Source organism: Streptomyces sp. NPDC051567 (genome assembly GCF_044454165.1).
In the GTDB taxonomy this organism is placed as follows: domain Bacteria; phylum Actinomycetota; class Actinomycetes; order Streptomycetales; family Streptomycetaceae; genus Streptomyces.
Genome location: NZ_JBITDK010000004.1, coordinates 49,863 through 106,318 on the forward strand (window position 1 = coordinate 49,863; position 56,456 = coordinate 106,318).

General features: G+C 74.3%; 44 protein-coding genes and 1 riboswitch (1 of these 45 only partly in view). Of the genes, 21 read left to right on the top strand and 23 right to left on the bottom strand.

Going from position 1 to position 56,456, the window contains the following annotated elements; genetic code table 11:
• Positions 1-159 precede the first annotated feature (159 nt).
• On the bottom strand, positions 160-1,548 hold the full coding sequence (locus ACIA5F_RS06245; RefSeq protein WP_399349698.1) for a cellulose binding domain-containing protein: 1,389 nt from the start codon (positions 1,546-1,548) through the stop codon (positions 160-162).
• A 453-nt stretch (positions 1,549-2,001) separates the two neighbouring features.
• Between ACIA5F_RS06245 and ACIA5F_RS06250 the strand changes: the two genes are divergently transcribed.
• A complete protein-coding gene (locus ACIA5F_RS06250) occupies positions 2,002-2,838 on the top strand; it encodes a GntR family transcriptional regulator (RefSeq protein ID WP_399349700.1) in 837 nt (278 codons plus the stop codon).
• A gap of 50 nt (positions 2,839-2,888) precedes the next feature.
• Here ACIA5F_RS06250 and ACIA5F_RS06255 read toward each other — a convergent pair whose 3' ends face one another.
• Both ACIA5F_RS06255 and ACIA5F_RS06260 read right to left on the bottom strand, forming a co-directional pair.
• Entirely contained in the window at positions 2,889-3,734 is an 846-nt protein-coding gene (locus ACIA5F_RS06255; protein WP_399349702.1) for a GntR family transcriptional regulator, read from the bottom strand.
• Positions 3,735-3,872: 138 nt separating this feature from the next.
• Positions 3,873-5,405 carry an IucA/IucC family protein gene (locus ACIA5F_RS06260; protein ID WP_399349704.1) on the bottom strand — a complete coding sequence of 511 codons (1,533 nt, stop codon included), beginning with the start codon at positions 5,403-5,405 and terminating at the stop codon, positions 3,873-3,875.
• A gap of 169 nt (positions 5,406-5,574) precedes the next feature.
• On the opposite strand from ACIA5F_RS06260, the gene ACIA5F_RS06265 reads away from it, so the two are divergent.
• The 4 genes from ACIA5F_RS06265 (at position 5,575) to ACIA5F_RS06280 (ending at position 10,477) form a co-directional block, all read left to right on the top strand.
• Complete coding sequence (locus ACIA5F_RS06265; protein ID WP_399349706.1) at positions 5,575-7,122, top strand: IucA/IucC family protein; 1,548 nt, start codon at positions 5,575-5,577, stop codon at positions 7,120-7,122.
• Positions 7,119-7,772 carry a class I SAM-dependent DNA methyltransferase gene (locus ACIA5F_RS06270; protein WP_399349708.1) on the top strand — a complete coding sequence of 218 codons (654 nt, stop codon included), beginning with the start codon at positions 7,119-7,121 and terminating at the stop codon, positions 7,770-7,772. The genes ACIA5F_RS06265 and ACIA5F_RS06270 overlap by 4 nt, the downstream gene beginning before the upstream one ends.
• 150 nt (positions 7,773-7,922) lie before the next feature.
• Positions 7,923-9,446, top strand: coding sequence for an FAD-binding oxidoreductase (locus tag ACIA5F_RS06275; RefSeq protein WP_399349710.1), 1,524 nt, complete (start codon positions 7,923-7,925; stop codon positions 9,444-9,446).
• A gap of 77 nt (positions 9,447-9,523) precedes the next feature.
• Entirely contained in the window at positions 9,524-10,477 is a 954-nt protein-coding gene (locus ACIA5F_RS06280; RefSeq protein WP_399349713.1) for a hypothetical protein, read from the top strand.
• On the opposite strand, the gene ACIA5F_RS06285 is transcribed toward ACIA5F_RS06280, so the two are convergent.
• Positions 10,437-10,823 (bottom strand): hypothetical protein, encoded by a 387-nt coding sequence (locus tag ACIA5F_RS06285; RefSeq protein WP_399349714.1) that lies wholly within the window; start codon positions 10,821-10,823, stop codon positions 10,437-10,439. The genes ACIA5F_RS06280 and ACIA5F_RS06285 overlap by 41 nt on opposite strands.
• Before the next feature lie 133 nt (positions 10,824-10,956).
• On the opposite strand from ACIA5F_RS06285, the gene ACIA5F_RS06290 reads away from it, so the two are divergent.
• From ACIA5F_RS06290 to ACIA5F_RS06305, 4 genes are all read left to right on the top strand, one after another.
• Positions 10,957-12,297, top strand: coding sequence for a sensor histidine kinase (locus ACIA5F_RS06290; RefSeq protein ID WP_399349716.1), 1,341 nt, complete (start codon positions 10,957-10,959; stop codon positions 12,295-12,297).
• On the top strand, positions 12,294-12,974 hold the full coding sequence (locus tag ACIA5F_RS06295) for a response regulator (RefSeq protein ID WP_399349718.1): 681 nt from the start codon (positions 12,294-12,296) through the stop codon (positions 12,972-12,974). The genes ACIA5F_RS06290 and ACIA5F_RS06295 overlap by 4 nt, the downstream gene beginning before the upstream one ends.
• 164 nt (positions 12,975-13,138) lie before the next feature.
• Positions 13,139-14,182: an alpha/beta hydrolase gene (locus ACIA5F_RS06300; protein WP_399349720.1), complete on the top strand. Its 1,044-nt coding sequence runs from the start codon at positions 13,139-13,141 to the stop codon at positions 14,180-14,182.
• A complete protein-coding gene (locus ACIA5F_RS06305) occupies positions 14,179-15,399 on the top strand; it encodes an acyltransferase (protein WP_399349722.1) in 1,221 nt (406 codons plus the stop codon). The genes ACIA5F_RS06300 and ACIA5F_RS06305 overlap by 4 nt, the downstream gene beginning before the upstream one ends.
• A 130-nt stretch (positions 15,400-15,529) precedes the next feature.
• Here the strand turns inward: ACIA5F_RS06305 and ACIA5F_RS06310 are convergent, their stop codons facing one another.
• The gene (locus ACIA5F_RS06310) at positions 15,530-15,952 is read right to left on the bottom strand and encodes a DUF350 domain-containing protein (RefSeq protein WP_399349723.1); all 423 of its coding nucleotides are present in this window, start codon (positions 15,950-15,952) and stop codon (positions 15,530-15,532) included.
• Between the two features lie 394 nt (positions 15,953-16,346).
• Between ACIA5F_RS06310 and ACIA5F_RS06315 the strand changes: the two genes are divergently transcribed.
• Positions 16,347-18,248 carry an ABC transporter ATP-binding protein gene (locus tag ACIA5F_RS06315; protein ID WP_399349725.1) on the top strand — a complete coding sequence of 634 codons (1,902 nt, stop codon included), beginning with the start codon at positions 16,347-16,349 and terminating at the stop codon, positions 18,246-18,248.
• A gap of 86 nt (positions 18,249-18,334) precedes the next feature.
• On the opposite strand, the gene ACIA5F_RS06320 is transcribed toward ACIA5F_RS06315, so the two are convergent.
• The 3 genes from ACIA5F_RS06320 to ACIA5F_RS06330 form a co-directional block, all read right to left on the bottom strand.
• Positions 18,335-20,407, bottom strand: coding sequence for an ATP-binding protein (locus ACIA5F_RS06320; RefSeq protein ID WP_399349727.1), 2,073 nt, complete (start codon positions 20,405-20,407; stop codon positions 18,335-18,337).
• 91 nt (positions 20,408-20,498) lie between these two features.
• The gene (locus ACIA5F_RS06325) at positions 20,499-20,720 is read right to left on the bottom strand and encodes an alkylphosphonate utilization protein (protein WP_399349729.1); all 222 of its coding nucleotides are present in this window, start codon (positions 20,718-20,720) and stop codon (positions 20,499-20,501) included.
• Positions 20,721-20,730: 10 nt separating this feature from the next.
• A complete protein-coding gene (locus ACIA5F_RS06330; protein WP_399349731.1) occupies positions 20,731-21,441 on the bottom strand; it encodes a FadR/GntR family transcriptional regulator in 711 nt (236 codons plus the stop codon).
• 132 nt (positions 21,442-21,573) lie between these two features.
• Between ACIA5F_RS06330 and ACIA5F_RS06335 the strand changes: the two genes are divergently transcribed.
• Positions 21,574-22,104, top strand: a complete 531-nt coding sequence (locus tag ACIA5F_RS06335; RefSeq protein WP_399349733.1) for a gluconokinase — start codon at positions 21,574-21,576, stop codon at positions 22,102-22,104.
• A 12-nt stretch (positions 22,105-22,116) separates the two neighbouring features.
• The gene (locus ACIA5F_RS06340; RefSeq protein ID WP_399349735.1) at positions 22,117-23,514 is read left to right on the top strand and encodes a gluconate:H+ symporter; all 1,398 of its coding nucleotides are present in this window, start codon (positions 22,117-22,119) and stop codon (positions 23,512-23,514) included.
• A gap of 91 nt (positions 23,515-23,605) precedes the next feature.
• Here the strand turns inward: ACIA5F_RS06340 and ACIA5F_RS06345 are convergent, their stop codons facing one another.
• On the bottom strand, positions 23,606-24,430 hold the full coding sequence (locus ACIA5F_RS06345) for a hypothetical protein (protein WP_399349737.1): 825 nt from the start codon (positions 24,428-24,430) through the stop codon (positions 23,606-23,608).
• A 168-nt stretch (positions 24,431-24,598) separates the two neighbouring features.
• Positions 24,599-28,171, bottom strand: a complete 3,573-nt coding sequence (locus tag ACIA5F_RS06350) for a S8 family serine peptidase (RefSeq protein WP_399349739.1) — start codon at positions 28,169-28,171, stop codon at positions 24,599-24,601.
• A gap of 168 nt (positions 28,172-28,339) precedes the next feature.
• Between ACIA5F_RS06350 and ACIA5F_RS06355 the strand changes: the two genes are divergently transcribed.
• Together ACIA5F_RS06355 and ACIA5F_RS06360 are read left to right on the top strand one after the other, a co-directional pair.
• Positions 28,340-29,842, top strand: coding sequence for an MFS transporter (locus tag ACIA5F_RS06355; protein WP_399349740.1), 1,503 nt, complete (start codon positions 28,340-28,342; stop codon positions 29,840-29,842).
• 268 nt (positions 29,843-30,110) lie between these two features.
• A complete protein-coding gene (locus tag ACIA5F_RS06360) occupies positions 30,111-31,772 on the top strand; it encodes a GMC oxidoreductase (protein WP_399349742.1) in 1,662 nt (553 codons plus the stop codon).
• 146 nt (positions 31,773-31,918) lie between these two features.
• Here ACIA5F_RS06360 and ACIA5F_RS06365 read toward each other — a convergent pair whose 3' ends face one another.
• The 5 genes from ACIA5F_RS06365 to ACIA5F_RS06385 form a co-directional block, all read right to left on the bottom strand.
• Positions 31,919-32,344, bottom strand: a complete 426-nt coding sequence (locus ACIA5F_RS06365; protein WP_399350229.1) for a carboxymuconolactone decarboxylase family protein — start codon at positions 32,342-32,344, stop codon at positions 31,919-31,921.
• A 50-nt stretch (positions 32,345-32,394) separates the two neighbouring features.
• On the bottom strand, positions 32,395-33,477 hold the full coding sequence (locus ACIA5F_RS06370) for a dihydrodipicolinate reductase (RefSeq protein WP_399349744.1): 1,083 nt from the start codon (positions 33,475-33,477) through the stop codon (positions 32,395-32,397).
• 231 nt (positions 33,478-33,708) lie between these two features.
• The gene (locus ACIA5F_RS06375) at positions 33,709-33,870 is read right to left on the bottom strand and encodes a DUF6126 family protein (RefSeq protein ID WP_399349746.1); all 162 of its coding nucleotides are present in this window, start codon (positions 33,868-33,870) and stop codon (positions 33,709-33,711) included.
• 182 nt (positions 33,871-34,052) lie between these two features.
• A complete protein-coding gene (locus ACIA5F_RS06380; RefSeq protein WP_399349748.1) occupies positions 34,053-34,790 on the bottom strand; it encodes a helix-turn-helix domain-containing protein in 738 nt (245 codons plus the stop codon).
• 66 nt (positions 34,791-34,856) lie between these two features.
• On the bottom strand, positions 34,857-36,470 hold the full coding sequence (locus tag ACIA5F_RS06385; protein WP_399349750.1) for an ATP-dependent DNA ligase: 1,614 nt from the start codon (positions 36,468-36,470) through the stop codon (positions 34,857-34,859).
• A gap of 292 nt (positions 36,471-36,762) precedes the next feature.
• On the opposite strand from ACIA5F_RS06385, the gene ACIA5F_RS06390 reads away from it, so the two are divergent.
• Together ACIA5F_RS06390 and ACIA5F_RS06395 are read left to right on the top strand one after the other, a co-directional pair.
• Positions 36,763-39,546 carry an alpha/beta fold hydrolase gene (locus ACIA5F_RS06390; RefSeq protein ID WP_399349752.1) on the top strand — a complete coding sequence of 928 codons (2,784 nt, stop codon included), beginning with the start codon at positions 36,763-36,765 and terminating at the stop codon, positions 39,544-39,546.
• Positions 39,543-40,445, top strand: a complete 903-nt coding sequence (locus ACIA5F_RS06395) for an ABC transporter permease (RefSeq protein ID WP_399349754.1) — start codon at positions 39,543-39,545, stop codon at positions 40,443-40,445. Before ACIA5F_RS06390 ends, ACIA5F_RS06395 begins: the two co-directional genes overlap by 4 nt.
• Before the next feature lie 208 nt (positions 40,446-40,653).
• Here ACIA5F_RS06395 and ACIA5F_RS06400 read toward each other — a convergent pair whose 3' ends face one another.
• The 5 genes from ACIA5F_RS06400 to ACIA5F_RS06420 form a co-directional block, all read right to left on the bottom strand.
• A complete protein-coding gene (locus ACIA5F_RS06400; RefSeq protein WP_399350231.1) occupies positions 40,654-41,610 on the bottom strand; it encodes an aldo/keto reductase in 957 nt (318 codons plus the stop codon).
• A 473-nt stretch (positions 41,611-42,083) separates the two neighbouring features.
• Positions 42,084-43,271 carry a galactokinase gene (galK, locus tag ACIA5F_RS06405; protein WP_399349756.1) on the bottom strand — a complete coding sequence of 396 codons (1,188 nt, stop codon included), beginning with the start codon at positions 43,269-43,271 and terminating at the stop codon, positions 42,084-42,086.
• A complete protein-coding gene (gene galT, locus ACIA5F_RS06410) occupies positions 43,268-44,305 on the bottom strand; it encodes a galactose-1-phosphate uridylyltransferase (RefSeq protein WP_399349758.1) in 1,038 nt (345 codons plus the stop codon). The genes galK and galT overlap by 4 nt, the downstream gene beginning before the upstream one ends.
• Before the next feature lie 209 nt (positions 44,306-44,514).
• Positions 44,515-45,312, bottom strand: a complete 798-nt coding sequence (locus ACIA5F_RS06415) for a sugar phosphate isomerase/epimerase family protein (protein WP_399349760.1) — start codon at positions 45,310-45,312, stop codon at positions 44,515-44,517.
• Positions 45,309-46,421, bottom strand: a complete 1,113-nt coding sequence (locus ACIA5F_RS06420; RefSeq protein ID WP_399349762.1) for a LacI family DNA-binding transcriptional regulator — start codon at positions 46,419-46,421, stop codon at positions 45,309-45,311. The genes ACIA5F_RS06415 and ACIA5F_RS06420 overlap by 4 nt, the downstream gene beginning before the upstream one ends.
• Positions 46,422-46,697: 276 nt before the next feature.
• Between ACIA5F_RS06420 and ACIA5F_RS06425 the strand changes: the two genes are divergently transcribed.
• The 4 genes from ACIA5F_RS06425 (at position 46,698) to ACIA5F_RS06440 (ending at position 52,397) form a co-directional block, all read left to right on the top strand.
• Complete coding sequence (locus ACIA5F_RS06425; protein WP_399350233.1) at positions 46,698-47,822, top strand: Gfo/Idh/MocA family protein; 1,125 nt, start codon at positions 46,698-46,700, stop codon at positions 47,820-47,822.
• On the top strand, positions 47,819-48,976 hold the full coding sequence (locus ACIA5F_RS06430) for a dihydrodipicolinate synthase family protein (RefSeq protein ID WP_399349764.1): 1,158 nt from the start codon (positions 47,819-47,821) through the stop codon (positions 48,974-48,976). Before ACIA5F_RS06425 ends, ACIA5F_RS06430 begins: the two co-directional genes overlap by 4 nt.
• Positions 48,973-49,809, top strand: a complete 837-nt coding sequence (locus tag ACIA5F_RS06435; RefSeq protein ID WP_399349766.1) for a sugar phosphate isomerase/epimerase family protein — start codon at positions 48,973-48,975, stop codon at positions 49,807-49,809. Before ACIA5F_RS06430 ends, ACIA5F_RS06435 begins: the two co-directional genes overlap by 4 nt.
• 188 nt (positions 49,810-49,997) lie before the next feature.
• A complete protein-coding gene (locus ACIA5F_RS06440) occupies positions 49,998-52,397 on the top strand; it encodes a polysaccharide lyase 8 family protein (RefSeq protein ID WP_399349768.1) in 2,400 nt (799 codons plus the stop codon).
• Between the two features lie 353 nt (positions 52,398-52,750).
• On the opposite strand, the gene ACIA5F_RS06445 is transcribed toward ACIA5F_RS06440, so the two are convergent.
• Genes ACIA5F_RS06445 through ACIA5F_RS06455 form a run of 3 tightly spaced genes read right to left on the bottom strand, consistent with a single transcriptional unit; the run spans position 52,751 to position 55,682 of the window.
• Positions 52,751-53,626 (bottom strand): ABC transporter ATP-binding protein, encoded by an 876-nt coding sequence (locus ACIA5F_RS06445; RefSeq protein ID WP_399349770.1) that lies wholly within the window; start codon positions 53,624-53,626, stop codon positions 52,751-52,753.
• Complete coding sequence (locus ACIA5F_RS06450) at positions 53,623-54,696, bottom strand: FecCD family ABC transporter permease (RefSeq protein ID WP_399349772.1); 1,074 nt, start codon at positions 54,694-54,696, stop codon at positions 53,623-53,625. Before ACIA5F_RS06450 ends, ACIA5F_RS06445 begins: the two co-directional genes overlap by 4 nt.
• Complete coding sequence (locus ACIA5F_RS06455) at positions 54,693-55,682, bottom strand: ABC transporter substrate-binding protein (protein ID WP_399349774.1); 990 nt, start codon at positions 55,680-55,682, stop codon at positions 54,693-54,695. Before ACIA5F_RS06455 ends, ACIA5F_RS06450 begins: the two co-directional genes overlap by 4 nt.
• Positions 55,683-55,717: 35 nt before the next feature.
• Positions 55,718-55,854: riboswitch (cobalamin riboswitch) on the bottom strand.
• Positions 55,855-56,368: 514 nt separating this feature from the next.
• On the opposite strand from ACIA5F_RS06455, the gene ACIA5F_RS06460 reads away from it, so the two are divergent.
• Positions 56,369-56,456 carry the start of an aldo/keto reductase gene (locus ACIA5F_RS06460; protein ID WP_399349775.1) on the top strand. The gene runs 893 nt beyond the window's last position, so 88 of the gene's 981 nt are visible here — the first part of the coding sequence; its start codon is at positions 56,369-56,371; its stop codon lies off the right edge, out of view.

The following is a 56,456-nucleotide window of genomic DNA, read 5'->3' on the forward strand; positions in this document are numbered from 1 at the left end:
CGGCGGGGGACGCGCCCGGCCAGGGGGGGGGGCCGGCCCGGGCGCGCGGGCACCCCGCGGCCGCCCCCCGCGGCCCCGGCGGGGGGGGCCCGGGGGCTGCCGCGCCCGGGGGCCCCGCCGTGTCCGTGGGCCGGCCGGGCCGGCCGGGCCGGCCGTGGGTCAGCTGTTCGGGACGGTGTCCTGGAAGGTGGTGCCGGCGCCGCGGTAGGCGTTGATCCGGGCGCTCACCTGGGCCGGGGTGAGGACCTGGTCCTTGACGTGCAGGACGTAGTCCACCTTCTGGTCGTAGGCGCGGGTGTCCGCGCCGAGCGGGGTGCTCAGGTCGGTCAGCCACTGGTTGAAGCTGATCATCATCGGGCGCTCGGGAAGGTAGCGGGCGTCGTGCGTGGCGAAGAGCACGCCGTCGACGTAGTAGGTGAGGGCGGTGTCGTCGATGGTCAGGACGAGGTCGTGCCAGCCCGCGAAGCTGCTGCGCGCCACGGTGTGCTGGTTGACGGTCTCCCACGGGTCGGGGCGGTAGGTCTCCCACGAGGTGGCGAAGAAGATGTTCGAGGTCTCGCCCCAGCCGCCGTTGGGGAGGTACTCGAAGTCGTACTCGGCGTAGTCGTCGGCCATCGGGGCCGTGAGGTCGTTGATGGTGAAGAAGGTCTGGACGACGTGGTCCCCGTCCGGGCCGGACCTCGGGGCGTCGGAGAAGTTGACGCGGGCCGCGTAGGTGCCGTTCTTGAACTTCGTCGCACCGGTGTGGATCTGGGCCTGCCGGGTGGTGGCGCTCGTGCCCGCCGTGGACGCCTCCAGGTTCATCACGGAGTTGCCGCCCTCCGCCGCGAAGCTCACGTTCTCCGCGGCCCAGGTGGCGCCGTAGACGCCCGGTCCGCCGCCGTAGTCGCGGATGCTCCAGCCGCGCGCGGCCAGGGCCGGGTCGGTGTGCGAGGTGTAGTTGAAGTCGTCGAAGAGGGTGGGGCCGCCGGGCTCGGGCCGGGTGCCGCCGGGTGCGGTGCCCCACACGGTGGCGGCGCCCAGCTGGGCGGTGACCTTGTCCCAGTCCCCGTAGGTGGTGCGGGGGCCGCCGAAGGAGTAGTCGTCGGCCTGGTTGAGCATCTTCCAGTCCGTGCGGTGGAAGCGCAGCTGCATGTCACCGGTGTCGGCGCCGGGGGCGAGGGAGCCGGCCCCGGCCTTGAAGGTGATCTCCAGGTAGCGGTCGGCGGTGGCGGTGGGGGTCGCCAGGGTGCCGAAGGTGCCGGTGATCCGGGAGCAGCCCTTGACCGCCCAGGAGCAGGCGAAGCGGTACTGGGCGGTCGGGGCGTCCGCCTTGAAGTAGTAGCGGAGCGTGACCTGCTGGAGCGCGACGGCGCCGGTGCCGTTGTTGACCACCTTGAACCAGGGCTCGGCCTGGTCGGTGGAGGCGCTGCCCGCGCTGGTGCGGTACTGGACCTTGACCGAATCGGCCGCCGCGCCGGCGGGTGTGGCGGTCAGCGCGGCGGAGCCGAGACCTGCGGTCAGGGCGAGGGCCAGGGCGGCTGCCGTCCGGCGCTTGGGGGTTCGCATCGTGCGTTCCTCTCGGGGTGGGGGGATCACGGGCCGTCCGCGCACGGCCACGCGCGCGGACGGCCCGTGGCCGTGTGTCTGTGGGGGGGGGTGGTGCGGGTGGTGCGGGGTGCGCCGGCTACCTCCGGGCCGGTGACCGGACCAGTGACCGGATCAGTGGCCGGGCCGGGCCGGGGAGGAGCGGGAGTGCGGTGCGGCGCGCGGGCATGACGTCGGGTCCCTCACCTGGTCGGGGTGGATGTCCCGGACGCAACTCGCCGCGAACGGTTACCAGTTGACCAACTGATCAAGTGGTCAGCCGGGTGGCTAGAAGGTGACATGGCGGGGTCGGCGCGTCAACCCCGTACGTCACCGGAGTTTCGTCCGGACCCTCGCGACGGCCACCCGTAAGTGGTTGTATGCGACTGGTCAGTTGGAAGGCGGCCGACGGAGAAGCGGGGAGAGGGGCGGCTCGTGACGCAGGAGAAGGACTCCTCCGGCTCGGTGCTCAAGCGGGAACGGGTCCGCGAGCACCTGCTGGGCCTGATCGACGTCCGGCGGCCGGGCGACGCGATCCCCTCCGAGCGCACCCTGTGCGCCGCCCTGGAGGTGTCCCGTCCGACCCTGCGCGCGGCCGTGGACGAGCTCGTCGCCACCGGGGCCCTGGTGCGGGAGCACGGGCGCGGCATGTTCGTCGCGCCCACCAAGATCACTCAGGAGCTCGCCGCCGAGGAAACGGCCCTGGCCGTCCGCCAGGCATCGGGGCACTGGTCGAGCCGGCTGCTGGAGCACTCCACCGTCCAGGCGGGGGCCCGCAGGGGGCGGCGGCTGCGGATCTCGCCCGCCGCGCAGTTGCTCTACATCGCCCGGCTGCGGCTGGTGGACGGGGCGCCGATGGCGATCGAGCACCTGCACATCCCGGCCGACCTGGTGCCGGCGCTGACACCCGCGGAGCTGGAGGCGGGCGACCTCTACGCGCACCTGCGCGACCGGCACGGCGTGCACGTGCACGAGGCGCGGCAGTCGATCGAGCCGACGGTGGTGAACGAGGCGGAGGCGGGGCTGCTGGACGTGCCGCTGCTCTCCCCCGCCCTGCTCATCGAACGGCTCACCACCGATTCCACGGGCCGCCCCGTGGAGTACGTGCACTCCGTCTACCGGGGCGACCGCTACCGGATCGTCTCCCGGCTGGCCCTCGGGGTGGCCCCCGGCTCCCGCGGGCCCGGACACCACCCGGGCATCCCGCCGGGTGACCTCGGCCGCCGGGAGGTCATCACCTCCACCACGACGGGGGACGTCCACACCTTCTGACACGCCCCCGGCGGGACACTTCGGGCGGCACGGTTTCAGGTGACACGGTTTCAGGTGACACGGAAGCCGCCGGCCGCGTGGTCGCGGTGGAGGGTCAGCCGGTCCCAGGTGGGGTAGGCCAGGTCGGTGACGGCGAGCAGCTGGCCGGAGGCGTCGTGCAGGGTGCGTCGTACGGTCAGGCCGGGCGCCGAGCGGGCGGCCGGGGGGTGGGTGGAGCGGGTCATCGTGACGGTCTCGGCGATCCGGCCGGCGACCGCGGCCCGGTCGAGCCAGTGGTGGAGCGGGTCCAGGTCCTCCTCGCGGACGGCCGGCCGGTCGCGGTAGCCGGCCAGTTCCGGGGTCCGCGCGACGATGCCCGGACGGAGGTAGGTCACCGCGTGCTGGAGGGTCTCCCCCGCCGGGCCGCACGCGCGCTGGTGGTGGACCAGGGTGCGGTCCTCGTCGTCCATGCCGAGCGCCTCGGCGAGCGGGGCCGGGACGGTGACCAGGGTCAGCCAGCTCTGGGTGGGCACCGGTCCGGGTGCGGGGGCCGCCGGCGGGTCCGGTTCCCCGGGCCGGGTGACGGCCGGGGCCGTCCCGGCGGCGGCCCGCGGGGCCGCCGGTGGGACGGTCGTCCCCGTGACCGTTCCGGCCACCGGTCCGGTCAGGAGGTTGCCCGGTGTCGCGGCCCGGGTGCCGCGGCTGCCGGTGACGATGAGTCCGGCGTCGCGCAGGCTCTGGAGCGCGGCCCGGATGGTCTGCCGGTTGACCTGGTAGCGGGCGGCCAGGCTGCGTTCGGAGGGCAGTCTGGCGCCCGGACTGATGCGTGCGGTGCGGTCGAGTTCGTGCCGCAACGCTGCGGCGATCCGCTGGTACTTGGGCATGGCGGCGGAGCCGCCCCGCGAAGGGGAGGACATGGCTTCTCCTGTGACGGGTGGTCAAGGACTGCGCGGTCTGCCCGACCAACGTAGCATTGGTCTATACCTCTTCGTGGGACAATCCCGGGGAACCGCTCCCGAAATGGCTGATTCCCCGCCCAGGGCCACCCGGCCCGGTCACCCCCGCAGCGGGTTGGGCAGGGGCAGGTACCGGGCGTCCGCGCCGTCCGCCCGGATCCAGCGCAGCAGCAGGTTGGTCTTGCCCGGCAGGGACGGGGCGTCGAGGAGCTCCGCGATCTCGGGGAGGCCGCGCGTGGTGTCGTAGCGCAGGAACTCCGCGCGGACGGCCGGCCACAGGAACGACGAGATGTCCGGATGATGTGCGGCGAGGGCCCCCGCGATCTCTGTCAGGTGGTTGACCACCAGGCAGTAGACCAGTCGCTGCCAGGCGGCCCCGCGCTCCGTCTCCGGCAGCAGCTTGACCCCCTCCGCGTCGCGGAAGAGCGCCTGTACGGGCGTCCCGGCCGCGTCGACGGCGACCAGGGTGTTCTGGAGGTGGGCCTCCAGGACGACGCCGTGCCGGGCGAACAGCTCCAGCACCGGCGGCACGACCTGGCGCAGGTAGGCCCGCCACCAGGCGGCCGGGTCGGTGGTGCGGGCCGGCGGGCTCCCGGGGGCCGCCTCCGCGAGGGCGGCGGCCAGCAGCGGGGTGGCCCCGGGCGTCACGTGTGCGCGCAGGCCGTCGCGGACGAGGACGGCGAGTTCCTCGAAGGCGAAGCGGGCGGTGCGGTAGCCGCGGTCGGCGAGCCAGGCCGCGGGGGAACCGGTCCGGCGCAGCGCGGCGAAACCGGCCTCCACCGCGGCGTCCGCGCGGCGCAGCGCCAGCAGGTCGTGCCGCCAGAGCCGGCGCACGTCGTTGGTGATCCGGACGTCGAGGCTGAACTTCACGAACCGGTCCACGGCCGGGTCCGGCACGTACAGGGTCCGGACCGAGGCGGTGGGCCAGGCCGGGAGCCGGCCCGGACCGAGGAGGAGGAGCCGCCCGTCCGCGAAGGCCTCGCGGATCTGCGGCCGGGAGCCGACGAGTTCCAGCTGCCAGGGGTGGGCGGGCAGCAGCCGGTACCCGGCGGGCGGGCGCGGGCCGTCCAGGGCCCCGGCGAGCGCGTCGACGGCCTCGGCGGCGGCCTCGCCGCCCTCCTCGCGCGTCTGGTCCTCGCGCAGCCCCAGGAAGACCAGGGGGAAGCGGGCGTGGGCCTCGGGCGCGTACGGCAGCCAGCTCGCGGCCGGGGCGCCGCCCCGGGCCTTGGGGGCCGGGTGGTGCGGATGGCCCATCACCAGGGACTGTTCGGACAGGACGTACGGGTCCGCCGGGGGCGTGGCCGTGGCGCGGGCGGCCAGCAGCGCGGCCAGTGCCGCGCGGCTGTCGGCGATCTCGGCCGGGAGTTCGTCGTTGGGGAGGCCGGTGTAGCGGCGCAGCTCGTCGGAGGTGAGGGTGACCAGTTCGGTGTGGCTGAGCGGACGCCAGCCGTCGGGCGTGCCCAGTTCGGGGTGTACGGGGCGGCGCGAGCCGTGCACCCGGAGCATCCGCCCGCTGCCGCGCAGCCGGTGGACGCCCGCGCCCTGGGGTTCGGCGGCCTCCCGGAGCAGGCAGTTCAGCAGGGGGGTGGCGGCGTACGCGTCGGCGGCGGCGTTGAGGTCCACTGGTTCCATTCGGTGCATCCGGTGCGCCGGGGACGGTCCCCGGAGCGCGGGCCGCGCTCACGGGGCGTACCACCGGCCGTGATCTTCAGTATCCGCGATGATGAACCGGTCATCGTGTGAAGCGATGCCCCGATGCCCTGACGTCCCGATGCCCCTGCCCCGATGTGCGGAGTCCAGCATGCGTTGTCCCGCCTCCCCGGCCGAAGAGGCCGTCGCCACCGAGCTGGCGGCCGTGCGTCCCGCGCTCGGACCCGCGTACGCCGCCGCGTTGAGCGGTGCCCGGGCCGCGGTGCTGACCCGGCTCTGGCGGGGGCTGTCCTGCGAGCCGCTGCCCTGGGTGGTGGGCCGGGAGGAAGGGGCCGGCACCCTGACGCTGCTGCTGGCCGGGGGCGCCCGGCTGACGGGCCCGCGGCCGGACCCGTACGCGACCGCCCCCTACGTGGAGGAACTGGTGCTCGACGGCCGGGCGCACCGGCGGGCGGCGGGGCTCATGGCGGCGCTGGACGTGCCGCACGGGGAGGGTTTCGCCGCCGAACTGGACGACAGCACGGCCTCGCTGGCCCTCTCCCGGGCGGGGCGGCCCGCCGGGCCCCAGGCCCCGGCGGGGGCCGCCTGGGAGTGGGAGCAGCGGGTCGTCGACGGGCATCCCTACCACCCGAACTGCCGTTCCCGGCCCGGTTTCTCGGTGGCCGAGCAGCTGGCGTACGCGCCCGAGCACCGGCCGGTGGTCGAGCTGGGGCTGGTCGCCGTACCGGCCGGGGAGTGTCTGGTCACCGGGGTCTGGCCGGAGGAACTGCGTGACGGCGGGCGGCTGTTGGTCCCGGTCCATCCGTGGCAGGCCGCGCACGTCCTCAAGCAGGAGCGGGTGCGGGCCGGTTTCGCGGCGCACCCGCTGATGGCGCTGCGCACCCTGGCTCCCGTGGCGGGCGGCGCGCACGTCAAGACCGCGCTGAGCACCCGGCTGACCTCCTCGGTGCGGGACCTCTCGGTCTACTCCGTGGAGACGGCGGCGGCGGTCTCCGCCTTCGCGCAGGCGCTGTCCGGGCGGCTCGACGGGCGGCTGCACATCACGCGGACCCTGGGCGCGGCGAGCCCGTACAGCCCGGACCTGGCGGCGGTGCTGCGGGAGCCGCCGGAGGTGTACGCGGACGCCGGGGCGGGCGAGCGGGTGGTTCCGGTGGCGGCGCTGGCGGGAAGCCCGCCGGCGGCGTCGGCCGCGTGGCGGGCCGCGTTCGCCCGGCTCGCGCTCTCGGTGTGCCTGCGCGCCCTGGAGCTCGGGGTGGCCCTGGAGGCGCACGGGCAGAACCTCCTCGTGGTGCTCTCGGCGACCGGCGCCCCACTGCGGCTGGTCTACCGCGATCTGGCCGACATCCGGATCAGTCCGGCCCGGCTGGCCCGCCACGGGCTGGCGGTGCCGCCGCTGTCCGGCCGGCTGGTCACCGACGAGGTGCCGGCCTTGCGGCGCAAGCTGTTCGGCTCGCTGCTGACGGGGACGCTCGGCGCCGTCGCGGGCTCGGCCGGGGCCTTCGCCGAGTGCCTCGCCGAGGCGGCCGGCGTCCCGCCCACCGCCGACACCGGGGCCCTGCTGACCGGGCCGCTCCCGGCCAAGGCGCTCACCCTGATGCGGCTGAGTCCGGGCGTTCCGGGCGATCAGTGGACGGAGCTGGCCAATCCGCTGTCGGGGGGTGAGCGGGGCCGCCCGGCGGGCTACTGTCCGGGGGCATGACAGAGACCTCGTACCTGCACAGCGTGCGGGCGTCCTACGACGCCGTCGCCGTCGACTACGCCCGGCTGCTCGGCGCGGAACTGGCGGGCAAGCCTCTGGAACGTTCGCTGCTGGCCGCGTTCGCCGAGTACGTGCGCGGCGACCAGGCGGGCGGGGGCCGCGCGGTCGCCGATCTGGGGTGCGGTCCGGGGCGGGTGACGGCGCATCTGGACGGGCTCGGCGTCCGGGCCTTCGGTGTCGACCTCTCCCCGGCGATGGTGGCGGTGGCCCGGCGCAGCTATCCGGGGCTGCGGTTCGAGGTGGGGTCGATGACGGCGCTGGACGTGGCGGACGGGGTCCTCGGCGGGGTCCTGGCCTGGTACTCCACGGTCCACACCCCGCCCGGGGCGCTGCCGGAGCTGTTCGCGGAGTTCGCCCGGGTGCTGGCTCCGGGCGGGTACCTGCTGGTCGCGTTCAAGGCGGGCGACGAGCGGGTCCGGCTGGAGCACGCGTACGGGCATCCGGTGGATCTCGATGTGTACCGGACACCGCCGGGGACGGTCGCGGGGCTGCTGGCGGGGGCCGGGCTCGCCGAGGTGGCCCGGCTGGTCCGGGAGCCCGAGGGGCCCGAGAACTGCCCGCAGGCGTTCCTGCTGGCCCGCAAGGCCTGAGCGCCCCGGGCCCGCCCCCTGGCGGTCGGACCCGGCCCGTTCGGCCCGTCCGGGCCGGGCCGCCCGGGCCGTGCGCCGTCCGGGGGGACCGTCCGGGCCGCACGGGCCCGCCTTCGCCCCGATCGGGCCGGGCGGTGGCAGGAAGGAGGGATGAACCTCCACCGCCGCCGGGTCCTGGGAAGCGCGGCCGCCGCCGTCGTGGCCGCCACCGGGGCGGCCGGGGCCCGGCGCGGCCCGGACTTCGGCGCGCTCGCCCGGGGCCTGGACGGGCGGGTGGTGCTCCCCGGCGACCGGGACTACCCGCAGGCCCGGCAGCTGTTCCAGCCCCGCTACGACACCGTGGCGCCGGGCGCGGTGGCCTATCCCGCGCACGCCGGGGACGTGGCCGTCTGCCTGGACTTCGCCCGGCGCCACGCCGTACCGGTGGTCCCGCGCGGCGGCGGGCACAGCTACGCCGGCTGGTCCACCCGGTCCGGCGGCCTCGTCGTCGACACCGGGGCCATGGCCGGGGTGGACGTCGAGGGGACGGCGGTGCGGGTCGGCGCCGGAGCCCGGCTCGCGGACGTGCACGCCGCCCTCGCCGCCCGGGGGCTCGGCCTCCCGGCCGGGCTCTGCCCCTCGGTGGGCATCGCCGGGCTCACCCTCGGCGGCGGCCTGGGCCTGGCCTCCCGGGCCCACGGCACCACCGCGGACCGGCTGACCGGCGCCCGGGTCGTGACCCCCGACGGGGCCGTCCGCGAGACCGGCGAGGGCCACCGGGGGGCGGACCCCGGCCTGTACTGGGCCCTGCGCGGCGGCGGGGGCGGCAACTTCGGGGTGGTCACCGAGCTGCGCCTGCGCGCCCACCCGGTCGGCGACTGCGCCTTCGCCGAGCTCCACTGGCCGGACGGCGCCGACGCGGCGGTGGTCCGTGGCTGGCAGCGCTGGCTGGGCGCGCTGCCGGACCCCTTCTGGAGCCAGGTCGAGTTCGTCGTCGGCGCCGGGCCGGTCCCCGCCCCGGCGGTGCGGGTCGTCTGCCTCGACGGGCGCGGCGAGCTGGAACGGCAGCTGACCCGGCTCTGCGGCCTGGTCGGCGGGGACCCCCGGGACAGCTGGACGGTCGTCCGCGGCTACGGGGAGACCGTCCGGGCCATGGCGGGCTGCCTGGAGCTGAGCGCCGCCCGGTGCCGTCTGCCGGGCACCCTGCCCGGCCGGGACCCGCGGGGGCGGCTCGGCCGGGACTGCTACGCCGCCCGCTCCGACTTCTGGCCGGGCCCGGGGCTGCCCGGCCCGGCGGTCGGCGCGGTGCTGGACGCCCTGCGCCGGTACGCGGCCACCGCTCCGCCCGGCGGCTTCGGGGTGGTGCAGCTCGACGGGGTCTGCGGCGGCGCGGTGAACCGGGTGGCGCCCGCCGCGACCGCCTTCGTCCACCGCGACAGCGCCTTCCTCGCCCAGTACCTGGCGTACTGGCCCGCCTCGGCGACGGCCGCCGAGGCGGCCCGGCACCAGGGGTGGCTCGACGGGCTCTGGCAGGAGCTGCGCCCCTGGGCGGGCGGGCGCGCCTACCAGAACTACACCGACCCGAAGCTCACCGGCTGGCGCGATGCCTACTACGGCCCGAACCTCCCCCGGCTGGAGGAGGTCCGGCGCGCCTACGACCCCGACCGGCTCTTCCGTTTCCCCCAGGCCGTCTAGTCCCGGTCCGTCCCCCGCCCCGGACCGGGCGGGCCGGACGGCGGGGCCTGGCCGGCCGCGACGAACAGGAGCACGACATGCGACGCACGTTGACGGTGACGGCGGCGACGGCCGCCCTGCTGCTGCCCGGCGGACCGCTGCCGGCCGCCGGGTCGGGGGAGACGGCCCGTGCCGCCGCCACCCACTGGTCCGCGCGGGAGGCCCGGTCCTTCTGGACGGCCGGGCGGATGGCCTCCGCCCGCCCCGCCGGCCCCGCCACTCCCTGGCCGGGCGCCGGGACGGTCCCCGCGACGGCCAGGGAGACCACCGCCGGGCCGGGCACCGGGGAGGACTTCGACGGCCTCCCGGTCGTCGGCCGGATGTTCGTCATGAAGGACGACGGGGCGTACTTCTGCACCGCGAGCGTGGTCTCCTCCCCCGGTCGCGACCTGGTGCTCAGCGCCGCGCACTGCCTGCTGGGCACGGACACCCGCCAGGTGGCCTTCGTCCCGCGGTACACGATCGAGAACCCGCAGCCGTACGGCATGTTCCCGGTCCTGCGGGGGAGCGACGGGCGTTCGAAGGTGTGGATCGACCCGCGCTACCGCTCCCGGGGCGCCGACCGGGGCGCCGCCTTCGACGTGGCCTTCGCGCAGGTCGGACCGGATACCGGCGGCTTCCCGGTGGAGGACGTGGTCGGCGGGAACCGGCTGGTCACCGGGGCCGGTTACGCGCACGAGCGGGTCTCGCTGATCGGCTACCCGGCCACCGCCGCGCGCCCGCGCCTGTGCGTGAACCGGACCACCCGGTTCACCAGCGCCGACCCGGGCATCCCGGGGACGTTCCTGCGCATCGACTGCACCGGCTATCCGGGCGGGACCAGCGGCGGCCCGTTCCTGACCCACTTCGACGAGCGCACCGGGACCGGTGACGTGGTGGGCGTCATCGGCGGCTGGAAGACCGGCGGGGACACCCCCGACACCTCGTACAGCTCCTACTTCGGCACGGAGGTCAGGGAGCTGTACGAGAAGGCGGCTGCCTCGGCGGAGTGAGGGCGCGGGCCCACCGGGTCCGGCGCGGGTTGCCGACCGTGCGCGGGGTGGCCGGGACCCCGTCGGCGGTCAGCGGGTCGGCGGCGGCCAGGCCGGACCGGCGGCGCAGCTCGGCGAGGGCCGTGTGGACGGGCCCGAGGACGGCCCCGGCGTGCGGGCCGAGGTGGGCGAGGGCGTGCGCGGTGGTCTCGATGGCCTCGGCGGCGTCCTCGGCGGCGCCCCGGCTCCACCCGCCGGGCCCGTCCCGGCCCCGCAGGACGACGGCGTCGTAGAGGTGGCAGGCGGCATCGGCCATGGCGTCGGCCCGTTCCCCGACGCCCGGCGCCGCGATGGTCGGCAGCTCCATGCCGGGTCAACGAGCCGGGCCCGCCGGGGGAACGAACGGACGGCCACCGGATCACGCCTCCGGGCCCGCCGGGGAGCAGGGGAGCAGCGGGGTTCAGGGGGATCAGCGGGGCATGCGCTTAGGCTGGCCGGTCATGTGGAAGAGAGTCCGTCACCGTACGCCCGCCCGCGCCGCGGCTTCCGCCGGTTCCGGGGCCCGCGTGCCCGGGGCGCTGGCGCAGCTCGCCGTGGTGCTCCGTACGCCCGCCCGCGCGGCCGAGCCGCTGTTCGCGCGGGCGCCCCGGCGCTGGCAGCGGCTGCTGCCCTTCGCCGTCGCCGCCTGCTTCGTCCTGTCGCTGCTGCCCGTGACGATCGCGGTGCTGGCCAACGACTACCGGATGGGCGGTGGCTGGGCGGGTGCGCTGGGCGTGGCCCAGACCGTGCCGCTGCTGCTGGCCGTGACCCGGCCGCTGCCCGCGTGGGCCCTGGTCCTGTTCGCGGACACGGCCGCGGCGGCGCTGCTCACCGACGCCGGGCAGGTCGCCGGGCAGAGCTGGCCGTGGCCGCCGATGACCATCGTCGGCTATCTGGTGCTGATGGTCTGCCTGGGGCTGCGGGGGTCGATACGGGTCCTGGTCGGGGTGTGGCTGGCGACCGGGGTGGTGGGGGGTGTGCTGGCCTTCTCCCGGCCCGACGGGGCCAATGACACGGCGGCCCTGCTCCTCGTCCTGAGCGGTGTGGTACTGGCGCTGACGGGGGCCCTGCGCGGGCTGGGCGACGCCCAGCAGCGGATCGCCGAGCAGGAGAGCATCAGCGAGGCCGAGCGGTCCCGGCGCACGCTGCTGGAGGAACGGGCGCGGATCGCGCGGGAGCTGCACGACGTGGTGGCCCACCACATGTCGGTGATCACCGTGCAGGCCGATTCCGCACCGTACCGGCTGCCCGGCATGGAACCGCCCGTGCGGGAGGAGTTCGCGGCGATCGCGGCCAGTGCGCGCGAGTCGCTGGGCGAGATGCGGCGGCTGCTGACGGTCCTGCGCGGTGACGGGGCGGACGGCGCGGGCGGCGGGGAGCGGGCCCCGCAGCCCGGGATCGGCCGGCTCCAGCAGCTGGTGGAGGCGACCGTACGGGCCGGGCAGCCGGTGGAGCTGTCGCTCGCCGCCGGGGCGGCCGGGGCGGCGCCGCCCGCGGTGGACCTCTCCGCGTACCGGATCGTGCAGGAGGCGCTCGCCAACGTGGTCCGGCACGCCCCGGGCGCGCGGACCCGGGTCTCGGTCTCCTGCGACGCCGGGGAGGTCCTCGTCCTCGTGGTCAACGGCCCGGCGCGGGACGCCGTGGTGGCGCTGGAGAGCTCGGGGACGGGGCACGGGCTGGTGGGGATGCGCGAGCGCGTACGGTTGACGGGCGGGACGCTGGACACCGGTCCGCTGCCCGACGGCGGCTTCCGGGTCGCCGCCCGCCTCCCGCTGGACCAGCTCACCGAGGACGACAGTTGACCATCCGCGTGATCATCGTCGACGACCAGGCCATGGTGCGGGCGGGGTTCGCCGCGCTGTTGTCGGCGCAGGCCGACATCGACGTGGTGGGCGAGGCCCCGGACGGGCGCGAGGGGGTGCGGGTCTCGCGCACCGTCCACCCCGACGTGGTGCTGATGGACGTGCGGATGCCGGAGATGGACGGGCTCACGGCGGCCCGCGAGATCCTCGACCCGCCGCCCGGGGTGACGCACCGGCCGAAGGTCCTGATGCTGACGACCTTCGACATAGACGACTACGTGTACGAGGCGCTGCGCGCGGGCGCCTCCGGGTTCCTGCTCAAGGACGCACCACCGGCCGACCTGATCGCGGCGGTCCGGGTCGTCGCCTCGGGCGAGGCGCTGCTCGCGCCCTCGGTGACCCGGCGGCTGATCGCCGACTTCGTCCAGCAGCGGCGGGCGCCGCGCCGGGACCCGGCGCTGCGGCTGAACGGTCTGACCCCGCGGGAGACGGAGGTGCTGGAACTCATCGCGCGCGGGCTGTCGAACCAGGAGATCGCCGGGCAGCTGGTGCTGGCGGAACAGACGGTGAAGACGCACATCGGGCGGGTGCTGGGCAAACTGGACCTGCGGGACCGGGCCCAGGCCGTGATCTTCGCCTACGAGGCGGGCCTGGTCCGCCCGGGCGACTCCCCCTGACCACCCGGCCTGCCTGACCGGCTCCGTCTCCTGCACCGCCTGCGGCCCTCCCGTCTCCTCCACCCCCTACCGGGGTATGACAGCGGGTTTGGCTCCCTGGTGCGACGTGCGATCGGGTACCTCCTTCGTACCTTCCTCCTCGTCACGAGGAGAGGAGAAGGGGCATGCGCCGCTTCGGAAAGACGCTGGTCACGGCCGTGCTGGCGGTGGCCGTCGGCGCGGGGACCGCGGGTGGGGCTCCGGGCGCGGGGCGGCGGGCGGTCACCGGGCCGCCGCCGGGCAGCGACGCCTGGCGGGCCGACACGCTCCCGGGCCGTGCGCTGCCCGATCCGGAGCGGGCGCCGGCGGGCGAGGTGGCCCGGTTCTTCGCCGGGCTGGACGAGGGCGCGCGGAAGGAACTCCTGCGGCGCCACCCGCTGGTGGTGGGCAATCTGGACGGGGCCCCGCTCCCGCTGCGGTACGAGGCCAACCGGGTCGCCGTCCGCTCCACGGGGGAGGCCCGGTACGCCTCGCTGGCCGCGCCGGACCGGCAGATCCTCGCCTTCGACCCGCGCGGGCGGGGCCAGGTCGCCGAGGTGTTCGGGGACGCGGAGCGCGCGGAGCACCTCGCGGTGGTCGTGCCGGGGGCGGACAACGACGCCGCCACCCACGACCGGCCGCGCGCGGTGGGCACCGGCCCGGCCGGGATGGCGCGGGCGCTGCGGGAGGCGGCCGGCGGGGCCACCGCGGTGATCGCCTGGACCGGCTACACCACTCCGGTCGGGGTCGGCCCCGACGCGGCGGGCGGGCGGCTGGCCGAGGCCGGTGCGGTCCGTCTGGCCCGGTTCACGGCGGGGCTCGACGCGGCGGGCACCGCCGACCCGGCGCTGTTCTGCCACAGCTACGGCTCGGTGGTCTGCGGGCTGGCGGCCCGGCACACGGACGCCACCGACCTCGTGGCCGTCGCCTCCCCCGGGATGCGCGCCGCCACCGCGGCGAAGCTGCGGACCGGCGCCCGGGTCTGGGCGGCCCGGGGTCCCTCCGACTGGATCGCCGACATCCCGAACGTCGAGTTCGCCGGGATCGGCCACGGCGCGGACCCGGTCTCCGCGGCCTTCGGCGCCCGCCGGGTGCCCGCCTCCGACGTCCGGGGCCACACCGGCTACTTCGCGCCCGGTACCCGTTCCCTGGCGGCTTTCGCGGCGATCGCGACGGGAGGGCTCCGATGAGCGCCGCGCGGGTCGTGCAACGGTGGAAGGACACCGCCGGACGGATCGACCGGCGGACCCCCGCCCACCGCGACCGGGCCGTGGACGGGCTGCGCGCCCTGGCCCTGCTGGCCGTGCCGACCGGGCACTGGCTGCTCGGCGGCTTCACCCTCGACCCCGGCGGCGGCCTGCGCAACGCCAGCCCGCTGTCCGCACTCGGCTGGCTCGCCCCGGCCGGCTGGGTACTGCAGATGCTCGGCGTCTTCTTCCTGGTCGGCGGTTACGCCTCGGTCCTCTCCTACCGGCGGCGCACCGGCTCGGCCGGGGCGTGGCTCAAGGGCCGGATCGTGCGGCTGGGGCGGCCGGTGCTGGGGGTGACGGCGGTGTGGGCGGTGGCCGCGCCACTGCTGTACGCGGCCGGGGTGCCGGAGGTGACCTTGCGGACCGGGGCGACGCTGGTGGTCCAGCCGCTGTGGTTCGTCGGGGTGTACGTGGTGGTGACCGCGCTGACCCCGTACTGCGTCCGGGCCGCGCGCCGGCTCGGCGGCTGGGCGGCGGCTCCGCTGCTCGTCGCGGTCGCCGTGGTGGACCTGCTGCGTTACGGGCCGTTCGCGGATTCCGTGCCGTCCTGGCTGGCGCTGCTGAACGTCCTGCCGGGCTGGCTGTTCGCGTACCAGCTCGGCGTGGCCTGGGGGGAGCGGCGGATCGGCGGGCGCGGGGCGTGGCTGCTGCTGGCCGGGGGGACGGCGCTGTTCGCGGTGCTGCTGGTCGTCTTCGACTACCCGGCGTCGATGGTGGGCGTGCCGGGCGAGGCCCGGACCAACTCGCATCCGCCCTCGCTGCTGGTGCCGGCGCTGGCCGCGGCGCAGTCGGGTGCGGCGATCCTGCTGCGGGACCGGCTGGCACGGCTGCTGGCACGGCCCGCGCTGTGGGCCCCGGTGGTCGTGATCAACCTGTGCGCGATGACGATCCTGTGCTGGCACCAGACGGCGATGCTGGCGGCGGCGGTCCCCGGCTCGTTCGTGGGTGAGGTGGCGGGGCTGACGACGGCGCCGGACGGTCTGGGGTGGATCGCGGCGCGGCTGATGTGGATGCCGCTCTTCGCGGTGGTGCTGGTGTGTCTCGCCCGGTACGCGCGGCGGTTCGAGGAGCCGTGGCACGGGGCCACGACGCTGCGGCGGGCGGTGACGGGTCTCCTGGCGGCCGGGTTCGCGGTGTTCGCGCTGGGTCTCGCCTGAGGGGAGGGCGGCGGCGGACGGACGCCAACCCCCGGACACGGCGGAAGCGCCGCTCCCCGAAGGGGGCGGCGCTTCCGCCGTGGTGCGGTGCCCGCGGTGCGAAGGGGTGCTCCGCGGCGGGCTCTTCGCGTCAGGCGATCGAGGCGGCGACGATCGCGGCGACGGCGAGGTTGCAGGCGGCCGAGACCCAGACCGCCGGGTGCGGCTGCGGGTCGACCACGATGGCGCCGAGCTTGCCCGGGGTCACCAGGTCCAGGACGAGGAAGGCCACCGCCATCATGACCAGGCCGAGCAGGCCGAAGGCGGCCGTGGAGAGCAGGCCCTTGCCGAAGTCCTCGTACGTCGTCCAGATCGAGGTGAAGACGATGCCGCCGATGCCGAGGAGCGCGGAGCTCAGCAGGACGGCCGCGTTGCGGTTGCGCTCCTCCCAGATCTGCTTGGGGAGCTTCCCGGGCGTCAGCACGTCCACCAGGACGATGCCGAGGATCAGCAGGACCAGACCGAGGGCACCGAACGCGCTGGTGCGGCCGAGTCCGTTGATGATGTCGCTCATTGAGAAGCCTGTCTCCACGTGGATGAAAAGGGGGTGGGAAGAGGTGCCACCGGGAGGCCGAATCTATCGCACGGCCGTGCGGTGGACCATGGGAGGCCGGGAAGGTCACGGTCACGGCCGTGCGGTCCGGCGCAACGGGTCCGCCTGCCGGAACAGCGGGGCCGCCGGGGCCCGCCGGGTCCCGGTCCTGCCCGGCGCCCCGTCCACGACCCGTGGGGCACCCCTTCGCGGAGCGCCCGGAGGTGACGGCCGCCGCGTGCGGTGGCCGGAAAAGAGCACCGGGGCGGTCTGCCCCCGGGCACCCCGGACGGCCGGTCCCTACGCCCCCGGCACTCCCCCTTCGTCTCTCCGCTCCCCTTGACCTCGTCTTTGGTTGAGGTTTTAGCGTGCGGGCATGGACATGGAAGTCACTGCCTGGACCTCGCTCCAGAACACGGTCAACGCCCCGGAGCACCGGCGTCCCCTCTCCCGGGCGGGTCTGCGCCGGATCGCCGCCTTCGCCCGCCCGCACCGGCGCGGGCTCACCCTCTTCCTTCTGCTGAGCGTGGCGACCGCGCTGCTCGCGGTCGCCACGCCGGTGCTCGCCAGCCGGGTCGTCGGCGCGATCGTCGACGGCCGCGACAGCGGTACGGTCACCCGGCTCGCCCTCCTCATCGCCGTGATCGCCCTCGCCGAGGCGGGCCTCGGCCTGCTGACCCGCAAGCTCTCCGCGACCCTCGGCGAGGGGCTGATCCTGGATCTGCGGACGGCCGTCTTCGACCATGTGCAGCGGATGCCGGTCGCCTTCTTCACCCGGACCCGGACCGGGGCGCTGGTCAGCCGGCTCAACAACGATGTGATCGGCGCCCAGCGGGCGTTCAGCGACACCCTGTCCGGGGTGGTCACCAACACCGTGACCCTGCTGCTCACCCTCGTCGTCATGCTCAGCATCTCCTGGCGGATCACCCTGCTGGCGCTGGTCCTGCTGCCCGTGTTCGTCCTGCCGGCCCGCCGGACGGGGAGGCGGATGGCGGCGATGCGGCGGGAGGCTTCGGCCCTGAACGCCGCGATGGGCACCCAGATGACCGAGCGGTTCTCCGCCCCGGGCGCGACCCTGGTCAAGCTGTTCGGACGGCCCGCCGAGGAGTCGGCGGAGTTCGCGGCGCGGGCGGCGCGGGTGCGTGACATCGGCATCCGTACGGCGATGGCCCAGTCGGTCTTCATCACCGCCCTCACCCTGGTCTCGGCCCTCGCCCTCGCGCTCGTCTACGGGCTCGGCGGGCACTACGCCCTGCGCGGGAGCCTCGACGCGGGGTCCGTCGTCGCCCTCACCCTGCTGCTGACCCGGCTGTACTCGCCGCTCACCGCGCTCGCCGGGGCCCGTGTCGAGGTGATGAGCGCCCTGGTGAGCTTCGAGCGGGTCTTCGAGATCCTCGACCTGGAGCCGCTCATCGCCGAGAAGCCGGACGCCCGCCGGGTCCCGGAGGGGCCGGTGGCCGTGGAGTTCGAGGGGGTCTCCTTCGGCTATCCCGCCCCCGGCAAGGTCTCGCTCGCCTCGCTGGAGGAGGTGTCGGCGCTCGATGCCCGGGGCGGTACGCGGGTGCTGCACGAGGTGTCGTTCCGGGCCGGACCCGGCGAGCTGGTCGCCCTGGTCGGCTCCTCCGGCGCCGGCAAGTCGACCATCGCCCAGCTGCTGCCACGGCTCTACGACGCGGACGCGGGCGTGGTCCGCCTGGGCGGGGTCGACGTACGGGAGCTGACGGCCGAGTCGATCCGCGAGACCCTCGGCATGGTCACCCAGGACGGGCACCTCTTCCACGAGTCGGTACGGTCCAACCTGCTGCTGGCCCGGCCCGGGGCGACGGAGGCCGAGCTCTGGGAGGCCCTGCGCCGCTCCCGCCTGGACGGGCTCCTCGCCTCGCTCCCGGACGGCCTGGACACGGTCGTCGGGGAGCGCGGCTACCGGCTGTCGGGCGGGGAGCGCCAGCGGCTGACCATCGCCCGGCTGCTGCTGGCCCGGCAGCGGGTGGTGATCCTCGACGAGGCCACCGCCCATCTGGACTCCACCTCCGAGGCGGCGGTGCAGGAGGCGCTGGGCGAGGCCCTGGCGGGGCGGACCGCGGTGGTGATCGCGCACCGGCTGTCGACCGTGCGGGCCGCCGATCTGATCCTGGTGGTCGAGGAGGGCCGGATCGTCGAACGCGGCACGCACACCGAGCTGCTGGCCCTGGGCGGGCGGTACGAGGAGCTGTACCGGACCCAGTTCGCGGCGGGGGACGGGGCCGGGGCGTCGGCGGCCCGCGGTCCGGGGCGCTGACGGCCGCCGCCGCGGCCGGATCACGCCCGGCCACCGGGCCCGCGTCCGCCCGTCCGGGGTCACTCGCCCGGGGTCGCCCGACGGGTTCAGCCGTCGTACGGGAGGGTTCTGGTGCGCAGGGCGTGGCCGTGGCGGACCCCCTCCAGGAAGGCCGCCTCGTACGCCTGGTCGCCGAGGGCGCCGCGGGCGGTGCGCTCGAACTCCTCCCGTACGGGGGCCAGTTCGGGGGTGCCGCGCTGCGGGTGGCCCACGGCCTGCCAGTAGGCGTGGCCCGTGCCGTACGCGCGCGCGGCGCCCGCGCCGTCGCCGGCGGCGGCCCTGGCCGCGGCGAGCAGGTCGAGGCCGAGGGCGGTGCCGAAGCTGTCGCACAGCTCCCGCTTGCTGTCCAGCATCGCGCGGGCGTGGACGACGGACTCGGCGGGGCGGCTCTCGAAGAGGGAGATCAGGGCGAGTTGGTAGTCGGCGTAGGAGCGGGTCCAGTGCTCGTCACGGTCCACGCAGCCCGACCGCAGCAGTTCGGCCTCCGCGCGGGCGTCGGTGAACAGGCCCATCCCGGTGAAGGCGAAGACGCGGACCAGATGGCAGCGGATGCGGGCCGCCGAGTCGAAGGGGGTACCGGGCCGGGCCTCCAGGGCGTTGTCCGAGATGATCCGGGCGGCGAGCGGGCGCCCGGCCAGCAGGTGGCTCAGGCCCAGCAGGTAGGCGGCGTCCAGCGCGGGCCGCGGGTCGCCCCCCGGGCCGCTGCCCGAGGTCAGGGCCTCGCAGGCGACCGCGAGTTGATGGGCCTGCTCCTGTTCGCCCTGGAGCAGCAGGATCACCCCGAGGGCCCAGAGGGCGCGGACGCGGTGTTCCGGGTCGGCCGCCTCGGGCCGCGCGGTGTTCAGCGCCCGTTCCAGGTAGCCCCGCGCGGCGTGCAGGTAGCCGCAGCAGGCCCAGAAGAACCCGACCCGTCCGGCCAGGTCCAGGGCGCGCGGGGGGTCGGTGTCCAGGTAGTGGTCCAGGGCGGCGCACAGGTCTCCGTGGACCGCGGCGACGCGCCGGTACCCCGCGCGCTGCCCGGGGCCGAGCCAGTCCCGTTCGGCCGCGCGCACCAGGCCGGTGAAGTACGCGGCGTGCCGGTCCCGCAGTACGTCCCGTTCGCCGATCCCGTCGAGCCACATCGCCCCGTACTCGCGGATCGTGTCCAGCATCCGGCAGGAGCCGTCGGCGGCGCGGCGCACGACGGACTTCGAGACCAGGGCCGCGAGCAGGGACGGGACCTCCTCCTCGGTGAGCGGGGCGGCGGAGCAGACGGCGCGGGCCGCCGCCTCGTCGAAGGTGCCGCCGAAGACGGAGAGCCGCAGCCACAGGAGCCGTTCGCGCGGCTCGCACCACTCGTGGCTCCAGCCGATCGCGGTCCGCAGGGCGCGGTGGCGCGGCGGCTGGACGGGGCTGCTGGTGGTCAGCGCGCCGATCCGGTGGGCGAGCCGTTCGGCGAGTTCCTCGACGGTGTGGTCCGTGAGCTGCGCGGCGGCGAGTTCCAGGGCGAGGGGGACCCCTTCCAGGCGGTCGCAGACGGCGCGGGCCGCGATGAGCCTGCGTACCGTCCAGGGCGGGCCCTGCGCCGGGGCGGTCTCCACGGCCCGCGCGGTGAACAGGGCGAGGGCCTCCCCCGCGCCCGCGCCGTGCGGCAACGGTCCCAGTTCCAGGACGTGTTCGCGGGCGAGCCCGAGCGGCTGGCGGCTGGTGAGGAGGAGGACGAGGTGCGGGGCCGCGCGCAGGAGGTCCCGTGCGAGGGCGCGCAGGGCCGGGACCAGGTGTTCGCAGCAGTCCAGGACGAGGAGGAGGCGGCGTGCGCCGATCCACTCCCGGACCGCCTCGGCGAGGGTGCGGGTGGTGTGGTCGGCGAGGTCGAGCGCGTCGGCGACGACGTCGACGAGCAGGCGGTCGTCGGGGAGCGGGGAGAGGTCGGCCCAGTGCACCCCGTCGGGGAACGGGCCCCCGGGGCCGGTGGCACGGGCCAGGGCGTGGCGGACCAGCCGGCTCTTGCCGACGCCGCCCGGCCCGGTCAGGGTGACCAGCCGCCCGCTCGTGAAGGCCGCTTCCAGCGCGGCCAGTTCCTCTTCCCGCCCCACGAAGGAGGCGGCTTCGCCGTCGTTCGCCGCGTCATGTCCCAGCACGTGTCCAGTGTGTCGTACGGGGCGGGTGTGCGGGCCCGTGTCCGGTCGGGTCGGCCCTGCCGGTCGGGTGCCGGGTCGTACCGGTGCGGGGTCAGGCTTTCTTGAGGAACTGGGTCTTCAGCACGAGGCCCTTGACCTTCTTGGTCTGGCACTCCACCTCGTCGGCCTTGCCGGTCAGGCGGATGTTCTTGACCAGCGTCCCGCGCTTGAGGGTCTCGGAGGTGCCCTTGACCTTCAGGTCCTTGATCAGGGTGACGGAGTCCCCGTCCGCCAGTTCGGTCCCGTTGCTGTCCTTTACCACCGGTTCGCTCATGTCCCCCATCCTACGGAGCGAGGACGTCGAGCTCTTCCAGGGCGCCCACCGCGATCCGCCGGGTCAGCGCCTCGGCGCGGGCCGCGTCGCCCTCCCGTACGGCCTCGGCCACCTGGACGTGCAGGGTGACGGCGGCCGGGTCGGGGTCGGGGAACATCACCGCGTGCTGGGTGCGGCCGGTCAGGACCTCGGCGACGACGTCGCCGAGCCGGGCGAACATCTCGTTGCCGGAGGCGTTGAGGACGATCCGGTGGAAGGCGACGTCGTGGTGGAGGTAGCCGTCGAGCTGGTGGCCGCGCGAGGTGCGGACCATGCCGAGGGCTGCCTCGGTGAGCGCGGCGCACTGCTCGGGGGTGGCCCGGTCGGCGGCGAGGCCCGCCGCGACCGGCTCGATCGCGGAGCGCAGGACGGTGAGGGAGCGCAGCTGGCGGGGGCGGTCGGCGCCGGCCAGGCGCCAGCGGATGACGTGCGGGTCGTAGACGTTCCACTCCTCGGTGGGGCGCACGGTGACGCCGACCCGGCGGCGGGACTCGACCAGGTGCATCGACTCCAGGACCCGGACGACCTCCCGGACCACGGTGCGGGAGGCGTCGAAGCGTACGGCGATCTCGTCGGTGCGCAGGACGCTGCCCGGCGGGTACCCGCCCGCCGTGATCGCGAGGCCGATCGTGTCGAGTACATGGGAGTGCAGCCCCTGCCCGGAACCGCCTTCGGTGGTCATGGCGTAAGCGTACGGTGACGCCCCGATGGACAAAAGATGTGATGTTTTGCGCTCACCTCTTGAATAAGTAGTACTTAATGCGCTTCAGTGGTGCCCACACGGACCGATGTCAACGAGGACAGCGAGGTAGGCGTGAGTACCCAGCGCGTCATTGTGGTGATGGGCGTGGCCGGCACGGGCAAGACGACCGTGGGCAGGCTGCTGTCGGAGGCGCTCGCCCTTCCGTACGCGGAAGGCGACGCGTTCCACCCGGCGGCCAACGTCGCCAAGATGTCCGCCGGCACACCGCTGGGCGACGCCGACCGCTGGCCGTGGCTGGACGCCATCGGCGCGTGGATTCGCGACCGGGGCGAACTCCCCGGCGCGGTGGTCACCTCCTCGGCGCTCAAGCGCGCCTACCGCGACCGGCTGCGCGCCGCCGCCCCGGACGCGGTCTTCGTCCACCTCACCGGTGAGCGCCCGCTGATCGAGCGGCGGATGGCGGAGCGCACGGGGCACTTCATGCCCACCGCCCTGCTGGACTCGCAGTTCGCCACGCTGGAGCCGCTCCAGGCGGACGAACGCGGCGTCGTCGTGGACGTGTCCGGAACCCCGGAAGAGATCACCGAACGGGCGCTGGCCGCACTGCGCCCGCACCCCACATCCCAGACATCCCAGAACTAAGGAACCGTCACCGTGACCAGTCTCAGCGTCGAGACACTGGCAGCGGGCGCCACCGGACCGATCACCACGGCCGGCAACACCCAGTTGGGTATCGCCGTCCTCGCGGGCATCGCCGTCATCGTCCTGCTCATCACCCGCCTCAAGCTGCACGCCTTCCTGGCCCTGACGGTGGGCTCGCTCGCCCTCGGGGTGTTCGCGGGCGCGCCGCTGGCCAAGACCATCTCCAGCTTCACCGCCGGGCTCGGCTCCACGGTCGCGGGCGTGGGCGTGCTGATCGCCCTCGGCGCGATCCTCGGCAAGCTCCTGGCGGACTCGGGCGGCGCGGACGAGATCGTGGACACGATCCTGGCGCGCGCCAAGGGCCGGGCCATGCCCTGGGCGATGGTGCTGATCGCCTCGGTGATCGGGCTGCCGCTCTTCTTCGAGGTCGGCATCGTGCTGCTGATCCCGGTGGTGCTGCTGGTGGCCAAGCGCGGCAACTACTCGCTGATGCGGATCGGCATCCCGGCCCTGGCCGGTCTCTCCGTGATGCACGGGCTGATCCCGCCGCACCCCGGCCCGCTCGTCGCCATCGACGCGCTCCACGCCAACCTGGGCATCACCCTCGCGCTCGGCATCCTCGTCGCGATCCCGACCGTGATCATCTCCGGTCCGCTGTTCTCCCGGTACGCGGCCCGCTGGGTGGACGTCCCGATCCCGGAGCACATGATCCCGCAGCGGCCCTCGGCGGAGCTGGAGCACCGCCCCCGCTTCGGGGCGACGGTCTTCACCGTGATGCTGCCGGTGGTCCTGATGCTGATGAAGGCCCTGGTCGACATCGTGGTCGACGACCCGGCCAATCCGGTGCAGCGCGTCACCGACGTCGCGGGCTCCCCGCTGATAGCCCTGCTCTCGGCGGTCCTGGTGGGCATGTTCACCCTCGGCCGGGCGGCCGGCTTCACCAAGGCGCGGATCTCGACCACGGTGGAGAAGTCCCTGGCGCCGATCGCCGGCATCCTGCTGATCGTGGGCGCGGGCGGCGGCTTCAAGCAGACCCTGATCGATGTCGGCGTCGGCCAGATGATCATGGATCTGTCCAAGAGCTGGGCCATCCCGACGCTGCTGCTGGCCTGGCTGATCGCGGTCGCCATCCGCCTCGCCACCGGCTCGGCGACGGTGGCCACCATCTCGGCGGCCGGTCTGGTGGCCCCGCTGGCGGTGGGGATGTCCTCGACCGAGACGGCGCTGCTGGTCCTCGCGATCGGCGCGGGCTCGCTGTTCTTCAGCCATGTCAACGACGCGGGCTTCTGGCTGGTCAAGGAGTACTTCGGGATGACGGTCGGCCAGACCCTCAAGACCTGGTCGGTGATGGAGACCATCATCTCGGTGGTGGGCCTCGTCTTCGTCCTGCTGCTCTCGCTGGTGCTCTGACCCGGCTCCCCCCGTTCCTGTGCCCCGGTGGTCCACCTGAGGTGGACCACCGGGGCACAGTGCTGTCCCGGCGGTCGCGGCCAGAGGCGGGTCACGGGGCGGCCGGGGCGAACGCGGCCTCGCGGAAGGCGGTGCGGAGCGGGGCCCGGGGGCGGTCCGGCAGGAGGACCGCCCAGAGCCCGCGCCGCGGGGAGACCCACACCGCCGGGCCGTCGCCGTCCGGGGCGTGGTGGGTCCAGAGGCCGTGGGGGGCGGGGTCCCAGAGGAGCCCCCGGGCCGGGGTGAGTTCGCCCGTACGGATGCGCAGCGACTCCGCGGTCCAGGCGCGGGGGACGGGGTGGTCCGCCGGGGAGAGGAGGTGGCGCAGGAAACGGGCGAGGTCGGCGAGGGGCGCGTGCAGGGTCCCGTCCGCGAAGCGGGTGCCGGTCAGGCCGAGCGGGCGCCAGATCCGGTCGGCCGCGAGGTCGGCGAAGGGGCTGCCGCCGAGGTGTTCGGCGAGGCGGGTGAGGGCGCCGAGGGCCGCGTGGGCGGCCGGCCCGGCGTTGTGCGTGAGGAGGTGGTGGGCGGTGGTCCCGTGGGGGGTACCGGCGGAGGGCTCGATCCCGTAGCCGCAGAGCGGTGTGTGCAGGTGCAGCGCCTCCTGTGCGACCAGGCTGCCGATCACCGGCCAGAGGGCCAGGACCGGGGCCAGTCCGCCGACGTCGAAGACCTTGCCGGTGGGGCCGGGTCCGGGCCGGACAGTGTCCGATCCGGCGTGGACACCGTCCGGGCCGCCGAACGCCCAGGCCGCTTCCGGGTCGGTGGAGCGCAGCAGGTCCGTGATCCGTGCGGCGCGCCGGTCCGCTTCGGCCCGTCCGGCCTCGTCGGCGGGGCGCGCCCGGTCCGGCCCGTCCGGCCGGTCGCTCTGGAGCGTCATGGTCGCCCACGCTAACGACCGCCCGGCCGTCCGCCCCGGCGCGTCGCGCCGGAGTCGGCGCCCGGCCACCCGAATGCGCCGCCGCCGGACGGGCGGCACGGGACACCGGGACGGATGGGCGCGGGGGCGGGGTGCCGGTGGGCGCCCCGCCCCCGCGCCGTCACCCGGCTACGGCCGGGCCGCCCGGTCCGGGCGGTCCGTGACCCGCAGGGTGTTCAGCAGGGGTTTGCCGAACCCGCTGTGCGTGACGAAGCGGACGTTCAGCACCCCGTCCGTGACGGTGACCGTGTAGGTCCGGGTCAGCGCCGTGTAGGTGCCCGCCTCCAGCGAGATGTCCAGGGCGGGCAGGACCTGCGCCCCCTCCACCAGGACGTCGAAGACGCGCTGGTCGGGCCGGGTGGAGGAGAGCTCCGCGAAGCCCAGTTCCACCGTGTACGTCCCGTTGGGCACGTTGTCGAAGCGGTACTCGTACATGCCCTCGCGGGCGTTGCGGAAGAGCCGCTGGTCGTCCGTGCCGGCGATGGCGCGGCCGGTGGAGCGGACCGGGGCGGCGCCCTGGTAGCCGTAGGACCCGGCGGTGTACTTGCGGTCCGGGGACCAGCTGTCACCGCGGGCGTCGGTGCCCGGGTAGTCGGAGCCCGCGTCCAGGGCGACCTGGTAGCGCGGGACGACCACCTTGACCGGGACGGTGAGGACCGGGGTCCGGCCGCTCGCCGAGGTGATCCTCAGCTCCGTGGTGAGGACGGTGCCCGGGGTCAGGCCCGCCGTGTCCACGGCCAGGGTGAGCGGGGCCTTCCCGCCGGTCGGGAGGTCACCGCCGCCCGGTCCGGCCGTCAGCCAGGCCGCGTCCTCGAAGACCGTGAACGCCGTGCCCAGGCCCGGGTTGGTCAGGTCGAGGGCGCGGGTGCGCCGCTGGTCCCCGGGGAGGACGAACTCCACGGACGGCGCGGAGGCGGTCACCCGGCCGGTGCGCAGGGCCTGGCTGGATGTCGTGACCTCGGCCGGCCGGACGTCCACCACCGCCTGCGCGGGCTCGTACTGCGCGGCGGTGAGCGCGAGGGTCCGGGGGCCGGAGGCGCTCTGGACGATGTAGGTGCCGTCCGCCGCCGTGGTGGCCGACACCGCGGTGTCACCCGTGCCGACCGTCACCGTGGCGCCCGCGACGCCGTTGCCGTCGTTGGCGTCGAGCACCCGGCCCGCCACCACGCCGCTCCTGGTGGTCCGGAAGTCGACGGAGAGGGCGTCCGAGACGACGGCGGTGTTGAAGGAGTACGTGAAGGCGTCGGTACCGGTCGCGTTCTCCACCCCGACGGTGGCCGTGGAGCCGCCCTTGATCCCGGTGCCGCCCGTCCCCTTGTAGGAGTAGGAGACGGCGCCGTCCTCGCCGATCGCCGCCGAGAAGGAGAACCTGTCGGACTGCGTCGACCAGTGCGCCACCTCGCGCCATTCGATCACGTACCGGCGGTGGGGGGCGGTTCCGGTGACGCCGGTGAAGACGCCCGAGCCGCTGCCCGCCGCGCCGACGACCAGGTCGTCCCAGAAGGGGTACAGGGCCGCGTTGGGCGTGGCCGTGCTGGGGAGGTTGCCGTTGACGTCGCCGGTGTGGTTGCCGCCGAAGCTGACCGTGCCGTTGGTCCCGATCCACGCCTGGCCGTACGTCTTTCCGTACAGCGGCAGCGGGAAGGGCAGCTCGACGCGCTCGGTGGTGTTGTCCCCGGCCAGGGCAAGCTGGCGCTCGCCCGTGGGGAAGGGGCGGCCGTTCGCGGTGGCGCAGGCGTAGCCGTAGGTGTCGGTGCGCTCGGGCAGGTTCACCGCGACGGTGGTGTCCCCGGCGACGGTGACCCTGGCCGTGCCGGCGGTGACGCAGCGGGAGGAGTGGGCGGCGTTCACGTCGTAGGTGCCGTGCGGGAGGGTGACCTCGAACCGGCCCTGGGCGTCGGTGGTCGCGGTCACCGGGGTGCCGGCGACGGTGACGGAGGCGCCTTCCGCCGGGCCGGTGGCCGCGGAGACGGTGCCGGTGAGCTTGGCGGAGGCCACCGGGGTGAGGGTGAGGTCGCCGGTGGCGGTGGCGTTCTCGGTCACCGTGGCCGTCGTGGTCCGCTCCGCGTAGCCGAACTTGGCGGCGGTCAGGGTGTAGTCGCCCACCGAGAGGGCGCCGAAGCGGTAGGTGCCGTCCGCCCCGGTGGTCGTCGTCCGGTCGATCGGGCCGTCGGCGGTGATCCGGGCGCCCGCGACGGGTTCGCCGCCGTCGGAGCGGACGGTTCCGCCGAGGGTGCCGACCGCGCCGCGCGGGGCCCCGGTCACGGCGGCCAGCGCGTCGAGCTTGCCCTCGCCGAAGACGTTGTTGTCGGCGGCGCTGCCGCCGCACTGGGTGTTGGCGGTGTCCTGCGCGCTGCCGTCGAGCAGTGCCTCGGTCTGGGCCACGTCGCCTTCGAGGGCGGGCGCGGCGGACCAGAGCAGGGCCACGGTGGCCGCGGTGTGCGGGGAGGCCATGGAGGTGCCGGAGAAGGAGGTGTACCTGTTGCCGGGGACGGAGGAGCGGACGTTCACCCCGGGGGCCGCGATGTTCGGTTTGATGATGGCGCCCGGTCCGGGGCCGCGCGAGGAGAACGACGCGATCGTGTCGTTGATGTCGAAGGCGCCGGAGCTGTAGGAGCGGGCGTAGTCGCCGGGCGAGCCGCTGGTGGCGCAGCCCGGTCCGCCGTTGCCGTTGGAGAAGGCGGGGAAGATGCCGGCGGTCCGCCAGGCGTCGACGATGCCCTGGTACCAGTCGTCGTGGACCGAGCTGCCCCACGAGTTGTTCACGATGTGGGGGGCGAGGTCGGGGCGCGGGTTCCCGCCGGCCGGGTCGGTGGGGGCGACGATCCACTGGCCGGAGGCGAGCAGGGACGCCTGCGAGCAGGAGTTGCTCTCGCAGCCCTTGGCGGCGATCCACCGGGCGCGCGGGGCGACGCCGGTCTTGTTGGCGCCGCCGTCGTCGCCGACCATGGTGCCCATGGTGTGGGTGCCGTGGTCGTTGTTGTCGCAGGGGGCGGCGGTGGCGCAGATCCCGGCCGGGTCGAACCAGTTGTAGGCGTGGTCGTAGGACCCGTCGGCGTTCTTGCCCCGGTACTGGCTGTTGAGGGCGGGGTGGGTGTGGTCCACGCCGCTGTCGATGTTGGCGACGACGATGCCCTCGCCGCGCACCCCGAACTGGTCCCACACCTGCGGGGCCTTGATCCGGTCGATGTTCCATTCGACGGCGTCGGCGGCGGCCCGCTCCCGCTTGCCCTCGGCGGGCCGGGACAGGGCGACCGTGTCGTCGGCGTCGATCCGCGCGACCTCGGGGCGCTGCGCGAGGACCCCGGCGAGCTTCTGGCCGCCGACGACGCGGACGGCGTTGACGATCCAGTACGAGGTGTACTCGGCCCCGGTGCCCTCCAGCGCCTTGACGATCTCGCTCTGGGTGCGCGCGGCGTGGTCCTTCTTGGTCCGCAGAACCGTTTCCGCCTTGGCGGCGCGGGTCTGCTGCCCGCTCGCGGCCGTCAGGTCGGCGGCGGTGTCGAGGTAGACCCAGAAGACGGCCTTGGCCGAGTCGTCGAGCTGGGCGCGGAGCCTGGGTTCGATCTTCGCCTCGGCCGCGCCCGGAGTGGGACCGGGCTCCGGTGCCGCCGCGGCCACCCCCGCGCCGAGCGGCAGGAGCAGGGCCGCGGTGAGGGCGGCGAGCGCCGCGCGTAAGGGTCGTCTGTCGCGTTGTGCCACGTAGGTTCTCCTCGTACGCCGTGTGCAGATTGCGCGGGAAGGGTGTGCGTGACGTGCGTGGTCATCGTGAAGTACACGTCATGCGCATTACAAGAGGGCCTCGGGGCGGTGGCCGAGGGGGCGTCCGGCCGGGTGGCCTTCCGCCCTCGCGCGGGCGAGTCTGGGGGCATGACCGCTCCCGAGTCCGGGCCGGCGCCCGGTGTCCCGCCCGCGCCCGCCGTCCCGCTGGCCTCCGCACGCGGGCGGTGGATCGTCCTGGCCACCGTGCTCGGGTCGGGCATGGCGCTGCTCGACTCGACCGTGGTCAACGTCGCGCTCCCCCGCATCGGCCAGGACCTGGGCGCCGACCTGGCCGTGCTCCAGTGGACGGTCAACGCCTACCTGGTCACCCTGGCCGGGCTGATCCTGGTCGGCGGGGCGCTCGGCGACCGGTTCTGGCGGCGCCGGATCTTCGTGCTGGGCGTGGTGTGGTTCGCGGTGGGTTCGCTGCTGTGCGGACTCGCGCCGAACGCCGGGGTCCTGGTGGCCTCCCGCGCCCTCCAGGGCGTCGGCGGCGCCCTGCTGACACCCGGTTCGCTCGCGCTGATCCAGGCCTCGATCCGGGCCGGGGACCGGTCCCGGGCGGTGGGGCTGTGGTCGGGGCTGGGCGGGGTGGGCGCGGCCGTGGGGCCGTTCCTCGGCGGCTGGCTGGTGGACGGACCGGGCTGGCGCTGGGTGTTCCTGCTGAACGTGCCGGTGGCCGCGCTCTGTGTCCCGGTGGCGCTGCGGCACGTACCGGAATCACGCGATCCGCAGGCGCGCGGACGGTTCGACGTGGCCGGGGCGGCGCTCGGGGCGGCGGCGCTGGCGCTGCTGACCTACGCCCTGATCGAGGCCCGGTCCGGATCGCCGCTCGTGGTGGCCGCCGGGGTGGGCGGGGTACTGCTGGCCTGCGCGTTCGTGTACGTCGAGCGTCACCGGGCCGACCCGATGGTGCCTCCGGAGATCTTCGCCTCCCGGCAGTTCACCGCCGTCAACCTGGTCACCCTGTGCGTGTACGCGGGGTTCGGCGGGTTCTTCTTCCTCGTCGTGCTCCAGCTCCAGGTGGTGTCCGGGTACTCGGCCCTGGGCGCCGGGGCCGCCCTGTTGCCGACGACCCTGCTGATGCTGCTGCTGTCGGCGAGTTCGGGGGCGCTCGGGGAGCGGATCGGGCCGCGCATCCCGCTCACGGTGGGACCGCTGCTCTGCTCGGCCGGGATGCTGCTGATGCTCCGGGTGGGCCCGGGGGCCTCGTACGTCCGGGACGTACTGCCCGCGCTGCTGGTGATGGGGGCGGGCATGGTCACCTTGGTGGCCCCGCTGACGGCGACCGTCCTGGCCTCGGTGGACCCGGGCCGGGCGGGGCTGGCCAGCGGCGTCAACAACGCGGCGGCGCGGGCGGCCGGGCTGCTGGCGGTGGCGGCGCTGCCGCTGCTGTCCGGGATGGGCCCGGACGCGTACCGCTCGGCCGCCCAGTTCGACGCCGCCTTCGGGCGGGCCATGCTCTGGTGCGCGGGAATCCTGGTGGTCGGGTCCGCCGTGGCGTGGGCGACCGTACGGACCCCCGCGGCCTGGGCGCCCCGGCCGCGGTGCCGCACCCAGTGCGCGGTGACCGCCCCGCCGCTCGAACCCCCGCAGGCGGAGGAGCGGTAGCGGCGGGCGGGCGTCCGCGCGGGGGCGGGGCAGGGGGCGGCGGGCGGGCGTCACAGGGGGGGCGAGGGCAGGGGTGTGGCGGGGCGGCGGCTGGAATTCGTCCCCGCCCGGTGCGCCGTCGCCACGCTCCCCTCCGCGCTCTCTTCCGTACTCGCCTCCGCGTTCTCCCCGGGCCGGGGAAGGCGAAGTTACCTGGAGGTATCTAGTGACTTCGCAGGCGCCCAGCAGTAGAACTCGTTCTCCTTCTGCCCAGAGCGAGGAGAGTCGCATGAGCGATCATCACGTGCCCGCCCAAGGTTCTCAGGGCATCTCGCGCCGTGGATTCATCGCGAGAACCGGTTCCGTCCTGGGAGCCATGAGCCTCGCCGGGCAGGCCGCACCCGCCCAGGCGGCACCGACCACCCCCGCCCCCACCCCCACCGCGCCCGGCACCGTCCGTGACGGGGCCCGTGTCCCGGTCCTGGTCATCGGCACCGGCTACGGCGGCTGCGTCGCGGCGCTGCGCCTCGCCCAGGCGGGCGTCGACGTCCACATGGCCGAGATGGGCATGGCCTGGGACACCCCCGGCCCGGACGGCAAGATCTTCGCCCACACCGTGCGGCCGGACCACCGCTCCTACTGGCTGCGCACCAGGACCAGGGCGCCGCTCAGCCACTTCCTCGGCTTCCCCCTCGACAAGGACGTGCCCCGGTACACCGGCATCCTGGACGCCGAGGAGCTGGGCGGGATCACCGTCTACCAGGGCCGTGGCGTCGGCGGGGGCTCGCTGGTCAACGGCGGCATGGCCGTCACTCCCCGACGGCAGCACTTCGCCGCCGTCCTGCCCTCGGTGGACCCCGAGGAGATGTACCGCACCTACTACCCGCGCGCCAACTCCGCGCTCGGGGTGGGCCTCATCGACCCGGAGTGGTTCGAGAGCGTCGACTGCTACCGGTTCGCCCGTGTGGGCCGCAGGCACGCGCAGCGCTCCGGCTTCCCCTTCGTCTTCGTGCCGGACGTGTACGACTGGGAGTACATGAAGCAGGAGGTGGCCGGTACGGTCCCCAAGTCGGCGGTGGACGGCGAGATCCTCTATGGCAACAACGCGGGCAAGAAGTCGCTCCAGCAGACCTATCTCGCGGCGGCCCGGGCCACCGGCCGGGTGAGCGTCTCCCCGCTGCACCGGGTCACCTCGGTCACCCCCGCCTCCGGCGGCGGCTACACCGTCGTCATGGAACACCTGGCCACGGACGGCACGGTGACGGCCACCAAGGCCGTGACCTCGGACCGGGTCTTCTTCGCGGCCGGCAGCGTCGGCACCAGCAAACTGCTGGTCGGGCTCAAGGCTACGGGTGCGCTGCCCGGCCTGAACGGGGAGATCGGCAAGGGCTGGGGCGACAACGGCAACGTCATGGTCGGCCGCGCCAACCACCTCTGGGACCCGACCGGGACGGTCCAGTGCGCCATCCCCTGCGGCGGCATCGACAACTGGGACGCGGGCGGCGCCTTCGCCGAGGTGGCACCGCTGCCGACCGGGATCGAGACCTACGCCTCCTTCTACCTCTCGATCACCAGGAACCCGCACCGCGCCGCGTTCTCCTGGGACCCGGTGGCGGGCGCCGCGCGGCTGAACTGGCGGGCCGCCTGGAAACAGCCGTCCATCGACATGGCCAGGACCGTCTTCGACCGGATCAACGCGAAGGAGGGGACGGTCTACCGCTCGGACCTCTTCGGCGTGAACAAGGTGTGGGGCGACCACCTCACCTACCACCCGCTCGGCGGCGCGGTCCTGGACAGGGCCACCGACAACTACGGCCGCCTGCACGGCCACACCGGCCTGTACGTGATCGACGGCGCGCTGATCCCCGGCAACACCAGCGTCAACCCGTTCGTCACCATCACGGCGCTCGCCGAACGGAACATCGAGACCATCATCGCCACCGACCTTTAGGGCCTGTCAGCTCCTGTCAGCTCCTGTCAGGGCGGGAGCGGCGAACGGAGCGAACGGGGTGGGCAGGGCAAGTGGGGCGGGGTCCGGACGGGCCCCGCCGTTCCGCGGTACCCGTGACCGCCCTCGTACCCGCAGGAGGGGGGGTGTCAGGGGGCGGGCAGCACGCACGCGCCGTCGAGGCCGAGCACGTGGTTGAGGCGGCCGAAGGCCAGCCAGGACCCGATGCTCATCGTCAGCTCCACGATCTCCAACTGGCTGTAGTGCGCGGTCATCCGGGCCCAGAACTCCTCGTCGAGCCCGTGGTGGTCCAGGGTGTACCGCTCGGCGTACTCGGCGGCCAGCCGGGTCCTGTCGTCGAAGGACCCGGCGGTGCGCCACCGGGACACGGCCGCGGCGAACTCCTCCCCGACCTTCTCCCCGTCGCGTTCGGTGCGCCAGTCGAGGCAGAAGACGCACCCGTTGATCTGCGCGACGCGCAGCCGCGCGGCCTCGAACTCGCGCAGGCCCAGGGTGGTGTGGGCGTACACGGCCAGCGAGAAGTTCGTGGCGGCCGGGCCGATGCCGGGGACCATCTCGCCCCACACGTACTCGATCGGGTGCCTGCCCTCGGGAACGTCGATGTTCACGGCTGCTTCCTTCCGAGTCGGCCGGTGGCGGGGCGCAGGGGCACGTCGAGGGCGTCGTAGAGCCCGGGTTCCGCGGCGGCCAGCCAGTCGACGGCGCCCACGAGGCGGCCGACCGCGGTGGCGTTCCCGCCGACGGAGCGGTTCTCGCCCTCGTCGGTGGCGGCCACGGTGACCTCGATGCGGGGGCGGCCCTCGATGACGATCCGGTGGACGCCGTCGCCGCCGTCCGGCGGGGACGGCCACTCCGGCGCGCACGAGGCGTGGACGCGGGTGACGTGCTCGATGACGATGCGGGGCTCGCCCTCCACGATGCCCTGCACCTCGAAGCGGACCGCGCCCTGTGTCCCGGCCTCGAACACGCCCATCGCGCGGGTGGTCACGGTGGTGTCGAGCGCGCGGCGCTCCAGCGTCTCGCGGATCTCGTCCAGCCCGGCCCCGAGGGCGCGGGCCATCATCCGGATCTGGCCGCCCCACACCATCGTCGGGACGGAGGGGATGAGCATCATCGGCTCGTGGTCCAGGGGCCGGCCCATGCCGACGAGGTCGCGGACCGCGTCCGGCCGGTCGTAGGTGGAGTAGTCGAAGATCTCCTGGCACCGGACGGCGTCGACGGTGGTGGCGACCCCGCTGACCAGGAGGGGAAGGATGTCGTTGGCCCAGCCCGGGTCGACCCCGGAGGCGAAGAGCGAGCCGCCGCCGTCCGCGACGGCGGCCAGCACCGGGTTCCGGAACTCCGGCGGGGCGTTGCGGTGGTCGTAGAGCGGGTACAGCGCGGGGCTGACGACGACCGCGCCGGCCCGGATCGCCCGGGTGATGTCGGCGAGGGCGGCGTCGGGCCGGGCGTCCCCGGACGCGGCGTACACCACGGCCCGGGGGCGGGCGGCCAGGACGGCGCCGATGTCATCGGTGGCCCGGACCCCCAGCGGGCGGCCGAGCCGGGCGAGCTCGCCCGCGTCACGGCCGGCCTTGCCGGGACTGTGGACGAGAACGGCGACCAGTTCCAGCGCGGGGTGGGCCTCGACGGCACGGATGGCCAGACGGCCGATGTTGCCGGTGCCCCAGACAACCGTGGGAATCATGCGCGGAGGGTAGCGACAGGAGCCGGAGGTTCCTAGTGCCGCGTCGGGCGACGTTTGCCCGTCGAGGAGCGGCGCCCGGTGCGTGGTCCCGGCGTGTCGGCCGGAAGTCCTCGTACGGGACGTACCTGGGCTTTCGGCCGGTACGGCGAGAGTGCGTGCCGGGCGTACCGCTCCCCGGCCGTCACCGGTTCCCGGCCGTGACCGGTTCCCGGCCGTGACCGATCCCGGCCGTCACTGGTTCTCGGCGCCCAGGACGAAGAGGAGGTAGACGAAGAAGGCGAAGAGGTGACCGACGAACAGGTAGGCGACCAGCCGGACGATGAGGCCGATCGGGAACTTCGACTCGATCCGCTTCCGGGCGGTCGGCGCGGTGGCCTCTTCCGCCTCTGCCATCTCTGTGGCCTCTTCTACCCTCATGACCCCGCGAACCTCTCTTGCCTCTTCCACCGCTGCCGTGGCTGCCGTCACCGGCTTCGCTTCCGTGGCCGCTGCCGTCGCCGACGCCTGTGACATCTGTGAGGTCTGTGACACCTGTGACATGTTCTCTCCTTGGGACATGAGTTACGGCTCCTCGGCTATCGGTCGTGCGCGGTGTCGCCGCCGCCGAGGCAGAGCCCGGCGAGGCTGCTCTGCAGCAGCGTGTGGACGAAGAGCAGGTCGGCCCCGCCGGAAGCCGCGGCCCCGATCCGGTGCGGGGTGAGCGAGTCGAAGTGCGCGCTGTCCCCCGGTTCCAGCAGGTACTCGCTCTCCCCCAGGTGGAGCCGGAGCCGCCCGCTCAGGACGTACAGCCACTCCTCACCGGGATGGATGCGTACCAGCTCGCCCGCTCCACGACCTTGGGGGCCCCGGCCCGCGGTGGCCGTGGAGGGGACGTGCACGCGCAGCGCCTGCATCCCCCGGCCGGAGCCGCCCGCCTGCCAGTACGTCCATCCGTCGGCCTCCCGGGCGCCCGGGCCACCGGCCCGTACGATGGGATCGGCGACGGCCGGAGTCTCGCCGAGCAGCTCGGAAACGGTCGTGCCGTAGGTACGGGCGAGCCCGAGCAGCAGCGGCAGCGAGGGCTGGCGGCGGCCGGTCTCCAGCCGGGAGAGGTGCGCGGGCGAGAGCCGGGCCCGCGCGGCGGCGGCCTCCAGGGTGAGCCCGGCGCGTCGGCGCAGGTCACGCAGTTGCGGAGCCACGGTGGGCAGCTCACCGAGGCCGGTGTCGGCGTCTGCGCCGGGATCGGTGCCGGTGTCGGCGTCCGTGCCGACATCCGTGCCGGTGTCGAGCGGGACGGCCAGGTCTTCGGGGCCGGGAGCGGGACCGGGTTTCATGCTCCGATTGAGCCAGAATCTTGCCTTTCTGGCAATCGCTCGTGCCTCTGAGGCAAAACCTGTCCCTCAGCCCGGCACATTCCCCAGTGCGTTCCCCGGGTCGTTCCCCGCCCCGCTCCCCTGTTCGTCCCCCGGGTCGGGCGACTCCGCGGGCCGCCGCCCTCCGAGGACCGTCTCCACGGTATCGGCCTCCGCCGCGCTCTTGTCCGGGCGGTACCGCACCACCCGCGCGAAGCGGAGGGCGACCCCGGCCGGGTAGCGCGGGGAGCGCTGCAACCCGTCGTAGGCGATCTCCACCACCAGCTCGGGCCGTACCCGCACGGTGAAGCCGTCGTCGGAGACGGCGAGCGCGCGCAGTCGGCCGGTCTGCCAGCGCAGCATCTCGTCGGAGAGCCCCTTGAACGTCTTGCCCAGCATGGCGTGGGTGCCGTCGGCGGCCCGCGCGCCCAGGTGCAGGTTGGACAGGAGCCCGGTGCGCCGCCCGTGACCCCGTTCGGCGGCGAGCACCACCAGGTCCAGGGTGTGGACGGGTTTCACCTTGAGCCAGTGGGCACCGCGCCGGCCCGCCGCGTAGGCGGAGTCGAGGGCTTTGGCCACCACGCCCTCGTGGCCCCGCCGCAGGGTCTCGGCCCAGAACTCCTCGGCCTCGGCCCGTTGCGTGCCCGGGTCCTCGACCACCAGCCGGCGGACCCGCGCGTCCTCGGGGACGAGCGCGGCCAGGGCCTCGTACCGTGCGCGGACCGGCAGGTCCAGGAGGACGCCGTCGCCGGACGCCAGCACGTCGAAGAAGCGGGGGACCACCGGGAGCGCCTCGCGGGCGGCGGCGACGTCGGTCCGGGAGCCGACCCGGCTCGCGACCTGCTGGAAGGGGACCGGGCGGCCGTCCGCGCCCTGGCCGACGACCTCCCCGTCCAGGACGAACCGCTCCCCCGGCAGCGACCGGGCCAGCTCGGCCACCTCGGGCAGCCGGGCGGTGATCTCGTCCAGGGAGCGCGTGTACACCCGTACGTCGTCCCCCTCCCGGTGGACCTGGACGCGGATTCCGTCGAGCTTCTCCTCCACCGCGCAGGGCCCGAGCGCGGCCAGGGCCTCGGCCACCGACCCGGCGGTCCGGGCCAGCATGGGCTGGACGGGCTGCCCGATCCGGAGGGTGAAACCGCCGAGTGCCCGCGCCCCTTCGGCGAGGACGGCCGCCGCCACCCGGGGCAGGGAGCCGTCCAGCATCACGGCCCGGCGCAGCGCCGCGGCCGGTACCCCGGCGGCCACGGCCACGCCCTCCAGGGCCACCGCGTCGAGCGCGCCCTGGCGCACCTCGCCGGAGAGCAGGCTGCGCAGGAACCGCTGCTCGGGCTCGGTGGCCGCGCCCAGCAGGGTGTCCAGGACCGCGTGACGCCGGGCCTGGGCCCCGGTACCCGCGACGGCCGCGAGCCCGGTGACCGCCGCGTCGACGGCGCGGACGCTCAGGGTCGGCGCCGTCGCGGGCGCGGTCTCCCGCGCGAGCGCGCGCCGGCCGACGCCCGGGCGCCCCTGCGGGAGCCGTCCGGCGAGGTACGAGACCACCAGTGCGGCCTCGTCGGCGGGAGCGGCGGCGAAGAGCCCGGCGAGGAGGGCGGTCTTCCGCGACCGGGCGGAGGCGTCGGCGACCTCCCGGGACACGCGCGCGACCTCGGCCAGCAGCATGCCGTCATCCTCCCGCAGGGCGAAGCCGCGTGCAGGGTGGAGCGGCGCACGGGCGGCCGAGCGCGGGGCGGGGCGTGGGCGCGGGCCTGGGGCGGGGCGTGGGGGCGGGGCGGGTGTCCGGACCCGGCCGGACCGCGCGCCGCCCGGACCTGCGGCTCTCCCCCGAAGCCCCCCGGACGGGGCGGTGTACCGCAGGCGCGGTACACCGGGGGGACTCCGTAGTCCTTGAGGAGGTCCACGGGTCCCCCTCCGGGCGTTCGGGGGCCGGGTACCGGGCGTTTAGGGTTCCCGTATGAAGCTCCGACTGCCCCTGGTGCCCCGGCGACGGCGAGACCGTCTGCTCGCGGGCGCCGCCGCGCTCGCCGTCGTCGCGGGGGCCGGCACGTGGACGGCCGCCGCCACGTCCGGCGACGCGCCGGACGTGCACCGCCAGGACCACGTGCTGAACATGCCCGACGCCGGGATCGACACCTCGTACTTCACCTCCGGCGGCGGGGGGAAACGTCCCGCCGTGCTCCTCGGGCACGGTTTCGGCGGCAGCAAGGACGACGTCCGCGAGCAGGCCGAGCAGCTGGCCCGGGACGGGTACGCCGTCCTGACCTGGTCGGCGCGCGGTTTCGGCCGCTCCGGCGGGCGGATCGGGCTGAACGATCCCGACCACGAGGTCAAGGACGTCTCCCGGCTCGTCGACTGGCTGGCGGCCCGCCCGGAGGTGCGGCTCGACGCGCCCGGCGATCCGCGCGTCGGCATCTCCGGGGCCTCGTACGGCGGGGCGGTCTCGCTGCTCGCCGCCGGACACGACCGGCGGGTGGACGCGATCGCTCCGCAGATCACCTACTGGAACCTGGCGGACGCCCTCTTCCCGCAGGGCGTCTTCAAGAAGCTGTGGACGGGTGTCTTCTTCACCACCGGCTCGACCGGCGGAATGCAACAGACACCGCAGACACCACAGACATCACAGGCGCCGCAGGCGTCCGGTGCGCCGATGTCCGGCCCGTCCGCGTCCGCGTCCGCGTCCGCGTCCGCGTCCGGTGCGCCGGCCGTTCCCGGCTGCGGGCGGTTCCAGCCGGAGCTCTGCGCGATGTACGAGCGGGTGGCGGTGGCCGGGAAACCCGACCCCGAGGCCCGCGCCCTGCTGGAGCGGCGCAGTCCGTCCGCGGTCGGCGACCGGATCGCGGTACCGACCCTGATCGTGCAGGGCCAGGAGGACTCCCTCTTCCCGCTGGACCAGGCCGATGCCATGGCCAAGGCCATCACGGCGAACGGCGCGCCCGTCTCCGTGGACTGGGCGGCCGGTGGGCACGACGGCGGAATGCCTGAGTCCGCCCGGATCGAGGCCCGTGTGTCGGCCTGGTTCGACCGCTATCTCAAGGAGGACACGGGCGCGGACACCGGTCCGGCGTTCCGGATCTCGCGCTCCGGTGGCATCGATTCCACCGACGGGGCGGTCCAGCTGCGCGGAGCGAACGGCGACCGTTACCCCGGGCTCACCCCGGACCCGCGGGAGTTCGCCCTGACCGGCCGGGAGCAGAGCTTCGCCAATCCGGCGGGCGGGTCACCGCCCGCCCTGTCGTCCCTGCCCGGGATCGGCGGGCAGCTCGCCGCCTTCGGCGCCGGGTTCTCGCTGGACTTCCCGGGCCAGCACGCCCGGTTCGATGCGGAACCGATGGCCTCGGAGGTACGGATCACCGGGTCGCCGACCGTCACCCTGACCGTACGGTCGACGGCCGCGGACGGTTCGGCCGTGCTGTTCGGCAAGGTCTACGACGTCGGCCCCGACGGCCGGCGGCAGGTGCTGCCGGGCCAGCTGGTCGCCCCGGTACGGGTGGAGAACGCGGGGCAGGGCGCGACCGTCGAGCTGAAACTGCCCGCGATCGACCACGCCGTCCCGGCGGGACACCGGCTGCGGCTGGTGGTCGCGGCCACCGACCTCGGTTACGCGACTCCCGCCGCCCCGGCCGTCTACACGGTCGCGGCCCGGGGCCCGCTGTCCGTCCCGGTCGCCACGGGGGTACGGACCGCCGCGACGGGGCTGCCCGCCTGGACCTGGGGGCTGCCGCTGGGCGCGGTGGCGCTGGCCGCCGCACTGCTGGGCATCCGGCGGACCGGCCGTGGGGGCGCGGGCGCGCGGGGTGCCGTACCGCCGGAACCCGCGCTGGCCCACGTGCCGCTGGAGATCACCGGGCTGACGAAGCGGTACGCGAAGGCCCAGGACCGGTACGCGGTGCGGGACCTGTCGTTCCGGGTCGAGAAGGGGCAGGTACTGGGGCTGCTCGGGCCCAACGGCGCCGGGAAGACCACCACCCTGCGGATGCTGATGGGGCTGATCTCGCCGGACGCCGGGGAGATCCGGGTGTTCGGGCACGCGGTCCGGGCCGGGGCTCCGGTGCTGTCGCGGGTCGGGGCGTTCGTGGAGGGCGCGGGCTTCCTGCCGCACCTGACGGGCCGCGCCAACCTGGAGCTGTACTGGCAGGCCACCGGACGGCCGCGCGAGGACGCGCACCTGGCGGAGGCCCTGGAGATCGCCGGGCTCGGCGACGCGCTGGAGCGCGCGGTGCGCACGTACTCGCAGGGCATGCGCCAGCGCCTCGCGATCGCGCAGGCCATGCTCGGAATGCCGGACCTGCTGATCCTCGACGAGCCGACGAACGGTCTGGACCCGCCGCAGATCCGGGAGATGCGGGAGGTCATGATCCGGTACGCGGCCGGCGGGCGGACCGTCATCGTCTCCAGCCACCTGCTGTCGGAGGTGGAGCAGTCCTGTACGCACCTGGTGGTCATGGACCGGGGACGGCTGGTACGGGCGGGCGAGGTCGCCGAGATCACGGGCGGCGGGGACACCCTGCTGGTGACGCTGGACGGACCGGTCGCGGACGAGGTCGTCGGGAAGGTGGCCGCGCTGGAGGGCGTGGGTTCGGTGGTGGCCGCCGACGACGGGCTGCTCGTCCGGCTGGACGGCGCGACGCCCGCGCGGCTCATCGGTGAACTCGTACGGCTGGAGGTGCCGGTGACCGCGGTCGGACCGCACCGCCGGCTGGAGGACGCGTTCCTCACCCTGATCGGAGGTTCGGCATGAGTACCGTCCAGGACATGAACACCGTCCAGGAGGTGGGCGGCGCCCAGGAGATGGCCACGGGCTACCGGCCGGGCCGTACGCTGCCGCTGCGCGTGGAGGCGCTGCGGCAGTGGCGACGGCGGCGGACCCTGGTGATGGGCGGGATGCTGGCCGCGCTGCCCTTCATCATGATCATCGCGTTCGCGGTGGGCGGCGGCCCGGACGACGGCCCCGGCGGCAGGAACGGCCGGATCTCCCTGATCGACACGGCCACCGCCTCGGGCGCGAACTTCGCGGCGACGTGCCTGTTCGTCTCCGCGGGCTTCCTGCTGGTGGTGCCGGTGGCACTGTTCTGCGGGGACACGGTGGCCTCGGAGGCGAGCTGGTCCTCGCTGCGCTATCTGCTGGCCTCGCCGGTTCCCCGGGCGCGGCTGCTGTGGAGCAAGCTGGTGGTGGCCCTCGGCTTCAGTCTGGCGGCCATGGTGCTGCTCCCGGTGGTCGCTCTGGCCGCGGGCACGGCCGCGTACGGCTGGGGGCCGCTGAAGCTGCCGACCGGCGGGGCGCTGGCGGCCGGGGAGGCCGTACCGCGCCTCGCGCTGGCCGTCGCCTTCATCTTCGTCTCGCAACTGGTCACGGCCGGTCTGGCCTTCTGGCTGTCCACGCGGACGGACGCGCCGCTGGGCGCGGTCGGCGGGGCGGTCGGGCTGACGATCGTCGGCAATGTGCTGGACGCGGTGACCGCGCTCGGATCATGGCGGGAGTTCCTCCCGGCCCACTGGCAGTTCGCGTGGGCGGACGCGCTCCAGCCACAACTGGAGTGGGGCGGGATGGTCAAGGGAACGGTGGTGTCGGTCTCCTACGCGCTGGTGCTGTTCGCGCTGGCGTTCCGGGGGTTCTCCCGCAAGGACATCGTGTCCTGAACGGCCGCGGTCACCGGTACGGGTAGTACGGCGGAGCGGAGCCGTCGAGGAGCGCAGACTGTCCTCGACGGCTCCGTCGTCGTATGTGCCGTCGTATGTGCCGTCGTATGTGCCGTCGTATGTGCCGTCGTGTGTACCGTGACGGGTGCCGTGGCCGGGGTGGGTCACCTCGGCGGAAGGGCTCCGGCGGCGGGACCGCCCCGGCCGCTCACGCGGCGCTCGGCGCGGGGTGGCCGATGGCCTCGATCCCGGCGAGCAGTTGCGCGTCCAGGGGGCGGTCGGCGACGGCCGCGTTGGCGCGGACCTGTTCGGCGGAGGTGGCTCCCGCGATGACGGAGGCGCAGCCGGGCTGGGCCCGGAGCCAGCCGATGGCGAGTTCGAGAACACTGCGGCCGTGGTCCTGGGCGAGCACGGCCAGCGCTTCGACCACGTCGAGCCGCTCCTCGGTGAGGTACGCGTCGCGGCCTTCGAGCCGGGACCCGGCCGGGACGGGCGTACCCCGGCGGATCTTGCCGGTCAGCAGGCCGTTGGCGAGCGGGAAGTACGGGAGCACGCCGACGCCGTAGTGCAGGGCCGCCGGAACCAGCTCGCGCTCGGCCGACCGTTCCAGCAGCGACCACTGGTTCTGTGCCGACACGAAGGGCGCGGCGCCGGTCTCGCGGGCGACGTGGGCCGCTTCGGCGAGCTGCCAGCCGCTGAAGTTGGAGTGGCCGAGGTAGCGGATCTTGCCCTCGGCGACGAGTTCGGTGAGCGCGGCCAGGGTCTCGGCGACCGGGGTGGACGGGTCCGGGCTGTGGAGCTGGTAGAGGTCGATGTGGTCGGTCTCCAGCCGACGCAGCGACTCCTCCACGGCCCGCCGGATGTACGCGCGGCTGCCACGGGCCCCGGCGGCGGGCCCGTACCCCATGTCGGCATCGGCGTAGCCGAACTTGCTGGCGAGGACGACCTGGTCGCGGCGGCCCTTGAGGACCTGTCCGAGGTAACTCTCGGAACCGCCCCGGTCGCCGTAGATGTCGGCGGTGTCGAGCAGGGTGATGCCCGCGTCGAGGGCGGCGTCGACCACGGCCCGGGTGGCCTGGAGATCGAGACGGCCCCCGAAGTTGTTGCAGCCGAGGCCCACGGCGGAGACCTCAAGTCCTGATCTGCCCAGCGGGATGTAACGCATGTGCTTCCTCCGACTCATCGATACATGATCGTCTGGGGGTGGGTCGGTCCAGACTCGCCCATCGGCCGACATCCACGACGTCGGACACGACGAACACTCCAGACACAACAAGCACGACAAGCACGACGGACCCAACGCAACGGGTACGCCCTACAGCTACTTCACCTGCCGCGACGGCAAGCCGGTCATCACGCCCTGGTATCGGCGGCAGCAGCCGCGCCAACGGCTCCACACCCCGGCAACCGCCCCGGAAGCGAACCACCAACACCTCACCACCACCCCACCCGAACCACCCCCGCACCAGCTCCACGCGGCCGTCAGGCCGTCAGGCCGTCAGGCCGTCAGGCCACCGTTCCGGCCGGGGCAGTGGCTTTGCCGTCGCGTCGGGTCGGGTACGGCCCGACCCGGGCACGGCCGGGGCACGGCCGGGGCACGGCCCGGGCACGGCCGGGGCATCAGCCTGCGGACCGGCCTCACCGTATTCGGCCCGCGCCCGCGGACGGCTCCGCCGCCATGACGTGGGGCGGTGCGAAGCCCGCCCGGCGGAAGGCCTCCGCCAACGCCCGGGTCACCTCCGGCTCGGCGTCCACGTCGATCAGCGCCAGGGCCGAACCGCCGAAGCCGCCGCCCGTCATCCGGGACCCGTACGCGCCCGCCGCGTCGGCGGTGGACACCGCCAGATCGAGTTCCGGGCACGACACCTCGTAGTCGTCGCGCAGTGAGGTGTGTCCCTCGGTGAGCAGCCGGCCCGTCTCACGCAGCCGCCCGGCACTCAGCAGTTCCCCGACCCGTGCGACCCGTTCGTTCTCGGTGACGACATGCCGGACCCGGCGCCGCTGCACCGGATCGGTCAGCCGTCCGAGAGCCTGTTCCAGCTCCGGGTACGGGAGGTCTCGCAGAGTGGGTATGCCGAGCGACTCGGCCGCCGCACGGCAGGAGGCCCGGCGCTGTGCGTAGGCGCCGTCGGCCAGGTCGTGGGTGACCCGGGTGTCGACGACGAGGAGGCGCAGACCTGCCGACGCGCAGTCGAAGGGGATGTGCCGCTGTTCGAGCGTACGGGTGTCCAGGTGCAGGGCATGGCCCTCGGTGGCGCATGCCGAGGCCATCTGGTCCATGATTCCGCAGGGGACGCCGACGTACGCGTTCTCTGCGCGGCGGGCGAGCACGGCCAGTGCGGAGCGGGTGAGCGGAATCCCGTACAACTCGGTGAGAGCCAGTCCGGTGGCCGTCTCCAGAGCGGCGGAGGAGGAGAGTCCGGCCCCGGTCGGTACGTCGGACCGTATGTGGAGGTCGGCGCCCCCGGCCGGGAGGCCTGCGTCCAGCAGGGCCCACACCATCCCGGCGGGATATCCGGTCCAGCGGTCGGCGCCCTGTGGCGGGTGTGCCGGGTCGAGGCCGGTGACCTCCAGGGTGACCACACCGGACGGGACGTACGCCGAGTGGAGCCGGAGCATTCCGTCGGCGCGGCGGGCGGCGGCCACCTCGGTGCGCTGCGGGAGGGCGAAGGGAAGGACGAAGCCGTCGTTGTAGTCGGTGTGTTCGCCGATCAGGTTGACCCGGCCCGGGGCTGCCCAGACCCCCTCGGGCGGGTACCCGTAGACCTTCTCGAACTCCCGCGCCGTCCGGTTCGCGGGGCGGGGCTCCCGCGTCGTCCCGCTCATCGGCTCGCCACCTCCCGCAGCCGGGCAGCCGCGTCCTCGGGCCGGACGTCGTTCATGTAGGCCTCCATCCCGGATTCGGTTCCGGCCAGGTGCTTGAGCTTGTCGGCGGTACGGCGGACCGTGAAGAGCTCCAGGTGGAGCGCGAACTCCTCGCGGCCCTCGCCCACCGGGGCCTGGTGCCAGGCGGAGATGTAGGGGGTCGGGCCGGGTCTGTCGAAGAGGCGGTCGAATCGGCGCAGCAGTTCCAGGTAGACGCGGGGGAACTCGGCGCGGGACGCGTCGTCCAGGGCGGGCAGGTCGGGGACCCTGTGGCGTGGGTAGAGGTGGACCTCGTACGGCCAGCGCGCCGCGTAGGGCACGAAGGCCGTCCAGTGGTCCGTTTCGAGGACGATCCGGGTGCCTTCACCGCGTTCACCGGCCAGGACCTCGTCGAAAAGGTTGCCGCCGGTGCGTGCGCGGTGGGCGGCGACGGTGGTGAGCATCCGGGTGGTGCGCGGGGTGATGAAGGGGAAGGCGTAGATCTGGCCGTGGGGGTGCGCGAGGGTGACGCCGATCTCGGCGCCCCGGTTCTCGAAGCAGTAGACCTGCCGGACTCCTTCACGGGCGGAGAGTTCGGCGGTGCGGTCGGTCCAGGCCGCCAGTACCAGCGCGGCGCGCTCCTCGTCGAGGTCGGCGAAGGAGGTGCGGTGGTCGGGGGTGAAGCAGATGACCTCGCAGCGGCCGGTGTCACCGGAGAGGGAGGGGAACCGGTTCTCGAAGACGGCCACCTCGTAGTCGGAGGCCGGGATCTCGCTCGCGCGCCCTTCGGCGGAGGGGCAGAGCGGGCAGGCGTCGGCGGGCGGCAGGTAGGTGCGGCCCTGACGGTGGGAGGCGATGACGACGGTGTCCCCGAGCAGCGGGTCGCGGCGGACTTCGGAGGCGGCGGCGGGCGCGTCGAGCGGGCGGGTGTCAGTGACGGCGCGGGACGGGCCGTCACCGGTGTCGTAGTAGAGGATCTCGCGGCCGTCGGCGAGGCGGCTCCTCGTACGCTTCACATGCGGGACTTCTCTCACTGCCTGCGGGACTTCTCTCTCCGTAAGGTGGCGGTCGTGGGGCGGCCGGGTCCGGTCCGGCCGCGTGGTGGCGGCTCGGTGCGGGGCTGCTCCGGCCGGAGCACGATCGTCTCGCTGCCGCTGGTCGGCCGCGGGGGTCCGGGCAGCGGGGTACGTACTGCGGGCCGTTCCTTCGCTCCGCGGTGGCGGGCCTACACGTCGCGAGAACATGCGGACACCAGCCTCTCCAGGTGTTCCCGGCCCTGGGCGAGCTGTCCCGGCAGCTCGGCGGCGTCCGGGTACCAGCGTTTCTCGTACTCCCAGCAGAGCCAGCCGTCCGGTGGCAGCGTGGCCACCGCCTCGGCGAGGGGCAGTACCCCGGCGCCGAGCCCGAGCGGAGTGAGCTCCCGCGCCGAGGCCACGTCCTTCACCTGTACATAGCCCAGGTGCGCGGCCAGAGCCCGCCCCGACTCGGTCGGGGACTCGCCGCCGAGCCAGGTGTGCAGTACGTCCCACAGCGCTCCGGCGCCAGGATGCGCGACCTCGTCCAGGACCTGGGCGACGGCGGCTCCGGTGGGATGCGAGTCGTGTGTCTCCAACAGGATGCGGACGCCGTGCCGTTCGGCGAACGGTGCGGCGGCCCGTAGCCGGCGGGTGGCGTGGGCGTCGGCGGACGCCCGGGGCAGGCCGGTGCCTCCGGGGAAGACCCGCACCCAGGGTGCTTCGAGATCGGCGGCGAGCCGGACCAGGGAGCGTAGTTCCGCGAGGACCGGATCGTCGGCGCCGGAGGCCGCCACCCGGGCGTACCCCGCGACCCCGAGGACGGTGACTCCTGCGGCGGTGAGGGCCCGCAGAGCGGCGGTGCGTTCGGCGGCCGGGCTTCCCGGGTGCAGGGGTTCCTCGGGGTGGGCACGCAGTTCGATTCCGTCGAACCCGTGCGCGGCGGCCAGGGCCGCGGTCGCGGTGAGCGGGGTGCCGGGCAGACCGAGCGTGGAGAAGGCGTACTTCACGGCCGGCTCCCCTCGGCCGGGGGCGGCGCGGTGGAACCGCGCACCATCAGCTCGGTGGGCAGTGTGGTGATGCCACCGGGGGGCAGCGGCCGACGACCGGTGACGAGTTGGGCGGCGAGGACGCCCGCCTCCCGCAGGGGCACCCGTACGGTGGTGAGGGCGGGTGCGGTGTCCACGCAGAACGGCAGGTCGTCGAAGCCGGCGACGGAGACGTCCTCGGGAATCCGTATCCCCGCTTCGCGCAGGGCGGCGGCGACCCCGGTGGCGACCGTGTCGTTGGCCGCGGCGACTGCGGTGAAGGGCGATCCGCGGCGCAGCAGTTCCCGGGTGGCGTCGTAGCCTGCGGAGCGATCGAATCCGGCGTGCACGGTGAGGGCGGCACATGCCTCGTGAAGGGCGGGGCCGTGTCGCAACAGGGCGGCGCGGTGTCCGGCGAGGCGTTCACGGGTGGTGCTCAGCCCCGGGGGCCCGGCGATGTAGGCGATACGCCGGTGTCCGAGTGTCAGGAGGTGTTCGGCGAGGCGGAAGGCTCCGCCGTGGTCGTCGAACATGACGGTGGCGACGGGGAGTGCGGGGGACGGGCCGGAAGGGTGTCCGGTGGTGTGTCCGGTGGGCAGTGGCAGGGGAGGCCGCCCGCACAGGACGACCGGGGCTCCGGTGGCCGCTATCCGCGCGATACGGGCGGCGAGCGCGTGGATGGGCCCGGGTTCTTCCACGGCGCCGCCGGTGAGGACGACCCCGCCGGCCCGCTGCCCCTCCAGCAGGGCGAGGTAGGCCAGTTCGGTCTCGGGTGCGCCCTCGGTGTTGCAGACGACGGCGAGCCGCCGGGCGTCCCCCCGGCCGGTGGGCGCGAGGGCGCCCTGCAGGGAGCCTGCGAGAATCCCGAAGAAACTGTCGGCGACGTCGTGGACGAGGACGCCGATGAGGTCGGAGGTGGCCGCCGCGAGGGCGCGGGCGGGACCGTTGGCGATGTAGCCGAGTTCTTCGACCGCCTGTTCCACCCGGGTGCGGGTACCTCCGGCCACCGGGTATCCGCCGTTCAGTACGCGCGAGACCGTGGCGGACGACACGCCCGCGTGCGCAGCCACCTCTGCAAGAGTCACCGCCATCCTGCACCCCTCCCTCTGTCCCCGGGTCATCGTCTCATCCGGTGTCTGGATCTCCATACTCCCTGATTCAGAAAGCGCTTTCTATCACCCGAAAGGGTCTTGCGTCGATGAGATTCCCGAACCTAGCCTGATGAGAGTGAAAGCGCTTTCTGCTCTTTCTCCCGTACCTGCACGGACGCGGAGGAGGCCGGACGCGGAGAGGGCCGAGCGGCCGAACGAGGAAGAGGAAGAAGCCAGGGAGGGAAGACCGTGGAGCGAAGGACGATCAAGATCGCCATGAACGGCGTGACCGGGCGGATGGGGTACCACCAGCATCTGGTCCGTTCCCTGCTCGCCTTGCGCGAGCAGGGCGGCCTGGACCTCGGTGACGGTACGGTGCTGTGGCCGGAGCCGGTCCTCGTGGGACGCCGGGAAGCCGCCTTGCGGGCCGTCGCCGAACGGCACGGCCTGGAGCATCTCAGTACGGACCTGGCGGCCGTACTGGCCGATCCCGAGGTCGAGATCTACTTCGACGCGCAGATCACCGGCGCGCGGCAGGAGGCGCTCCGGCAGGCCGTGGCCGCCGGCAAGCACGTGTACTGCGAGAAGCCGACCGCCCTGGACCTCGCCTCCGCGCTGGAGCTGGCCCGGCTGGCCACGGCGGCCGGGGTCAAGCACGGGGTGGTCCAGGACAAGCTGTTCCTGCCCGGCCTGCTGAAGCTGAAGCGGCTGGTCGAGGGCGGTTTCTTCGGAGAGGTCCTCTCCGTGCGCGGGGAGTTCGGGTACTGGGTCTTCGAAGGTGACTGGCAACCCGCCCAGCGCCCGTCGTGGAACTACCGGGCGCGGGACGGCGGCGGCATCGTCGCCGACATGTTCCCGCACTGGGAGTACCTGTTGCACGGACTGTTCGGCCGGGTCCGTACGGTGCAGGCACTCGCCCGTACCCACATCGGCCGCCGCTGGGACGAGCGGGGCGAGCCGTACGAGGTGACGGCCGAGGACGCGGCGTACGCGGTCTTCGAACTGGAGGGCGGCGCCGTCGCCCAGATCAACTCGTCCTGGGCGGTGCGGGTGCACCGCGACGAGCTGGTGGAGTTCCAGGTGGACGGCACCCACGGGTCGGCGGTCGCCGGGCTGCGCGACTGCCGGATCCAGCATCGCGGGGCCACGCCCAAGCCGGTGTGGAATCCGGATCTGCCGCGGACCGAGGAGTTCCGGACCCAGTGGCAGGAGGTCCCGGACAACGCCCCCGCGGACAACGGCTTCAAGGCCCAGTGGGAGCTGTTCCTGCGCCATGTCGTGCTCGGCACACCCTGGCAAGGGGATCTGCTGGCCGGGGCTCGCGGGGTACAGCTGGCCGAGCTCGGCCTGCGCTCCTCGGCGCAGGGCCGCAGGCTGCCGGTGCCGGAGGTGACCTTGTGAGCATCCGGCTCCCCTCGGCGGACGGCGGTCAGCGCCTGCACCGGCCGAACCACGATCCGCTCACTCCTCCGGTGTGCGGGCCTGCCCGGAGCCGCCGGTTCTACTCCGCCGCGCACGTCGTCGCCGACCCGCTGGCCGCGGCGGCCGAATCCGGGCCGGTGGTCGACTGGGAGTCCACTCTCGCCTTCCGGCACCGCCTGTGGGCGCAGGGTCTCGGGGTCGCCGAGGCCATGGACACCGCACAGCGCGGAATGGGCCTGGACTGGCCGACCGCGGCGGAGCTGATCCGCCGTTCGGCGGCCGAGGCCCGGTCGGTGGGCGGCCGGATCGTCTGCGGTGTGGGCACCGATCAGCTCCCCCCGGGCCGGCCGCACTCCCCCGCCGCGGTCACCGCGGCGTACGAGGAGCAGCTCGCGCACACCGAGGCGTGCGGGGCCGGGGCCGTGCTGATGGCCTCGCGGGCCTTGGCCGCGGGGGCGTACGGCCCGGAGGAGTACCTGGAGGTGTACGGACGGTTGCTGCGGCAGAGTGCCCGGCCGGTCGTGCTCCACTGGCTGGGGCCGATGTTCGACCCGGAGCTGGCGGGCTACTGGGGGCATGCCGATCTCGACCAGGCCACCGATGTCTTCCTCACGATCGTTTCCGGGTCCCCGGAGAAGGTGGAAGGGGTCAAGATCTCGCTGCTGGACGCCGAGCGGGAGGTGGAGATCCGGCGTCGGCTACCGGTGGGGGTGCGCTGCTACACGGGGGACGACCGCCACTATCCGGAGCTGATCGCCGGGGACGGGCAGTCGGCGAGCGACGCGCTGCTGGGGGTCTTCGACCCGATCGCCCCGATCGCGGCGTGGGCGGCGATCGCCCTGGACCGGGACGGTCCGGCAAGGTTCCGGGAGCTGCTGGACCCCACGGTGCCCCTGGCGAGACATCTCTTCGCCCCGCCGACCCGGTTCTACAAGACGGGCGTGGTCCTGCTGGCCTGGCTGGCGGGGTACCAGGAACATTTCACGATGGTGGGTGGGTTGCAGTCGGCGCGGTCGCTCCCCCACCTGGCGACCGCCTACGAACTGGCGGACCGGCTCGGACTGTTCCCCGATCCGGAGCGGGCCGAGGAGCGGATGCGCCGGCTCCTCGCGGTATATGGGTGGGCGTCATGACCCGGTCGGCCCCGGCCCGGCTGAGCCTCAACCAGGAGACGGTCCGCCAGTGGTCACTGCCCGAGCTGGTGGCCGGGTGTGTGGCAGCCGGGGTGGGTGCGGTCGGGTTGTGGCGTGACCCGGTCCGGGCGTTCGGGGTCCGGGAGAGCGCCGAGCTGGTCACCGGGGCCGGTCTGCGGGTCAGTTCGCTCTGCCGGGGCGGGTTCTTCACCGCCGCGGACCCTGTGGGCCGGTCCGCGGCACTCGACGACAACCGTCGGGCCGTGGAGGAGGCGGCCGGACTGGGCGCCGACACCCTGGTCCTGGTCCCGGGCGGGCTCCCCGTGGGCGACCGGGACCTGGCGGGGGCCCGGGGGCGGGTCTGTGAAGTCCTGGGCGAGCTCGCGCCATGGGCCGCCGCGCACGGTGTCCGGCTGGGGATCGAGCCCCTGCATCCGATGTTCGCCTCGGACCGCTGTGTGGTCTCCACCTTGGACCAGGCCCTCGACATCGCCGAGCAGTTCCCGGCGGAGCAGGTGGGTGTGGTGGCCGACTCCTACCACCTGTGGTGGGACGAGCGGCTGCCCGCCGCGTTGCGCCGGGCGGGCGAGGGCGGGCGGCTCCTCGCCGTCCAGGTGGCCGACTGGGTGACGCCCCTGCCCGAGGGCGTGCTCCTGGGCCGGGGGCAGTTGGGGGACGGTTCCATCGACCTGCGCGGTTTCCGGGAGCAGGCGGACGCGGCGGGCTACCGGGGGCCGGTGGAGGTGGAGATCTTCCATCCGGGTCTGTGGGCCAGAGAGGGCGGGGAGGTGCTGCGGGAGGTGATCGAGCGTTATCGCGAGCACGTGGAGTGAGCCGGTCGGACACGGCGGGCGGACGTGACAGACGTGCCCGGCGGGCGACCGGGCCGGGCCGGTACGGATTCGGATTCGGATTCGGATTCGGATTCGGATTCGGATCGAATACATCAGAGGTATCAGGCGTATCGGATGTGTCGGACAGATCGGGTGAGTCGAACGGTGAGTCGGACAAGGAGGCTGCGATGACAGGGGTGGGGGGCAGGCGTGCCTTCCTCACCGCCGCGGGTGGGGGCGCGTTCCTGCGTGGCGTGCCCGGCGGGCGGAACGCCGGTGGCGCGGCCACCCGGGCCGGGGCCGACATCCACGAAGCCATACGGGCGGTGTGGCGCGGCCTCTTCCTGGGCGGTGAGATCCCGGCTTCGAAGGAGCCGTTCCGCTCACGGCTGGCCGATCTCGGCGCGCTGGCCGGCGTGTTCCGGACCACGATGGCTCCGGTGGACGGCTCGCTCTGGCCCGGCCTGGGCTTCGCCACCGATCCCGAGAAGATGACGCAGAGCTTCTACCGGCTGCGGACCATGGCGGAGGCGTACGTCCGGCCCGGTACCGGGGTGACCGGTGACAGGGGGCTGCGCGCGGCGCTCCTGGCCGGGCTGGACCATCTGCACGGGCAGGTGTACCACGCCGGGCAGGTGCGGTACGGCAACTGGTACTGCTGGCAGATCGGTGCCCCGCAGGCGGTGCTGGACCTCTGCGTGCTGCTCCACGAGGAGTTGTCGGCCGACCGGGTCGCCGGTCTCTGCGCGGCCGTCGACCACTTCGTACCGGACTCGGCGGTCGGCTCGTACACCGGGACCAGTACGGGTGCGAACCGGGTGGACCTGTGCCGGGTACTGGCGCTGCGCGGGGTGGTCGGCGGGGACTCCGCGAAGATCGCTCTGGCCCGGGAGGCACTGACCCCCGTCTTCGGTTACGTCACCACGGGCGACGGCCTGTACCGGGACGGGTCGTTCGTCCAGCACACCTGGGTGCCCTACACCGGGACGTACGGCGCGGTGCTGCTCGGCGGGCTGGGTCTGCTGACCGGGCTGTTGAAGGGGACGCCCTGGCACGTCACGGGCGGACAGAGCGCCTTCGACGCCGTGGAGGACGCCTGGGCGCCCTTCCTCTTCAACGGGCTGGTCATGGACGGGGTCTCGGGCCGGGCCGTCAGCCGGGGCCTGATGACCTCGGACGACCGGCAGGTCCAGCACGACGACCACACGCGAGGGCATGCGGTGCTCGCCGCGGTGCTGCTGCTCGCGGAGAGCGCGAGCCGGGCCGAGCGGAGCCGGTGGCGAGGGCTGGTGAAGGGGTGGACGGCGCGGGACCGCTGCCGCGTCCCCCTCGCGGACACGACGCTGGACCTGGCCTCGCTCGCCCGGCTGGCGGAGGTCGGCGCCGATGCCTCGGTGGCGGCGCTGCCCGAGCCGGTCGGGCACCGGTTGTTCGCCTCGATGGACCGGGTGACCCACCGGCGGCCCGGGTGGGCGGCCTCGCTCTCCATGTGCTCGCGGCGGATCGCCCATTACGAGACCGGCAACGGTGAGAACCCGCGCGGCTGGCACACCGGCAGCGGGATGCTGTCCTGGTGGGGTTCCACCTACGGCAACGACCAGTACTCGGACGCGTTCTGGCCCACGGTGAATCCCTACCGGCTGCCGGGGACGACGGTCTCCCGCAAGGTCCTCGTGGACGGTGCGGGCGGCGACTGGGGTGCCTCGCGGCCCGATGCGGTGTGGGTGGGCGGGACCACGGACGGGGAGTTCGCCTCCGTGGGCCAGCATCTGCGTGGTCCGGGAAGCACCCTCTCGGCCCGCAAGTCCTGGTTCTTCCTCGCCGACTCGGTGGTCTGCCTGGGTGCGGGAATCCGCTGCGGGGACGGGACCGCCGTCGAATCGGTGATCGACAACCGCAACCTGGGTGCCGACGGCGCACACGCCCTGACCGTCGACGGCACGGTCCAGCCCACCGGCCCGGGATGGTCGGCCGTCTTCTCCGCGCCGGGATGGGCACACCTGGAGGGCTTCGGCGGGTACGTGGTGTCCGGCGCGGGATCGTTCAGGGCGCTCCGTGAGGCACGTACCGGCCGGTGGAGCGACATCAACAGGGACGGTTCCTCCCTGGCCCTGACCCGGCGGTACGTCACGCTCTGGTACGACCACGGAACGGACCCGGACGACGCCGGGTACGTCTACCGGATGCTCCCGGGGGCCACGGCGGGCCAGACCGCGGCGCGGGCCGCCGCACCCGACGAGGTCTCGGTGATCGCCAACACCGGGACGGCCCAGGGCGTGGCCGTGGATTCGCTCGGTTTCACCGGTGTCAACTTCTGGCGGGCCGGGGCGGCCGGCCCCCTGGAGGCGAGCGCGCCCTGTTCGGTGACGGTACGGGAACGGGCCGACGGCACGGCCACGGTCCACGTCGCGGACCCGGCACGGGCACTGACCGGACTGGCCCTGGTCTGGAACCGGCCCGTGGCCTCGGTGCTCTCCCGGCCACCGAGCCTGGTCTCGGCGCTCACCGGCTCCCGGCTGCGGCTCGGGTTCGCCGATCTCGCGGCGGCGGCCGGGACCGGACAGGAGGTGGTGGTGCGGCTGGGCTGAGGGGACGGGGAGGACGGGCGGAGCACCGAGCGGGACACACCGTCACCGGCGGCGCACAGGACGCCGTCGGCGGCCGGGGCGCGCGGCTTCGACGTGAAGGCCGGGAACACCCTGCCGGGGAACGCGGACCGGCAGGTGACCGAGACGGGTCCGGACCGGGGCGTGGAGGGCTTCGCGGACAAGGTCGGCGTCCTGCCCGGCGAGAGCTTCGGACCGCACAGGCCCACCGCGCCCCGGTTCACCGTCTCACCTGCCGGATGGGCTGGTGCGGCGGGGCCAGGGCCCGGCCGGTGCGGCGTTCCGAGGCCCTGCCCGGGGTCCGGCAGGGGGGCTTCCGGTCTGGGCGCCCCGGGTCACCTGTCCGTCGGGAGGTAGACGATGTTCGGCGTGCCCGTGGCCGGGTGGGGTCCGATGCGGGTCCGGACGCCGTACACCCGGGCCAGCAGTTCCTCGGTGAGCACCTCGCCGGGCGGCCCGGAGGCGGCCACCCGGCCGTCGGACAGGACGTACAGCCGGTCACAGAAGGAGGCGGCGAGGTTGAGGTCGTGCAGGACGAGCAGGGCGGTGGCGGGCAGGGCGCGGACCAGGCCCAGGATCTCCAGTTGGTAGCGGATGTCGAGGTGGTTGGTCGGCTCGTCCAGGGCGAGCAGGCCGGGGTCCTGGACGAGGGCGCGGGCCACCAGGGCGCGCTGGCGTTCCCCGCCGGAGAGTTCCTCGAAGCGGCGCCCGGCGAAGGCGCCCGCTCCGACGGTCTCCAGGGCCTCGGCGACGCGCCGCAGGTCCTCGGGGCCGTCCTGTTCCCAGAACCGTTTGTGCGGGCTCCGCCCCATCGCGACGACCTCGCGCACGGTCAGCCCGAAGGTGCCGCTCGCGTCCTGCGGGACGACCGCGACGTGCCGGGCCCGGTCCTTGACCCCGAGCGCGCCCGTGTCGGCGCCGTCGAACAGCACCCGGCCGGCGGTGGGCCGCAGGGTGCCGTAGACGCAGCGCAGCAAGGTGGTCTTGCCACTGCCGTTGGGCCCGACCACACCGACCGTCTCGCCGGGCCGGGCGGTGAGGTCGATCCCGTGGAGCAGGGTGTGCCCGTCGGTCGCGTAACGCACGTCCTCGACGGCGAGTTCCACCGGCCGCCCCGCCGCCCGGGGCACCTGTGGCGTACCGGACGTGTGTGGCGCACCAGGCGTGTGTGGCGTACCGGGTGTGCGGGGCGTACCGGGTGTGCGGGTCATCCGGTGACCCCTTCGGTACGGGTGGAGCGGCGCAGCATCCACAGGAAGAACGGGCCTCCGACGAGCGCGGTGACCACTCCGACCGGTATCTCCTCGGGCGCGGCGGCGGTACGGGCCACCAGGTCGGCCAGGACCAGGAAGAGCGCCCCGCCCAGGGCGGCCACCGGCAGCAGGGCCCGGTGGCCGGCGCCGACGGCCATCCGCGCGGCGTGCGGGACCATCAGCCCGACGAAGCCGATCGCTCCGCTGTAGGCGACGAGCACGCCGATGACGAGGGAGGTGAGGACGAAGACGACGGCGCGGAAACGCCCGGTGTCCAGGCCCAGGGTCCGGGCCCCCTCCTCCCCGGCGAGGAGCAGGTCGAGCGGCCGGGCGAGGGCGAGGAGCAGCCCCGTACCGGCGAGCAGCACGACGGAGGGCAGGGCCAGTTCGCCCCAGCGGGCCCCGCCGAGACCGCCGAGGGTCCAGAAGAGGACGGTGCGGATCTGGTCGGGGTGGGCGGCGAGCACCAGGACCAGACTGGTCAGGGCGGACAGGATGTACTGGACGGCGACCCCGGCGAGGATCAGCCGGCCGGTGGTCATGGTGCCGCCGCGCCGGGCCATGGCATAGACGGCGACGAGGGCGAACGCCGATCCGGCGAACGCGGCGAACGGCACGCCCATCCCGCCGAGCAGCCCGGCGGCCCCCGCCGCCCCGGCCCCGGCCCCGGCTGCCGTGCCCGAGCCGAAGACGATCACCAGGACGGCTCCCGTCGAGGCCCCGGAGGAGGCACCGAGCAGGAAGGGGTCCGCGAGCGGGTTGCGGACGAGGGCCTGCAGCACGGTGCCCGCGACGGCGAGCCCGGCGCCGACGACCGCCCCGAGGAGGACGCGTGGCATGCGCACGTCCCACACGATGGAGGCGAAGGCACCGGTCGGCCGGTCGCCCGTCAGCCCACCGAGGACGATGTCGAGCACCTGGCCGGGGGTGATCCGTACGGCCCCCAGGGCCAGGCCGGCGACGGCGGAGGCGACGAGCGCCGCGGCGAGCAGGACGAGGACGGCCGGTGTGCGGTGGTGCCGCCTCACGTGGCGGCGGGGTGGAGCTGGCCGCCCAGGGACTCGACGGCGTCGGCGACGCGCACTCCCAGGACGGCCGAGGACAGCGGCAGGACGACGAACCGCTGGTTCCTGATCGCGGGAACCTGGGCGAGGGCCGGGTCGTTCAACAGGCGCTGCTTCTTGGCTTCGACGGTGGTGCCGCCGTAGTCGTAGATGAGGACGATCTCGGGGGCCCGCTCGATGACCTTCTCCCACGACACGTCACCGAAGGTGTCCTGGAGGTCGGCGAAGACGTTCGTCCCGCCCGCCAGCGAGACGATCTCGTTGCCGATGCCGGTGCCGCCGGAGGTGGAGGCGGACGCCTCGCCGGAGTCGTAGACGAAGACGGACGGCCGGGGCTTGTCCTTGACCCGGGCGGCCACGGCGTCGATCCGGCGCTGCTCCTCCCCGATGAGCTTCTCGCCGCGCTCGGGCACGCCGAAGGTCCGCGCGACCTCGGTGATCTCGGTCTTGAGCTGGTCGAGGCCGACTCGGCCCCCGGTGCAGTACTCCACGTTGAGCCGGGAGTTGATGCCGGACTTGGCGAGACCTTCGCGGTCGCGGCCCTGTGCCTTGTCGAAGGCGCTGGAGTAGCCCCCGTACACGAAGTCCGGGTCGGCGCCGAGCAGGATCTCCTTGGAGGGGTACTCCTTGGCCAGCACCTTGATCTTGTCGTAGGCGGGCCGGTAGGCGGGCAGCACGGCGTCGTCGAGGTAGGCGGAGCCGACGATCCGGTCCTCCAGGCCGAGGGCCAGCAGGATCTCGGTGGCGTGCTGGTTCATGGTGACGGCGCGCCGGGGCGGGGCCTGGTAGGTGCTGCTCACACCGCAGTTGGTGACGGTGTACGGGAACCCGGGTGCGGCGCTCGCTCCCGCGGCCGTGCCGGACGGGGCGGGTGAGGCGACGCAGGCGGCCAGGGGTATGAGGAGCGCGGCGGGGACGAGCGCGCGCAGGGCGGCGCGGGAACGCGACATGGCGTGGCCTCTCCGGGGAGTCCACGTCCCCGGTCGAAGGGAAGGGGCGGTGCGTCAGTGTCTGACTCCCGGTTCCCGCGAGGGTGTACCGGTCACAGTGGCGGGACCGCACCGGAATCGCACCGGTTTCCTGTCCTGCACCGCCTGGGTTGACGCGGTCAGTCTGCCAGATGTCCGCACGTCACCGGCCTGCGGCCGGGTCGGTGCCCGCCGGGGCCGCCGTGGTCGTCGCCGTCGGGGCCGCCGCGGGGTCCGGCCGGGTCCACCGGAGTCCCGGGTTCCGTCGAGCCGTCCCCGGACCGCCCACTTGACCATCGTGGTCCAGACCAATAGTTTCCGTTCGCACGGCGAACGCGCTCCCGTGTGTTCCTCCCGCGTCCGCGGAGGGATCTGCCCTGCGCCGCCGCGCGCGCGAAACGCACCGCACGGCCGACGAGTTGACGCCCCTCGCCGACCGCGGCCCGCGCGGCCACCGACCGGCGCCGCCGGGCCGCGGAAGACGACCCGGCCCGGCGGCGTCCTCCACGTACGCGCCGCGCGGCGGGTGCCACGTGCGGTACCCGCCGCGCGGACGGAAGCCGACGGACCCCGTGGAGGGAACCCGACGACGGGGGCGGGATCACGGCACGGCCGGGGAGCGGTGGGAGACCTTGCGGGGTGCTCCGGTGTCCGTGCGAGAGTGCCCCATGACCTCGGACCTCGCCTCGGACCTCCCCTCGGGCTTCCCCCCGGACCCTGCCTCGAAGACGGCCGCCCGGGCGGCCCGGACCGCCC

What these genes read in the sequence shown, in the direction of transcription:
- ACIA5F_RS06245 (WP_399349698.1), bottom strand. Translation starts at nt 1,548, where the DNA reads ATGCGAACCCCCAAGCGCCGGACGGCAGCCGCCCTGGCCCTCGCCCTG.
- ACIA5F_RS06255 (WP_399349702.1), bottom strand. Translation starts at nt 3,734, where the DNA reads ATGTCCTCCCCTTCGCGGGGCGGCTCCGCCGCCATGCCCAAGTACCAG.
- ACIA5F_RS06260 (WP_399349704.1), bottom strand. Translation starts at nt 5,405, where the DNA reads ATGGAACCAGTGGACCTCAACGCCGCCGCCGACGCGTACGCCGCCACC.
- ACIA5F_RS06265 (WP_399349706.1), top strand. Translation starts at nt 5,575, where the DNA reads ATGCGTTGTCCCGCCTCCCCGGCCGAAGAGGCCGTCGCCACCGAGCTG.
- ACIA5F_RS06270 (WP_399349708.1), top strand. Translation starts at nt 7,119, where the DNA reads ATGACAGAGACCTCGTACCTGCACAGCGTGCGGGCGTCCTACGACGCC.
- ACIA5F_RS06275 (WP_399349710.1), top strand. Translation starts at nt 7,923, where the DNA reads ATGAACCTCCACCGCCGCCGGGTCCTGGGAAGCGCGGCCGCCGCCGTC.
- ACIA5F_RS06280 (WP_399349713.1), top strand. Translation starts at nt 9,524, where the DNA reads ATGCGACGCACGTTGACGGTGACGGCGGCGACGGCCGCCCTGCTGCTG.
- ACIA5F_RS06285 (WP_399349714.1), bottom strand. Translation starts at nt 10,823, where the DNA reads ATGGAGCTGCCGACCATCGCGGCGCCGGGCGTCGGGGAACGGGCCGAC.
- ACIA5F_RS06290 (WP_399349716.1), top strand. Translation starts at nt 10,957, where the DNA reads ATGTGGAAGAGAGTCCGTCACCGTACGCCCGCCCGCGCCGCGGCTTCC.
- ACIA5F_RS06300 (WP_399349720.1), top strand. Translation starts at nt 13,139, where the DNA reads ATGCGCCGCTTCGGAAAGACGCTGGTCACGGCCGTGCTGGCGGTGGCC.
- ACIA5F_RS06305 (WP_399349722.1), top strand. Translation starts at nt 14,179, where the DNA reads ATGAGCGCCGCGCGGGTCGTGCAACGGTGGAAGGACACCGCCGGACGG.
- ACIA5F_RS06310 (WP_399349723.1), bottom strand. Translation starts at nt 15,952, where the DNA reads ATGAGCGACATCATCAACGGACTCGGCCGCACCAGCGCGTTCGGTGCC.
- ACIA5F_RS06315 (WP_399349725.1), top strand. Translation starts at nt 16,347, where the DNA reads ATGGACATGGAAGTCACTGCCTGGACCTCGCTCCAGAACACGGTCAAC.
- ACIA5F_RS06325 (WP_399349729.1), bottom strand. Translation starts at nt 20,720, where the DNA reads ATGAGCGAACCGGTGGTAAAGGACAGCAACGGGACCGAACTGGCGGAC.
- ACIA5F_RS06330 (WP_399349731.1), bottom strand. Translation starts at nt 21,441, where the DNA reads ATGACCACCGAAGGCGGTTCCGGGCAGGGGCTGCACTCCCATGTACTC.
- ACIA5F_RS06345 (WP_399349737.1), bottom strand. Translation starts at nt 24,430, where the DNA reads ATGACGCTCCAGAGCGACCGGCCGGACGGGCCGGACCGGGCGCGCCCC.
- ACIA5F_RS06355 (WP_399349740.1), top strand. Translation starts at nt 28,340, where the DNA reads ATGACCGCTCCCGAGTCCGGGCCGGCGCCCGGTGTCCCGCCCGCGCCC.
- ACIA5F_RS06360 (WP_399349742.1), top strand. Translation starts at nt 30,111, where the DNA reads ATGAGCGATCATCACGTGCCCGCCCAAGGTTCTCAGGGCATCTCGCGC.
- ACIA5F_RS06365 (WP_399350229.1), bottom strand. Translation starts at nt 32,344, where the DNA reads ATGGTCCCCGGCATCGGCCCGGCCGCCACGAACTTCTCGCTGGCCGTG.
- ACIA5F_RS06370 (WP_399349744.1), bottom strand. Translation starts at nt 33,477, where the DNA reads ATGATTCCCACGGTTGTCTGGGGCACCGGCAACATCGGCCGTCTGGCC.
- ACIA5F_RS06375 (WP_399349746.1), bottom strand. Translation starts at nt 33,870, where the DNA reads ATGGCAGAGGCGGAAGAGGCCACCGCGCCGACCGCCCGGAAGCGGATC.
- ACIA5F_RS06380 (WP_399349748.1), bottom strand. Translation starts at nt 34,790, where the DNA reads ATGAAACCCGGTCCCGCTCCCGGCCCCGAAGACCTGGCCGTCCCGCTC.
- ACIA5F_RS06385 (WP_399349750.1), bottom strand. Translation starts at nt 36,470, where the DNA reads ATGCTGCTGGCCGAGGTCGCGCGCGTGTCCCGGGAGGTCGCCGACGCC.
- ACIA5F_RS06390 (WP_399349752.1), top strand. Translation starts at nt 36,763, where the DNA reads ATGAAGCTCCGACTGCCCCTGGTGCCCCGGCGACGGCGAGACCGTCTG.
- ACIA5F_RS06395 (WP_399349754.1), top strand. Translation starts at nt 39,543, where the DNA reads ATGAGTACCGTCCAGGACATGAACACCGTCCAGGAGGTGGGCGGCGCC.
- ACIA5F_RS06400 (WP_399350231.1), bottom strand. Translation starts at nt 41,610, where the DNA reads ATGCGTTACATCCCGCTGGGCAGATCAGGACTTGAGGTCTCCGCCGTG.
- galK (WP_399349756.1), bottom strand. Translation starts at nt 43,271, where the DNA reads ATGAGCGGGACGACGCGGGAGCCCCGCCCCGCGAACCGGACGGCGCGG.
- ACIA5F_RS06420 (WP_399349762.1), bottom strand. Translation starts at nt 46,421, where the DNA reads ATGGCGGTGACTCTTGCAGAGGTGGCTGCGCACGCGGGCGTGTCGTCC.
- ACIA5F_RS06425 (WP_399350233.1), top strand. Translation starts at nt 46,698, where the DNA reads ATGAACGGCGTGACCGGGCGGATGGGGTACCACCAGCATCTGGTCCGT.
- ACIA5F_RS06435 (WP_399349766.1), top strand. Translation starts at nt 48,973, where the DNA reads ATGACCCGGTCGGCCCCGGCCCGGCTGAGCCTCAACCAGGAGACGGTC.
- ACIA5F_RS06440 (WP_399349768.1), top strand. Translation starts at nt 49,998, where the DNA reads ATGACAGGGGTGGGGGGCAGGCGTGCCTTCCTCACCGCCGCGGGTGGG.
- ACIA5F_RS06445 (WP_399349770.1), bottom strand. Translation starts at nt 53,626, where the DNA reads ATGACCCGCACACCCGGTACGCCCCGCACACCCGGTACGCCACACACG.
- ACIA5F_RS06455 (WP_399349774.1), bottom strand. Translation starts at nt 55,682, where the DNA reads ATGTCGCGTTCCCGCGCCGCCCTGCGCGCGCTCGTCCCCGCCGCGCTC.